The sequence below is a fragment of the Bacteroides sp. LFL-34 genome, from assembly GCF_027257075.1.
GTDB classification, from domain to species: Bacteria; Bacteroidota; Bacteroidia; order Bacteroidales; family Bacteroidaceae; genus Bacteroides; species Bacteroides ovatus.
This window is the reverse complement of the sequence record NZ_JAPQKZ010000029.1, coordinates 1-57,671: the sequence shown is the minus strand read 5'-3', so window position 1 is coordinate 57,671 and position 57,671 is coordinate 1. Positions and strand designations below refer to the sequence as shown.

Genomic DNA, 57,671 nt, shown 5'->3' with positions numbered 1-57,671 from the left:
TGCCTATCGGTATGGACAGCCTATTTATATATGCAACCGGTCACGATACAAACGGTTTCCACCTTGGCAGAGACACGCACAGTCTGTCTTCCTGATGGCAGCACCGTCACTCTCAACCATTATTCTTCACTTTCTTATCCTGAAAAGTTCAAATCGGACAAGCGGGAAGTGAAACTAAATGGGGAGGCTTATTTTGAAGTAAACAAGAACAAAAAACATCCGTTTATCGTGCAGACTGAAACGATTGACGTTCAGGTGTTGGGAACTCACTTCAACGTAGATGCCTATCAGAACAATCCGGATGTAAAGACAACGTTATTGACAGGTTCGGTAGCAGTCAGCAATAAAAGCAAGTCAGTTCGTGTGATTTTGAAACCGAATGAGATTGCTATATATAATAAGGTGGAAGAAAAACTCACCCGCAAGGTTTTAGAAAACGTAGAAGATGAAATTTCCTGGCGGCAGGGAGAGTTTATATTCGACGACCTACCTTTGCAGGAGATTGCCCGCGAACTATCCAATTCATTCGGAGCAACGATCCACATAGCCGACACGGCTTTGCAAAATTACCGGATCACAGCACGCTTCCGCAATGGAGAAGATCTGGCAACTATTTTATCTGTATTACATAATGCCGGTTATTTCGACTACTCACAAAACAAGAAACAGATTATTATCACTGCTAAACCAGACTAAGATGAATATTATATTCCAAGATCGCTTCCCTGTCAGAACCATTGTTCTGATAGGGGTAGCACTCCTTATCACCACACAAATATACGCGCAAAATGCGGACGCCCGACTTTCGCTGACACTACGAAACGCCACATTGAAAGAATTCGTCAAACGGATTGAGAATTCAACCGGATATTCTTTTATCTACAGTGAGGAAATTACCATAAAACATAAAATCAATTTGCAGGTAAAGGATAAGCCTTTGCGTGAGATACTTGACCTTGCGTTCAAAAATGAGCAGATCAGTTATCAGTTCACCGGCCGGCATATCCTCCTGCAAAAGAAAAAAGAATCAAAAACTGTAAGCCGCAAGTTCACTATCAGCGGATATGTCACTGATGGGACGTCTTCCGAGACGTTGATTGGAACCAACATCATTGAGAGTCATCAAAATCAAGGAACAACCACCAATCCTTACGGTTTTTACAGCATCACCCTGCCCGAAGGAGAAACCGAACTGCGTTTCTCCTATCTGGGCTATGCCACAGAAGCGCATCATTTTACGCTCTCACAAGACACATTACTAAATATCCGCATGCAGGGTAACACGCAATTGCAGGAAGTAGTCATCGTTTCCGACAAAACCGAGACAGGAACTATAGCCACCCAGATGGGATCTATCGAGATTCCAATGACGCAAATAAAAAATACTCCGAGCATACTGGGAGAGGCAGATGTAATGAAAGCCATCCAACTGATGCCCGGCGTACAGGCAGGAGTAGATGGATCTGCCGGACTGTATATACGTGGTGGAAGCCCGGATCAAAATCTAATCTTACTTGACGGGATTCCTGTATATAACGTAGACCATATGTTCGGATTCTTTTCGGTTTTTACTCCGGAAGCCGTCAAAAAAGTAACACTATTCAAAAGTTCTTTTCCGGCACGTTTCGGCGGACGGCTTTCTTCTGTCATCGACGTCCGTACCAATGACGGAGATATGCAGAAATACCACGGCACACTTAGTATCGGACTACTAACTAGCAAAATCAACCTGGAAGGTCCGATTGTGAAAGGGAAAACGTCTTTCAATATTTCCGCCAGACGTTCGTATGTCGACCTCATCGCTAAACCATTCATGCCGGATGACGAGGAATACAGTTATTATTTTTATGACATCAATGCCAAAATCAATCATAAATTCTCCGACCGGAGCCGCGTCTATCTATCTGCCTACAATGGAAAGGATCATTTTGCTGCCAATTATGATGGAAATACAGATTTCAAAGACGGAAGCAAAATGAATTGGGGAAACACGATTCTTTCTGCCAGATGGAACTATGTATTCAACAACCGTTTATTCTGCAATACGACAGTCTCCTACAGCAACTATTTATTCGACATCAACTCATATACCAACAATCAATATCTCGGCAGTAGCGGTACATCATTTACCAACCGGTATTCAGCCGATTACCGTTCGGGAATCAATGATTGGAATTACCAGATCGACTTCGATTATAATCCATCTCCCAAACACCACCTCAAATTTGGAACAGGATATATCTATCATCGTTTCCGCCCGGAAGTTATGACCTCTAAAATCTCCAATAAGACAGGAGATAAAATAGACCTGGACACAACCTACCACAGCATAGCCAACAACCGGATTTACGGACATGAGTTATCCGCTTACCTGGAAGACAACATCAAGATGAATGATCGTCTGCGCCTGAATCTCGGACTGCATTTCTCATTGTTTCATGTGCAAAAACAAAGTTACTTTTCCTTGCAACCACGTGTTTCCGCACGCTATCAATTGGGAAAAGATGTAACCCTGAAAGCATCTTATACCCAAATGAGCCAATATGTACATTTACTATCGTCAATGCCCATTGCCATGCCTACGGATTTATGGGTTCCGGTCACTAAAAAGATCAAGCCAATGCGCTCCCACCAATATTCATTGGGCGGATACTATACGGGAATCAAAGGATGGGAATTCTCGGTAGAAGGGTATTATAAGGATATGTATAATGTGCTGGAATATAAGGAAGGCGTCAGTTTCTTCGGTTCTTCCTCCGGTTGGGAAAACAAAGTGGAAATGGGCAAAGGACGTTCGGCCGGCATTGAGTTTATGGCACAGAAAACCCTTGGAAGAACAACGGGATGGTTGTCCTACACTTTATCCAAAAGTGATCGTCAGTTTGCCAAAGGCGGTATCAACAATGGTGAACGGTTCCCATATAAATATGACCGAAGACACAATATCAACCTGACAATCAACCATAAGTTCAGCGACCGTATCGACATCGGTGCTTCCTGGGTGTTCTATACAGGTGGAACAAGTACAATCCCTGAAGAGAAAACCGCTGTCATCCGTCCTAGTGACGGCACAAACAACGGATTTGGAGGAGGATATGGATATGGAGGTTATTTTGATTCAAACATAACTTCACCCACCATCGGAGAAGCTTCATATGTGGAGCATCGTAATAATTATCGGTTACCAGCCAGTCACCGGTTGAATGTGGGAGTCAATTTCAACAAAAAGACCAAACATGGTATGCGTACCTGGAATATCAGTCTGTATAATGCATATAATGCGATGAATCCTACCTTTGTATATCGTAGCACCAGCAAAAACGATCCCAACAAACCGATTATCAAGAAGTATACTATACTTCCATTAATTCCATCATTCACTTACACTTATAAATTCTAAACCCATTATGAGAACTCGTATATGTTATCCATTTATCCTGTTAATAGCATTGCTGACAACAGTTTCTTGCGAAAACGAACTCCCTTTTAGTGTAAAGGACAATCCCCCCAAACTAGTGATGAACGCACTAATCAACGCAGACAGTCTGACCAACGTTCTCTATCTCAATTTCACGGGAAGAGGATACGCCACTCATGTAGAAAATGCCACGGTGGAAGTACGTGTTAACGGACAGTTATCAGAAAGTTTACGTCCGCTCCCACCCCAAACGGAAGGAGATATGCAATGCCGTTTCCATATTTCCAGCAAATTTACTCCCGGAGATGTAGTTCGTATCGACGCCCTCACAGACGACGGACAATATCACGCATGGGCTGAAGTGACCGTACCACAGCGTCCACATGAAATAGCTGATATCGATACGGTCACCATTCCAATGACAAAGTATTATTATACGCAGAATTTTCTCCGATACAAAATCAATATCAAAGATCGATCCAACGAAGATAATTACTACCGGCTTATCATGGATAAGCAAATGACAGTGAAAGACTATAATGAAGAAACAGGAGAATTTGTCAGCCGGACAATACATCGCTATCATTTTATATCCCGCGAGGATATTGTGCTGACAGACGGACAGCCCACCAACAGCGATGACGAAGACAACGGCATGTTCGACACCGTAAAGAATATATATGGTGTATTCGACGACTCACGATTCAAAAATACATCTTACACAATGACGGTTTACAACCAGACAGATATTGACGGATTTCCTGAATACGGCACCAATGTAAAGATGGATATTATTGTACGTCTTTTAAGCATCACGGAAACAGAATATTACTATCTGAAAGCACTTAACCTGGTAGATTCCGACGCTTACGATGAAACAATAAATGAACCAATCAAGTACCCCAGCAATGTACATGGAGGAATTGGGATGATTGGAATCAGTACGGAGACAAGTAAGATCATTCATATAGAAAAACCACAACGATGAAAACAAATCATAAATTATGGATAGCAGACTGCGATAAACCGTAGTTTTGAAGATTCACCGTCTGTCAATGCCGCTTGCGTGGATGATATGGTCGAATGTCTGTCAATAGCCATGAAAGAAATCGTGGAAGAGATTAGCCAAGATTTACATTTAATACTATCTTTGCAGCCAAAAAGCAGGCACTAACTATGTTTATCATTATTGGAATTATGCTGACAGGCATGCTTCTTGGCTACTTGTTACGCAGTAAAAGACTATCATGGATACACAAGATAATCACTCTCCTTATATGGATTCTTCTCTTTCTTCTCGGAATAGATGTAGGGGGTAATGAATCTATCATCAAAGGATTACACACTCTTGGGCTGGAAGCTGTTGTCATCACGGTAGCTGCGGTCATAGGAAGTACTCTATGCGCATGGGGGTTGTGGTACCTATTATATAGTAAAGGAAAGGAGACAAAAGCATGAAAGGTAGTTTGATTATTGTCTCTTTTTTCATTATCGGCACTCTTTGTGGAGTTTACCATCTTATCCCATACGACTTCACCGACAGTAAACTTAGTTACTATGCCCTCTGCGGACTCATGTTCTGCGTAGGTATCAGCATCGGTAACGATCCGAACACTCTGAAGAGTTTTCGGTCCCTGAATCCCCGGCTTGTATTTCTTCCTATCATGACGATACTCGGCACATTAGCAGGCTGCGCCATAGCGGGAGCTTTTATGAGCCAGCGAAGTCCTTTAGACTGTATGGCAGTTGGAGCCGGATTTGGTTATTACTCGCTCTCCAGCATATTTATCACCGAATATAAAGGTCCCGAATTGGGAACTATCGCATTACTTTCCAATATCATGCGTGAAATTATCGCTTTGCTGTGTGCACCCTTATTAGTGAAATATTTTGGAAAGCTAGCTCCTATTTCTGTTGGTGGAGCCACAACGATGGATACCACTCTTCCTATCATTACCCGATATTCGGGAAAGGAATTTGTAATCATTTCCATCTTCCATGGCTTTGTTGTCGATTTCAGCGTTCCGTTCCTAGTCACATTCCTTTGCTCAATATCATTTTAACAGCAATAAATCCTAAAATAGAGAAATACTCTACTATCGTTTTCGCACACGTATTACAAAAATGTTTCATAAAAAGGTATTTTTATATCAAAAAGCTGATCATCTCTTGACTTACATCAAGAAATCAGCCTAAAAAGAATCTTTTCCTTTTCTTTATTTTTATGCTATAAAACATATTCTTATATTTGCATAGGTAAAAAGAAAAAACTAAGCGCTTAGACAGTATTTTCAATAGGTATTAGATTTGTTTTTAGGAATAGTTTTTAGGTATAACAATTAAAAAAGTAGGTATTATGAAACGTTTAGGATTAACATTAGTGGCAGCGCTCTGCCTTGCTGCTACAACATTTGCAGCCGGAAATCAGCCTACAACTGCAAAATGGGAAGGTAACATCAATGTAAGTAAACTAGGCAAATATTTAAAGTTAAACTCCGATCAGAGTGAAGAAGTAGCCAATATTTGCGATTATTTCTCCACACAGATGTCAAGAGCTACAACAGCGAAGAAAGATAAAGAAGCAAAATTGCGCAACGCTGTTTATGGTAACTTGAAACTGATGAGAAAGACTCTTAATGCTGAACAGTACGCCAAGTATGCAGCTTTGATGAGTATCACTTTACAGAATAAAGGTATTGAACTGAATAAGTAAAATGATTAATATGTAAAAGAGAGAGAGGGTGGAAGCCGGTTGGCTTCCACTTTTTTTATACTATTATTTAATAGTTACCATCGTAGCCCCAAACCCATATTCCTGGAAAGAAGCATCCTGATAACGGCAATTACTATATTTCCGTTTCAATTCATCAATGACAGCCTTTCGAAGTACCCCATCTCCCTTGCCGTGAATAAAGACAATCTTCTGTTCACGCTTATTCTTATAAGTTTCCATCACTTCGCGAAACTTATCCAATTGATAATTCAGTATTTCAGCATTGCCCATCCCTTGAGTATCATCCAGCAAAGAATCAATATGAAGATCTATTTCAATAATTCCGCTCTTTCCGCCATGAGTAGTATGGTTTGGTTTCACAATAGGTTGTGACTTCGGTTTATCTACAGATTTCTTCTGCAGCAGAGCCTCTTGAATCTCCTCCGCCGAAACATATACTTGTTTGGCAGGCATATCATCTTTCACAATGTCATAAATCAAAGCCGGTTCTTCAAAGAAATCAGAATCGCTAAAGGTATGAAGTTTATAGAACTTCACGGTATCGATCCGTATCTCCACACTAACAGCCGGTTTGATAGCCGCAGGCTTACCGTCCTTGAAGGCGATCAACTGAACAGCCACCCGCTCCATATCATTCAGTACATCTTTGGTGAACTCTTCCAACAGCAATTTTGTATTAGGCTCCACCAAACCGTGCGAACGGTTCTTCCATGCTTTCCCTTCGGCACTCAAATAAGTGTAATACAAATAATAATTGCTATCATTTACCAGATAAGTTTCAAAAGGAGTAGTCATCATCGCTTTTGCGTCTTCGGGCACATAAGCCAGAAATACATTCAAAGTATCTCCTCCACGCACCTCCGGCTGACGTTGAATAACAGGCATCTCCGGTTTTACCGGTTTAACAGGTTCTTCCGGTTTCGGCGCAGACGAACCGGGTTTACGCCTCATATTATAGTCATCTGTTTCAATCACGACACACTCGCGTATCGGCATCGGAATATCAAACCCATCTGCATCTTCTACCAACACAAAATCCTTTCCTTGGAATCCAGTTACGATTCCACCGCCTACCTCACTAAGAAAGCGTACTTTATCTCCTATTTTCATTATTGTATATCCAATTAAAATTCAAACTCAAAAAAACGAGTAACAAAGATAGAGATTTCTATGAAATTAAATGGAGATTCGGTTCTAAAAACAAACCGTCTGCCTTTATTCCCCTTTTTATTGTAACTTTGCATACGAAATACCAAACAGATGATCTAAAATTCACCATTAACGACGAAACCGATGAAAGAACTTATTAAAGTCATTGCTTTTGATGCAGACGATACCTTGTGGAGCAATGAACCTTTTTTCCAGGAAATAGAGAAACAATATACAGACCTATTAAAGCCTTATGGCACTTCTGAACATATTTCAGCTGCTTTATTTCAAACAGAAATGAATAATCTGAAATATCTCGGATATGGAGCCAAAGCTTTCACCATTTCTATGGTAGAGACAGCTTTGCATGTGAGTGGACAAAAGATTTCAGGAACAGACATCCAACATATTATTGAATTAGGCAAATCATTACTGAAAATGCCAATTGAACTATTGCCGGGAGTAAAAGAAACGCTTAAAGTATTGAAAGAAAAAGGAAAATACAAATTAGTAGTTGCCACTAAAGGAGATTTGCTCGATCAGGAGAATAAGCTGGAACGTTCCGGATTAGCCTCTTATTTCGATCACATTGAAGTGATGTCCGATAAAACAGAGAAAGAATATCAACGAATGTTGAATATCTTACAGATTGCTCCTTCCGAATTTGTCATGATTGGCAATTCTCTGAAATCGGACATTCAACCTGTTCTATCGCTGGGAGGATATGGCATACATATTCCTTTTGAAGTGATGTGGAAACACGAAGTAGTAGACACATTCACACATGACCATCTGAAACAGGTGAAAAGATTTGATGAGTTGCTGCTTTTGTTTTAAATAAGTTCTGTTCTTTCTTCAGATAAGCTTCGAATCTGAAGAAAGAAATCAGTAAACAATACTATCTTATTGGATTACAAATCCAACAGTTTCATCAATTCAGCAGCCCGACACGCTTCTATCGAATTACCGACAGAGAGTTTCTCCAAAATATTCTGCCGGTGTCGATTGACTGTATTCACACTAATATAAAGGGCAGCTGCTATTTCTTTACTAGATAGTCCTTTACGTATACAGCGAAGTATTTCCTTTTCGCGTTCGGATAGGATATTGCGATGTTCTTCCGAAAGAAAGAGGGTTTCGACTTCTCCACGTTCCATATGAGTAATAGTGGGACATATCCCCTGCTCCGTTCGTTGATCTGCAGACAAGGTATAAAGACAAAAAATCAACCATACACTTCCGGAAGGAGTATTTTCCATAATCTGCACTAAATTATCAATATACTGATAGACTCCTTTCTCATTCATCATACGTATTCTGCATCTTCCCCGGTACTTCAACCGTTCTTCGGAAGACATCGAAAAGGTCTTCTGAAAAAACTGATACTCCAATAACCGCTTTTTTACCAAGTCTTCAGGATGAATACGCCGATAAATACAATCTTCATCCATAGAATCAATCACACTCAAAGCAGCTTCTTCGGGAGTTAAGCCTAGAAAATGCGCCCAAGGATGAACGGCAATGTAACTTTTCCTATTCGAAAGATCTGAAATAACAGCACATCCACCATTAATCTCCGTCAATGAATGAATAAAGCGTTGATGTTGCTCTACAACTCCATTGTCCAATATTTCATCGGCTATCAGTTGTGTCGCATAAACTTCATCTATTTCCTTTTGTAATACGTCCATCTTATAAAATGGTTATTATTCAGTATTGTTGCACACGGAGGTATGACCTATCTTTGCACCACAAAGATAAAGATAATCAAATAAGAAATGATCATGAAACATTTAAAAATCAAAATGATGTCAATAGCCTTTATGGCAGTAACAACTTCTTCTATGGCACAAAGTTTGAATAAAATGAATTGGCTGAACGAGCCTCAACAATGGGAAATAAAAGATGGCAAAACCTTAGTGATGGATGTTCCTGCAAAAACAGACTTTTGGAGGATTTCCCATTATGGGTTCACAGTGGACGACGGACCTTTCTATTATGCGACTTATGGTGGAGAATTTGAAGCCAAAGTAAAAATAACCGGCAACTATGTCACCACCTTTGACCAAATGGGATTAATGCTGCGCATCGACCATGAAAACTGGATAAAAGCAGGTGTGGAATACGTTGATGGCAAACAGAATGTAAGTGCCGTAGTTACGCATCGGACTAGCGACTGGAGTGTAGTACAATTGCCGGATGCTCCCCGTTCGATATGGATAAAAGCAGTCCGTCGCCTGGATGCAGTAGAAATATTTTTCTCACGTGATGATAAAGAATATATTATGATGCGCACGTGTTGGTTGCAAGATAATTGTCCTGTCATGGTAGGATTAATGGGAGCTTGTCCGGACGGCAAAGGTTTCACCGCTACATTCGAAGAATTTAAAGTGACTCCATTAGCCGATCAACGAAGACTGGAATGGGCAAAAAGGCAAATGAACAAATAAAAATCAGTCCTGATGCTATTTATTTAAATAGAGAGAAAGCTCTATTATAATATAAATGCGGTAGTATATCTTACTTTAAATGTTCTATTTTTAATATGATGAGTATAAATAGCATCACACGGATTTCCTCTTCCAGCAGTTCTGTTGTATAAAATAATGCAAGAATATACAGTTCCCGAGGAGTTTTTTACATAAAAACAGTCAAAAGATACACTATAATAAACTTATTGACAATCGTTTCTTTAAAAGGAATAACCAGTTCCTTTTAAAGGAACGATTCATTGATCGGTGAGAAACACTTTATTCCTTTAAAAGGAGCATATAAAACTTTATTTTAAGTGCTATCCCAGAGCTAACCTACACCTGAAACAGCCAACACTCCACATATCAATTTGAGACAAAATAAAGGCAAGTTCTATACATCTATTCTATAAAAGACACAGACTAAAACAAATTATTCCAAAACACAATCGATTTATTTCTTTTCTAAATTCGAAAACAGCAAATCCTTCTCATTTTCAACTCATGCCTAAATATATCCTGCATATATGGAATTATACAACGATAAAATATACGTTTTTTCATATATTATCGCCAAAACCGTATATACTTATCTTTCTCACGATCCAACGCACCTTCATCAACACAATCATCCAACCGGAACCATGAATGTTCTATCAATGAGCCTCTCTTTTTAACAGACTTATCCCAGTTTCCTATCACTTGTCCTTCATGAAGAACAATCGGATAAAACAGACCATTATTGGTAAATGCTTTCGAGTAATGCTCTTTAGGCAAAACGTCTGTCCGGTCTTTATAACCAAGCAAATATTCATCATAAGAAGGAAGAAGATGCAAACTGCCGGTAACTTTTCCACGAGTCCGGCAATCTTCATGAATATACCATGTCTGTCCATTCCATTCTTCTGCCGTTAATTCCGAATCAATCAAATAAATAGCTTGACGTGCATCTGTAATAGGCAGCCCCGACCACCAGACAAAATCTTGCAAAACAGCAGGAGCATGACTACGAAAATAGCTTCTAGCCAAACGAGCCAAAGATTCATCTTTGGTCAATTCCGGCACCGGTGGAACACGCTCTTCCAAAAGCGCATACGTACATTTACTTCCTTTATCTTCCCCACTACATACAATCCCCACCTGCTCCGCACGAGCCATAAAGCGGGTCATACGATGATTATCCGCTACAACCCCCAAACGGTTAAAATGCTCGGCAATCTCCTGCCTCGTCAGGCTTTTCTTCCCACAAAGAATTTTCTCCAACAGATTATGACTTTTCGTATAGAGCTCTTCAGAAATTTCCAAGTCATGCCCCTTCGCATAAGACTCATTAGCAGATATAATACGCCCGGCGGAAAGTTTCAACATCCACCGGATATCTTCTGCTGCTACGAGATGCCATGTCGGACGCATTACATGAGTCCGCAGGATTTCACCATCACGGAGCGCTTTTTCCACAGTTTGAATCGTTGCTGACTTCAAACGCATTCCTACTGCCCATTTCACCATGGAATAATTCTGTGCCTGCATAGCTCCCATCCAGGACACAAGTTCCTTGGGTTGAAAGAAAAGAGGACTTAATAACTGTTGGTTGAGTAAACGTATATTCGGTATTTTCATCATACTTATTTATAAAAGAAAAAACAGTTGTTCTTTGATTAAATGACACGAGTAATGGAATGTAACAAAACAGAAGACAAGAAGTCTCTAATATAAATATGTTCTATCCCTTCATAAGTATTTTCAAACATTTTTTCTCCGGACACTACCACTTTCGGATAATTATCTTTAATCTTCAATAAATTCCCGAATTCTCTTTCAATAGTTTCCTGTTTAGAAAGTTCAAGAGAGACTTGCACATAGAGAATCTCTCCATTCCGTTTACAGACAAAATCTATTTCTTCCGTACCCAATGTCCCGATTTTTACATCATATCCACTATATACCAAATGATTATAAACCAAGTTCTCCAAACGCATCGCTCTGTCCTGTGGCTTGTACCCCGTAATCACATTACGAATCCCCATATTCTCAAAATAATACTTCTCCCCTCTTTCGAATAATTTCTTTCCGGCAATATCATACCTTCCTACCCTATGTACAATAAAAGCATCCGATAATGCCATCGCATACTCACTCACAACATAAGGAGAAATATCCACTTTCTGACTTTTCAGAAAATCACTAATACTCTTGCTGGAAAATAAGTTGCCAATGTTACCTGCCAAGAACGAAACTAGTTGTTCCAAAAAGACCGTATTCCTTATATTCTTTCTCTGAATCACATCTTTTAATATAATGGTAGAGTAAATGCTCCTCAAATACTCCATAACAACAGGTTCTTCCATCGGCAAATGTATCAGATAAGGCAATCCTCCATAATGAATATATTTCTCCAATGACGCATCCGTATTCTCCAGTTCATGGAAATCCAGAAATTCAATATACGACAAACTATAAACCACAAATTCAACATACCGACCTCCCAATTCATTCGCTAAATCACTGGAAAATATCTCTGAATTACTGCCTGTCACATATATATCATTATTATCATCCAATGCCAACGAACGGATAGCCAACCTGAAATCTTGTATTTCCTGTATTTCATCGACAAAAATATAGTTCATTCTATCATCTACCGATTTTGAAAGAATATAATCATTCAGTTCTTTATAAGTCTTTATATCTATGAAATTGACATCTTCCTTATTTATATAGATAATATTCGCATCACTCTCTTCTTTCCGTATCAACTCCATGAGTTGATACAAAATAAAGCTTTTACCGACACGACGATGACCGACCATCACTTTTACCAATGTTTTCCTCATGAAAGGTCTTATGCGGTCAACATAAGTGTTTCTTTGTTTAATTATGCGAGGTATTTTCATTCTACTTCTTTTTAAATACGATTGCAATACATCACAAATATAGCATTTATTTTAAATACAATTGTAATTTCTTGAGATTTTATCCTCTACTTCAAATACGATTGTAATTTTCCCATTCTAAATTTTCTATTGTTTTTCTGACTTTATAACTGCATATATACCAATTTATGTCTATTTTTGTCATCTCAAACCAAAGAAAATAGAAATGATGCTCTATAAACTCATCCCTCCTTCAGTAGTAACAGCAACTATCCAGTTGCCGGCTTCTAAAAGTATCAGTAATCGTGCATTAATCATCAATGCGCTGGGCAAAGGTATTTATCCTCCTGAAAACCTGTCCGATTGTGACGATACACAGGTGATGATAAAAGCTCTCACCGAAGGGAAAGAGACGATTGACATCATGGCTGCGGGCACTGCTATGCGTTTCCTTACCGCCTATTTAAGTGTGACCCCGGGGGAACGGACAATCACAGGAACAGCCCGTATGCAGCAACGCCCGATACAGATATTAGTCAATGCGCTTCGGGAATTAGGAGCTGAAATAGAGTATACCCGCAATGAAGGATATCCTCCCCTCCGCATCAAAGGTGCAGAATTGAAAGGAAACGAAATAACACTGAAAGGAAATGTCAGTTCCCAATATATATCTGCTCTATTGATGATAGGTCCGGCACTCAAAGACGGTTTGACTTTGCATTTAAGCGGGGAGATAATTTCCCGTCCTTATATCAATCTTACATTGCAACTGATGCAGGACTTTGGAGCCAAAGCCGCATGGACTTCTCCTAATAGCATTTCCGTTGCTCCACAACTCTATCAGAGCATTCCTTTCAAAGTGGAAAGTGACTGGAGCGCAGCTTCCTATTGGTATCAGATTGCTGCCTTATCTCCCAAAGCAGAAATTGAATTATTGGGGTTGTTTCCTAACAGTTATCAGGGAGATAGCCGGGGAGCAGAAGTTTTCTCACGCTTAGGTATAACTACCGAATTTACATCGCAAGGTGTGAAACTGAAAAAAACAGGCAAAGCGCCGGAAAGACTGGAAGAAGACTTTGTCGACATTCCGGATTTGGCACAGACATTCGTTGTTACCTGTGCCTTGCTGAATATCCCTTTCCGTTTCACCGGATTACAAAGCCTGAAAATAAAAGAGACTGACCGTATTGCCGCCCTGCGAACCGAGCTTAAAAAGCTGGGATATGTGATCGAGGAAGAAAATGACAGTATATTAATGTGGAATGGCGAACGATGTGAACCGGAAGAAACTCCGGTGATTGAAACCTACGAAGACCATCGGATGGCAATGGCATTTGCACCGGCAATTATCCGCCATCCCAATTTACTTATTGCCAATCCGCAAGTCGTTACCAAATCATATCCCGGATATTGGGAAGATTTGAAACAGGCCGGATTTCAGGTTATAAACGAAGGCTAATTTTCATACGCTGTGGAAGATTTCAACAAATATACTTCCCACATCAACTACTCCCCTATTGTAGATTTTGTATTACAACAGGGGAAGCAGACCTATTATAAGAAAGGAGACTACTTTTCCCGCCAGGGAGAAGTATGCAAAACAATGGGGTTCGTCAGTTCCGGTTCTTTCCGGTACTGTTGCACCAACAGTGTAGGCGAAAACAGCATTGTAGGCTATACTTTCGATCATTCTTTTGTTGGCAACTATCCGGCTTTTCAGTTACAGGACAAATCAAATGTAGATATACAAGCCTTGTGTGACTGCTCGGTATACGTAATCAATTATCAGCAAATGGCAGACTTCTACGATACCAACGACGCTCACCAAAAGTTAGGACGCCGCATCGCAGAAACGTTATTGTGGGAAGTCTACGACCGGATGATTTCAATGTACAGCCTGACACCGGAAGAACGCTATCTTGAAATTATCAACCGTTGTCCCGACTTACTGAAACTGATAACTTTAAAAGAACTGGCTTCCTATCTTCTGATTCGTCCCGAAACATTAAGTCGTATCCGAAGAAAAGTCGTACAAAAATAAATTCTTGATTTCAATCAAGAGTTTATTTATTCCCTACCCTTACTTTTGCGGGCAAACAAAGTATATTGTATTTCATGAAAAAAATTATAATTATAGGTGCAACTTCCGGCATCGGTCGCGGATTGGCAGAAGTCTATTCTCAAGAAGATTATCTTATCGGCATTACCGGTCGCAGAGAAAATCTATTAGAAGAGGTATGCGCCCGGGACAAAGACAAACTATTCTATCAAGTGTGCGACATCACCGATACACAAGCTACCATTTCATCCCTCGAAACTCTCACTCGAAAAATGGGTGGAATGGATATATTGATTATCTGTGCCGGGACCGGAGAACTAAACCCCGAACTCTCCTACCAATTGGAAGAACCTACCTTACTAACGAACGTGATAGGATTCACCAACATCGCAGACTGGGGTTTCCGATATTTCGAACAGCAAAAAAGCGGGCATCTGGTTACTATTTCCTCTGTTGGAGGTACGCGCGGCAGTGGCATCGCTCCCGCCTACAATGCGTCGAAAGCCTATCAAATCAACTATATGGAAGGATTACGACAAAAAGCAACTAAATCTCCTTATTCTATTTACACTACCGATATTCGTCCCGGATTTGTAGACACCGCTATGGCAAAAGGAGAAGGATTGTTCTGGGTTACTCCCGTTGATAAAGCTGTGAAACAAATTAAAAAGGCTATTTCTAAAAAGAAAAAAGTAGCTTTCATTTCCAAAAGATGGAGATATGTAACTATCCTGTTTCGTCTGTTGCCATCTGCTATTTATTGCCGGATGTAATGATAGATACTCCATAGCCAACACATATTTGTCTAAGTAAATCTAATGAAAAAACACCTGCCCCAACTGTTTATACAGATATTGGTATCTACCAAATTCTAGTTATGTATATAAGTCTGTACGGAAATCATATTAATGATAATAGCTAACTCACAAATAAACAGCTCTCTTACAATTGGAGGACACTTTTAAGGTTCAGTAATCAATGATGAAAAAATAAGTTCTTTCAGAACTAGGATGGTTTATAAAATTAGAATTAACGGCACAAATATATAATATATTTTAATACATAGCATGTATTTTCAAAAATAATATCAAATTCTCATTCATTTTTTCTTTTTAAGAATACCCAAAGCCGTATTTTATCTTCATATTGAAATGAAACGACTTGTTTATTTCATCATCCTTGTTATTTCATCTAACACAAACAGGTACGAAATAGATATAAAATGGGTATAAAACAAGTAGAAAAGATCGCTTAAAAGAAGACTCTTTTTTTGAATTTAAGGCTTTGAATCCAACGTTTTACGCACGGAATAAGTTCTGAAAGAACTTATTAAAAGTAATTCCGGATTCTAGGAAAAACTCTAAATTCAATGCTATGTTAAAACAACTAAAGTCAGTTAGTATGTTGTTGTTCCTACTGACAATGTCAGTAGAAGCAGCTTATCCGGAAACTGGTGAAAGCACTCTAAAAGTTTCCGTTGTACAACAGGGTACTACTTGTAAGGGTGTAGTAAAAGATGCAGCAGGTGAAACCATCATCGGTGCATCCGTCGTAGCCAAAGGTACGACGAACGGTACAATCACCGGAATCAACGGTGACTTCTCTTTAAACAATGTAAAAACCGGAGATATTATTGTAGTCTCTTTTGTTGGTTATCAGACTCAAGAAATCAAATTCACAGGACAATCATTGAATATCATCCTTAAAGACAATACACAAACATTGGATGAAGTTGTTGTGGTTGCTTTTGGCACACAAAAGAAAGTGAATGTAACAGGATCTGTATCTACGGTAGGAGCAAAAGAAATTTCGGCACGTCCCGTTAACTCTACCATAGAAGCTTTGCAAGGTATGGTTCCGGGTATGAATATCTCTACTGGTGATGGTGGTGGCTCCTTAGGTTCAGACAAAAAATTCAATATTCGTGGTGTTGGAACAATTGGAGCTGGTTCAAAGGTAGAACCATTGGTGCTCATTGACGGTATGGAGGGAGACATGAACGCCATCAATCCACAGGATATTGAGAATATTTCTGTACTGAAAGATGCAGCCGCTTCCTCCATTTATGGCTCGCGGGCACCAGGTGGAGTCATCCTGATTACAACAAAGAAAGGTAAGTCGGGAAAAACGGTAGTTAACTATAATAACAACTTCCGTTTTGTATCTCCCTTGAATATGCCTGAAATGGCAGATTCATACAATTTTGCTCTGGCAGTCAATGACCAGTTAACTAATGGTGGACAGACTCCCATGTATAGCGCCACCAAACTTCAACAAATTCTGGATTTTCAAGCAGGAAAAAGCACACAATATATGTGGCCGACCGATGCGGGAAGATGGAATTCATTCGATGATCCCCAACGGCAAGACGTGATGCCTACCGGCAATACCGACTGGTTAAAAACGTTATTTGGTAATAGCTTTACCCACGAGCATTCATTGAGCGTAAATGGTGGAACGGATAAAATACAATATTATCTTTCTGCGAATTATCTGGACCAAGGAGGTCTCTTGAAGTTTGGAGATGATAACAAACAACGCTACTCCTTTACTGCAAAAATCAATGCGGACTTAACCAAATGGTTGAAAATAAGTTATAGTATGCGTTTTAACCGGACGGATTATGAAGCTCCTTCATTTGCCGGAGGCGATATCAAAAGTAATGTATTCTATTTCGATGTATGTCGCTACTGGCCTGTCATTCCGGTAGTAGACCCAAACGGATTCTATACTGTCGAATCCAAGATTTACCAATTAACAGAAGGAGGCCGATATAAATCACAAAAAGACGTGATGGCACACCAGCTTGCTTTCATCGTGGAACCCATCAAAGACTGGAAAATTAACGTAGAATTGAACTACCGTTCCAACTATAATTTCAACCATACCGATTATCAAACCGTTTATGGTTATGATGTGAGTAAAAATCCCTACATTATTGCCAATCAAACTTCCAGCGTTACAGAATATGCTTATAAAAGTAATTTTTTCAATCCGAACATCTTTACCGAATACGGCAAATCATTAGAAAGCGGACACAACTTTAAAGTGATGCTGGGTTTTCAGAGCGAACTATTCAAACAACGTGATATTACCGCTTCCCAAGACGGTATCATGTCGGAAGTGGCTACCTTGAACACCACGCAGACAAATGCACAAAACAGAGGAGGATACTCCGAATGGGCTACAGCCGGCTTCTTCGGACGTGTTAATTACGACTACAAAGGACGTTATCTGGCTGAAGTAAATATGAGATATGACGGCACTTCACGTTTCCTTCGAGATAACCGCTGGAATCTGTTCCCATCATTCTCCTTAGGATGGAACATGGCTCGTGAAGCATTTTTTGAAGACCTGACCGATTTAATCAGCACATTCAAGATACGTGGTTCATGGGGTGAATTGGGCAACCAAAACACAGATAACTGGTATCCATTCTATCGAACTATTGATATTAACAAAGACCAATGGGGCAATTACGCACTAGGCAGTTGGCTGGTAAATGGCGTAAAACCAAATATTTCCAAAGAATCTGCGCTGGTATCTTCCTTACTGACATGGGAAAAGACGCAAACACTGGATTTAGGTTTCGACTTATCTATGCTCAACAATCGTTTGAATGTAACATTCGACTATTTCCAGCGTAAATCTAAAAACATGGTAGGCCCCGCCCCCGAACTACCCAATCTCTTAGGCATTGCCGTTCCCAAAGTAAACAACCTCGATATGACTTCCAAAGGTTGGGAAATACAGGTGAACTGGCGCGACCAGATACGCGACTTTAAGTATGGAGTTACCTTATCTTTGTCAGACAATCAAGTGGTTATTGATAAATACCCCAATCCGTCAAACACAATTTTAGATAAAGACAATAATAATACGTATTATGCAGGCGCTCACGTAGGTGATATATGGGGATTCCAAACAATCGGCATCGCAAAGACCGATCAAGAGATGAAAGATCATTTGGCCGGTATGCCCAATGGCGCACAGGATGTACTCGGTTCCGGCTGGGGAGCAGGTGACATCATGTATGCGGATTTGAACGGTGACGGCCAGATCAGCAGAGGTAACAAAACACTGGCTGATCATGGTGATTTGAAGAAAATAGGCAACAGTACACCACGCTACAACTTTGGTTTGAATCTGGATGCCGCCTGGAAAGGGTTCGACCTTAAATTATTTTTCCAAGGAACGATGAAACGTGATTATATGCCGGGGAGTGGTTCTACAATGTTCTGGGGAGCAGTAGGCTACTGGCAAACCAACTTTTTCAAACCTCATCTGGACTATTTCCGCGGAGAAGATACGACTAATCCGCTAGGAGCTAACCTGGGTGGTTATTATCCGCGTCCTCTCGAGAATGATAGAAACCGTAATCCACAGACCGGATATTTGCAAAATGCGGCTTACTGCCGTCTGAAAAATGTTACTTTAGGTTATACATTACCTAAATCTTTGACAGAAAAATTCTGCGTCAACAATCTGCGATTCTTTGTTTCAGCAGAGAATTTATTTACTATTACCAGTCTGGCCGATACGTTTGACCCCGAAACTGTTGGCATCGGCAACTGGGACGGATGTACCTATCCGCTATCCAAGACTGTATCATTCGGTTTAAGTGCAACATTTTAAATGATAAACGATTATGAAAAAACATATCAAACTTTTGACAATAGGAACATTGCTATTGGGCGGACTGACCGGTTGCAATGATTTTCTCGACAGGGAACCACTGGATAAAGTAATTCCCGAAAAATATTTTGCATCCGAAAGTGATCTGGCTGCATACACAATCAATGCTTACCCATTTGAAACAGTGACCGATGCGTATGGCATCAATTTCTTCGGCAAAGATAATGATACTGATAACCAAGCCAGTGGTGACTCACCGGCCTTCTGGATACCCGGGCAAAAGAAGGTGCCGTCTGGTGAAGGCGAATGGGACTGGAGCAAAATACGAACCTGCAACTATTTCTTTGATAATACTTTACCGAAATTCGAAGCAGGCACTATTACCGGCAATCAGGATAATGTGAAGCATTATATCGGAGAAATGTACGTGATCCGGGCATACAATTATTATAAATTATTGGTTTCTTTAGGAGATCTGCCTATTATCACTACCGCATTGCCCGACGTAGAAGAGACTTTGGTGGAATCCAGCAAGCGCCAGCCGCGTAATAAGGTGGCACGCTTCATTCTGGACGATTTGCAAAAAGCAACAGAATTGTTGCTTGATAAAAGTCCCGGTGGCAAGAATCGCATCAGCAAAAACGTAGCTCACTTGCTGCGTGCACGCGTTGCCCTCTTCGAAGCAACTTGGGAAAAGTATCACAAAGGAACAGCTTTTGTACCCGGTGGAAAAGGATGGCCGGGTAATCCCGCAGATGTAAGCGGTTTTAATAGTGATACAGAAGTGGCTTATTTTCTTGATGAAGCAATGAAGTCATCAAAAGTGGTAGGCGACTATATCGTCGGAAAACTGGCAGACAATACCGATACCCCCGAAGGTATGAATGCCAGTCTGGTTTCCATCAATCCTTACTACACCATGTTCTGCGATGAAAACATGGAAGGATATGATGAAATACTGATGTGGAAACAGTTTAAGGAAGGATTGGTAACCAGCAACTTGCAAATGGAGCTGGAACGTAATGGCGGTGGTTCCGGATGGACTCGTGGCATGGTCAATTCTTTCCTGATGCGCAATGGGCTTCCCATCTATGCAGCCGGTTCCGATTATAATCCCGATTGGGAGAAAAAAGGAGTAAATTCCACTTTACAGAATCGTGATTCACGCATTGTTATCTTTACCAAAAAGCCGGGTGATGCCAACACCGAAAATGAAGGTGATGTGAATTATTATGGTGATGACGGAACTCCCAGTTATTGCTCAATCCGTTTCATTTATGGCGATAAAGGAAGTTTGGCAACAACCGGGTTCATCATCAAAAAAGGCAAACACTATTCCAGTCACATGGCAAATGACCATAGTGCAGGAACATCAGGTGGCATTGTTTTCCGCGCGGCAGAAGCCATGCTGATTTACATGGAAGCTTCGTATGAGAAAAATGGTAGAATCGACGGAACAGCCGACGGATATTGGAAAGCTTTACGCCGACGCGCCAAAGTGGACGAAGACTATAATAAGACAATCGCCGCAACACAGATGAGCGAAGAGGCTAAAGGCGATTTCGGTGCTTATTCTCATGGCCAATTGATAGACGCGACGTTATATAATATCCGCCGTGAACGCCGTAACGAACTTTGTGCAGAAGCTTTGCGCTGGGAAGATTTGAAACGCTGGCGTGCATGCGACCAGTTGATATCCAAACCTTACCGTGTAGAAGGTATGCTATACTGGGGAAGCAACTATGAAACGCAACTGGCAGATTTATGTAAAGTAGATCCGGCAGAAGGTAATATGTCCTCATCTGCTTTAAGCAAATATATTCTTCCATACGAAAAAATCACGAAGAATAATCTGATTGCCGGGCAGAATGGATTCCTCTTTACACCTGCTCATTATCTGAATCCGATAGGTATGGCTGTATTTCGTCAGACAGCCTCGGATAAGAATGATTTTACAAGTTCAGTCGTTTATCAGAACCCGGGATGGAAGATTGAAGGCGACACCGGTGCACAACCTGTAGAATAATAAAAAGATAAAAGAACAACTCTTTGAGTTTGCAAATATATCGACCTTAATATTATATATCTGTTATCTTTTTATTTTTATAAACTTCATTGTCTCGCTCCAGATTAGGTAGAACTGCGGTCAATCTAATCCTAAGTTAGGCAATGAAGTTTTACATTCGCATGAGTTCTCGTTCAACATCCTCTGCAGATGTATAAAAAGTCTTTGTGATTTCCATAGTCACCCAACAGAGATTATCCGCAAAATTCACTACATTTGTATTTGCTTATCTGTCAACCGGGCTAATCAAGTATTACAATTACTACACTATCCGATTGATAATATCTAACTTGAAACAAAGGTGTATATGAATACTGACTTTACAAACTTAACAACAGAAAATCTTTCTAATGAGCATTTATGCTGCATCATCCGCAGCAAAAAGTCTCATCCTGGTATTGAAGCAAAACGGCAATGGCTTTCCGACCGGCTGAATGAAGGCCATGTCTTTAGAAAGTTAAACGCCAAAGCTACTGTTTTTATTGAATATGCCCCTCTTGAAACAGCTTGGGTTCCCGTCATCGGCGACAACTATTATTATCTGTATTGTTTATGGGTGCTAGGTAGCCCCCGAGGAAACGGATATGGGAAAGCATTAATAGAGTACTGTATAGCCGATGCCAAAGAAAAAGGTAGATCCGGCATTTGTATGCTTGGGGCAAAAAAACAGAAGAGCTGGCTTTCCGACCAATCATTTGCAAAGAAATTTGGTTTTGAAGTGGTTGACACTACCGATAATGGATATGAATTGCTTGCTCTTTCTTTCGACGGAACAGTACCGCAATTTGCGCCAAATGCCAAGAATCTGAAAATAGAAAGTGAGGAACTGACGATTTATTATGATATGCAATGCCCCTATATCTATAAATACATTGAAATGATCAAACAATATTGTGAAACAAATGATGTCCCTGTTTCTTTTATTCAAGTAGATACGCTACAGAAAGCCAAAGAGTTACCGTGTGTTTTTAATAATTTTGCTGTATTTTATAAAGGAAGTTTTGAGACTGTGAATTTGCCACCTATCGACTATTTAAAAAGAATACTCAAAAAATAAGAAATACAATCCTGACTTTTCCCGCTAATTATCAGGATTGTATTTTATCTGCTTCATTAAAAAGACTTCTCATTTGCCATCTTCCACATATTGAGAAAAGAGGCTTTGGTGATTTCTACGACCTTATCCCAATTCAATCGGTCGGCATGATCGGAAGGCTGGTGATAATCAGGATGCCCGTCCGTATGATACCAGATGATCGGAATACCTACTTTGGCAAACGAACCGTTATCACTTCCTCCTATCGGATTTTCCCAGGCGCGGTAATCCGGTTCCAATTGCAAACCGTATTTTCTGATATCCTCTTTCAACCAATCCCCAAAGACCGGATGGGCGGCTGTGTAGAAATAAACGACTTGTTTGGGTTGTTGAGGTTTGTTGTTACGGCCAATCATGTCAAAGTTCAGATAGCCTTTGATTTGAGATAGGAAAGGACAAGTTTGTACAAAATATTTAGAGCCTAGCAGTCCTTTTTCTTCTCCATCCCAAAAAGCAAAGATTACATTTCTTTCGGGTTGCTGTCCACTGGCTAAAAAGGCTCTTGCAATTTGCAGCACTGCCGATACACCGGAAGCATTATCGTCAGCACCATTGTATATTTGGTCGCCATCAAGTACAGGATCAATACCTAAATGGTCGAAATGAGCCCCCACAATCACATATTCTTTGGTATTTTTACCGGGAATCATTCCCAATACATTCCTCATGGTAAGCTTCTGATGAACTTCCTGTTTCAGTTTTGCTATGGAATCAGGATGTACTTCCAGACGTCCTTTTTTCTGACGTTCTTTACGGTAAGCATCAAAAGGCTGGAAATAGCTGTCAGCCAAAGGCGATACTCCCATCCATTGCAACAAAGAAACAATATATTCCGAAGTCACACGCGAACCGTGAACCCCCGCCTCACGCCCTTGCAATTCATCACTAGCCAAAAAATTGATAGTAGCTTCGGCAGAGGAACGGTTGATTGTATTCAAGGCCCTCTCAATAGGAGATTGGGCAAAAGTAATATTTCCAACCAACAGTAACGCTAATAGTAAATAATCTCTCTTCATTGTACTTCAAATATCTTAAGTCATTTTCATTGATTGGTGAAATTTAATTCACCCGCCAATGTTTATTTTGTAGGTAACATACAAAAGTACGAAAGAAATAGATAGCATACATGATAGAATGCAAATTTATAAGTAACTTTGCACAAAATTGATTGGTAACTGTTATATTGTCATGTGGATACTTATTATAAGTCTGGTGTTGCTGGGTGTCATTGCGCTGATAGCCGGAATTATCCGCAACAAAAGACTGCAAAAGAAAATAGAAAAGGGCGAACTGGACCGTATGCCGGAAGTGAAGGAAGTAGATGTGGAATGCTGCGGACAACACGAAGTATGCGAACGGGATAGCCTGCTGGCAGCTGTCAGCAAAAAAATAGAATATTACGATGACGAAGAACTGGATCAGTTCATTGGCAGGGCAGGAGATGCGTATACAGAAGAAGAAACAGAAATGTTTCGGGATGTATTGTATACGACACTGGATGTAGAAGTGGCCGGATGGATACGTAGCCTTCAGCTCCGTGGCATTGAATTACCGGATGATCTCAAAGACGAAGTTTTTCTGATTATCGGAGAAAGAAGAAACGTAGAAGTAAAAAAAGCAGATGAGAGGTGATGGATTTACTACAATATACATTCTTTCAACACGCCCTATTGGGAAGTCTGCTGGCAAGCATTGCCTGTGGGATTATCGGTACATATATCGTAACCCGCCGCCTGGTATTTATCAGCGGAGGAATCACTCATGCTTCTTTCGGAGGGATCGGGTTAGGATTGTTTGCCGGAATTTCCCCGATACTCTCGGCAGCCGTATTCTCGGTATTATCGGCTTTTGGTGTCGAGTGGCTTAGCAGACGGAAAGATATGCGCGAAGATTCTGCCATTGCAGTATTCTGGACGTTAGGGATGGCACTCGGAATTATGTTCAGCTTCCTGTCGCCGGGATTTGCGCCTGACCTGTCGGCTTACCTCTTTGGCAATATCTTGACCATCAACCAAATCGACTTATGGATGCTCGGCATATTGGCACTAATACTGACCGGATTCTTTTATCTGTTTATCCGCCCTATCGTATATATTGCTTTTGACCGTGAGTTTGCACGTTCGCAAAAGATTCCGGTAGAGATATTCGAATATGTGTTGATGATGTTCATTGCGCTGACAATTGTAGCCTGCCTGCGTATGGTAGGCATCGTACTGGCCATTTCTCTTCTCACCATTCCACAGATGACAGCCAACTTGTTCACTTATAGTTTCAAGAAGATTATCTGGTTATCAATCGGCATCGGTTTCTTGGGCTGCCTGGGTGGATTATTTATTTCTTATCACTGGAAAGTTCCTTCGGGAGCTTCCATCATATTCTTCTCTATCCTGATTTACGCTGTTTGTAAAATCGGAAAGAGTTGTTGCAGGAAAAAGTCATAATAATAGATAGTATATGGAAATCAAAATTCAATCACTGGAAAGTATCCATGAAGCAGCCCGTGAATTTATCGCTGCTATGGGCGACAACACTGTATTTGCTTTATACGGAAAGATGGGTGCCGGCAAAACGACATTTGTCAAAGCGCTCTGCGAAGAATTGGGCGTAACGGATGTTATCACTTCTCCTACTTTTGCCATTGTCAACGAATACCGTTCGGACGAAACCGGAGAATTAATCTATCACTTCGATTTTTACCGTATCAAGAAACTAAGCGAAGTGTATGACATGGGCTACGAAGACTATTTCTACAGTGGCGCTCTCTGCTTTATCGAATGGCCGGAACTGGTAGAAGAATTACTTCCGGGAAATGCCGTAAAAGTAACGATTGAAGAACTGGAAGACGGAAATAGAGTAATCAAACTATGACCGGACAATATATCGTACAAGGAATCTTTGCGCTAGCAGGAATCGTCTCCCTGCTGGCGTCATTGCTGAACTGGGACTGGTTCTTTACAACGCGCAACGCACAAACCATTGTCCGGAATGTAGGACGCAACCGGGCAAGACTCTTCTATGGGATACTGGGAATTATCATCATTGGAATGGCTATATTCTTCTTTGTGGAAACACGGAAAGCCATCACTCTTTGAGACATTTTTTCAGACAAAAGAACATAAGTACAAAAGACTACAAAAATATGTTCTTTTGTTCTTATGTCTAAAGCAACTGTCGTGACTTCATCTCCAGATACTTATTAATCACATCAATCGAAAGATTCTCCGGTGTAGTTAATAAAGAATAGATGCCATGTTGTTTCAAAGTAGATACAATCAGCCGCTTCTCATAAGCGAACTTTTCTGCAATCACGTGCCGATAATACCCTTCCGTATCTTTTGCCGGTTGGGCGATATATTCCTTCAAATCGACATCTTCAAAAAAGACTACAAGCAAACGGTGCTGGCGGTTTAGTTGTTTCAGGTAAGATAATTGACGGTTCATTCCTCCTATGCTCGAGAAGTTAGTATACAGTACCAGCAGGCTACGTTTACTGACATGTTTGTTCAAATGAACGCAAAGAGCCGAGAAGTCTGTCTCCCCAAAAGTGGTCTGTTGACTATAAAGACTTTCCAGCAATGTCTGCATATATCCCGATTGCTTGGAAGCAGGCACGAAAGTATCGAAGTGTTCATCGAAAGTCACTAATCCGGCTTTATCTTCTTTCTGCATAGCAACATACGAAAGCACCAGCGAAGCATTAATTGCATAATCCAGCAAGGTCATTCCACAGAAAGCTTGCTGCATCACTCTACCTTTATCGATCACATTATAAATCTGCTGTGAGCGTTCGTCCTGATACACATTCACCATAAGTTCATGCCGGCGGGCACTTGCTTTCCAGTTAATCGTACGGTAATCATCCCCCTTTACATACTCTTTAATCTGCTCAAACTCCGTATGATGCCCAACCCGGCGAATACGCTTTATTCCCAATTCAGTCAGATTATCACTTATTGCCAACAATTCATATTGATGGAGCATCAGATATGACGGGTACACTTTGATATCCAAAGGTTCTGCACAAGTATAGCGCCGGGATATAAAGCCGATTTTCCCGGTCACAAAAACTCTAATATGACCGAAAGAGTAAACACCACGATGAGTAGGTCGAAGACGATAGGTAACTGTTTTTCCCTCGTTTGCTCCAAGCTTCACCTGAAAGTCGACATCACGTTTCTGAAAGATAAAAGGAATCTCATCTATGATTTCTAAAGATACAGGATGCGGATAACTACTTTCTACCCGAATACTTACTTCATTTTCGTCGCCATTAGAGAAACGGTCGGCACACTGGCGGAAAGCACGGATTCCACGAATACGATAAAGAGAATATACGTCTGCCAGTACCACCAAAAGCAAGACAAAAAGTGCCCACTGCCCGATAACAAAGAACGGAGCAAAAACATATCCGCTACCCAACAACAGGATAACCAAGACAAGGGCAATATAGAAACGACGAGTTAGAAACAAATGAATTATGATTTATGAATTATGATTTATAATTTCTTGGGTTTACGATTTCTTCAACTTACAATTTACGTACTGTTTATAATTTACGATTTATGATTTCTTCGATTTATGTTATGAATAGAGTCAGACATCCAACGCGCAGCCCAAATCATAAATCAGAACTCATAAATCATAAATCTTTTCATTTTGGTACTTCCACTTTATCAATTAAGCGTTGCGTCACTTTCACTGGAGAATAGCCTTCCATTTCAGCTTCCGCAGTCAGGATCAGACGGTGCTGAAGTACATAAGGAGCTACAAACTTGATATCTTCCGGTGTCACAAAATCACGTCCCTGCAAAAGAGCATACGCTTTCGACGATTGCAGCATGGCTACAGATGCACGTGGAGAAGCTCCCAAATATACAGCTCTGCTGGTACGGGTCTGCTGTACAATCAATGCGATATATTGGAGCAACGTGCGGTCTACAAATACCTGATTCATGAAAGCACGAAGCGACAACAGTTCTTCTTTGGTAATAGCGGGAGTGATGTCGTCCAACTTCACCAATGCGGCATTGGTATGATGACGTTCCAGGATATTCACTTCCTCTTCCAATGAAGGATAATCCATCGTTATCTTCATCAGAAAACGGTCGAGCTGTGCTTCGGGAAGTTTGTATGTTCCCTCCTGCTCTACCGGATTCTGGGTAGCCAAAATCGTATAAAGATCTCCCATCCGGTGAGTCGTTCCATCAATACTGATCTGGCGCTCTTCCATTACCTCAAACAAGGCAGCCTGTGTCTTGGCAGGAGCACGGTTGATTTCATCGACCAATACAATATCCGCAAAAATCGGTCCCTGATGAAAATCAAAACCATTGGTTTTCATATTAAACACAGTCGTACCTAATACGTCACTCGGCATTAAGTCCGGAGTGAACTGGACACGACTGAAGTCTGCATCAATCAGACGAGCTGTCAAACGGGCCAACAGTGTCTTCGCAACTCCCGGAACACCTTCTATCAATACGTGTCCATTCGCCAAAATCGCTGTCAGTACCAAATCGACTGTCTGCTCCTGCCCTACTATGACGGAAGCAATCCGGTCTTTCAACTCTTGTATCTTCTCGGAAAAGAGAGTTAAATCTACTCGCTGTTCTGTATTCTCTTCCATAAATTTCTTCTTTAGATATGATTGATTATTTCATTCATTTTATCGATATATACCTTCATCTGCTCCGCATCAATAACACGTCCTCCGTAGATCACGGGTCTGACTTCGCGGATAAATTTAGCAATCTCTCCGGCATCCATTCCGGTTTTCCGGGCAATCCGGTGGAAAGAGCGTTCATCGTCGGCCACTTCTTCAATATCCACTTGAATCTCTCTCCGCAGTTCTTCGGCCAAATAGGAAAACTTCTTGCGAACTAAATCCGCGTGGTCTTTCTTCTGAAAATAAAGCGTGCCTATCAGTTCGGTAAATTCAAGAGATTTATTGGCCGGCTCGTGAATAACAGGGATCACCCGTTGCCGCCTCTTCGCTGTGAATATCATAAAGAGTATGATGGTAATCATCGTCAGATACAAAGCCCAACGAAGCGGCTGATGTGCCAACAGATAACGGAAAGGTGATTGCTGCACCTGTGCAGTTTCTTTCATGTACCCCTCCGTGCGAACGATGGGAAGCTTCCCCATCTGCGACAACAAACGGAAGATATAGGTTGCATTTTTGCCGTCCAACATTCCGTAATTGGTAAAAATCAAAGGAGTGGAAACTAAAATAACTTCTCCTTTCCCCCACCGACGGGACATCGCTACAGGCATATAAACAAGACTATCCGTTGTCAACGAGTCCGCCTCGGTTTCATACCGGAACTCATTCGACTCAAAAACTCTTTGTGCCAACACCCTTTCCGGAAGTGAATCTCCCCAAAAATAAGAGGAGCACAACTGGGGATAAAAATAGAAAGTCTGACGGGGATAAACCGTCGAATCTCCTATCCAATGCAAGCTATCCTTTTTCATAAATGAAGTTGCATATTTCTTCAAAGCCATCGGACTGAAGTAAGAATAGTAAGACCTGAACTGCAAGGTATCTTCCAAATATCTGCCGAACAAGGTACTCACCAACATGATCTTATCTCCGCGTTCCGCCATTTTCAACAGAGCGTTTACATCGACGTCCGACAATCGCAAATTATCAGAGATAACCAATATACCTCTGCGTTGCGTCGTATCTTCCTGCTCCAATTGATAAAGACTTTTCCTCGAAAAAGTGTAGCCCTGTGGCAAAGAAGAAGACAATACGGTATCGAATACTGCACATCCGAAAGGTTGCTCGTCATGATGTCCGAAAGTGGGCTTCCACACAAAATTCTTCGGCAAATGATATTCTATTGCAAACATGATGAATAGAAAAGCGACAATAAAGACAATAAACCAGCGACTTCCTTTCATGAGACGCCTCCTTTCTCTATTTCTTCCTGCAAGGTCTGCATTACCCGGAAAAGTTCTTCCGTCGCCTCAAAGTTGCCATAACGTACCCGCAGGAAATGATTGGTCAGTTGCCTGAAAGCCGGTAGCCGGACTTCATTGATATACTGGGTAGGCGTTTTATAAAGTTGCCAGTCAATACGTTCAGCGTCACTAAGTTGTTTCAAAGTTTGCAGATAGAGCAAACGTACTGCTTCCCGGTAATTCTGACGGGAAAGCGCTTCCGCAATCCCTCCCGGAAAATCTACTCCGTAAATGGTGTCTTCTTCAACTGTATAAGGCAACGCATTTTTATGCGAGACCATAAACAATTCCGGGCGTTTCCGATAGACAAACCAAACAATCAGCAATAAAAGAAGAATGGCAATACATACCAGGATAAGCCCTGAATACTCTTCAGCAAAATGACTGCCGAATATTTTACGCAACAACTCCCCAAACTGCCGACTGATCCACTCAAAGACATTCATCTCCGGAGTAATCAGTTCACAATTATAGTTGTATGCCGGATCAGACTGCCAGAGGGCAATCTGCGCCGTATCACAGACTAGTGTATCAGCCGGGGAAGTGAGATTCATCTAGTGGAGGTTTGGTTTAGAGTTTATCAAAATTGTCAATATCACTTTCTACCGTTATGCTGTCCACCACTTCCGATGCATGACCATACTGATAAACCAGACCGACGATACCGAATATAGCCGATAAGTAAGAACCATACAACATCAGGATAGAGAACAAATATTGCGCAAAGTTCAGTCCGACTGATGAAGAGGTTGCACCTCCGTCACTCATCGTAAAGATCATTTTTACAATATAGATCACATACCAGGGTATAGAAACGATTCCTTGTAACACACTGGCAATAATCCCCATCACAATTAAAATTAGAAAGACGCCTCCCCAGGTAGCAAATCCCAACCGGAATGTTTTTGCAAATGCCTCACCCAACGAAATGTCTTCAAATAAGTAGATGGGAGCCATTAATGCCAAAGGAACCATAAAGGCGAATAAAAGCGGGATGGTCAGAATGAGTGTGAAAGGTGTCAATACAGCCAATAAGACAATAAAGATCACCGCAAAGATGAATAAAAAGCTGCAGGCGATCCCCATCAAAAACAGTCTTTTAATATTACGGAGCAACAACGATTTTATATCGCCGAATACAATCCCGTTCAGGCGTTCTTCCCGTTCATTATACAATCGTACCATCGCATAAATCAAGGAAGTCATCAACAAAGCTCCCAAACATGAAAAAAAGATAACTCCTGCATAATTCAGTGCAAATGAAGGTCCCAGAGCAGCTAAAGGATTATCACTTATTCCTCCGGACGCCTGCATAGCAGTAATATCTGTCATACTTCCCATTAAACCGCTAAAGTTTGCGGCTTGAATTAAGCATATAGGGAGTATCAGATAAGTTGAATACTTAAACAATTGTTTCCAATTCTCTTTTATAAAATCAAAAGAAGCGTTCAACTTCTCACCGAAAGGACGTTTCACATACATCGCAATCTTAGGTTTCTGTGATTCCATGTTTTTTTCTATTTGGTAAATAAATATAGTAGAATATAATAAATGCCAGAGAAGTGAATATCACGCCAAGCCTCAACACATCGGGAAGCTCTGTGTGCCGGGTAAGAAAACCTTCTATAAAGCCTGCCATAATGAATACCGGAACAGTGCCGATCACTATTTTCAAGCCTCGCTTCGCTCCTCTTCTGAAAGATTCCAGGCGAGAATAGGTGCCGGGAAACAGCCAGCCGTTGCCCAAAGCCAATCCGGCGGCACCGGCTACGATAATCGCCCAGATTTCAAGCGTTCCGTGCAACCAGATGGCAAGACTGGATTCCCACAACAAATCGTGTTGATAAAAGAATGTTTGAAAAGCTCCTACCATGATACCATTGGAGAGAAGCATATACCCTGTTCCAAAACTGGTCAGCAATCCCATTGCAAAGCAGTTGAAAGAGACCATCACGTTATTAAGTGTAATGCCCAAGAACATCGGTACTTCGGAAGAACCATTATATACGGCCATCGGCTCACCATTGGCAATATTGTCGAGTGTCATATCCACATAACCGTTTCCCAATATCAGCCGGACAAAATCCGGGTCATTCGCTGCTGATAATACGCCGATTAATGCGCTGGCAACAAAAATCAAAAAGGAAGTCAGTAATTCGCGCCGTGCATCGTGCATGGTTCGTGGTACTTCCTGTGTCCAGAAGGTAACAATCCGTGTCCACTTCTCGCGTTTATTGCGGTAGATTTCGTTGTGCAACGCTGAAGCCAGATTATTCAGATAAATAGTAATACGGGAAGTTGGGAAATGTGTTTGGGCAAATGCCAGGTCAGCTGTCAAGTCCGTATACGCATCGGCTAGTTGGTCGGGGGACAGACTTGCCGCCCGCTCCACAACTTTCTCTGTCTCCTTCCATTTTTCAATGTTCCGACGAATAAACGTTACTTCTTTCATGCTTTTCAATAGATTTCGGATAAGTTTTGTCCGAAACCGGAAGCAAAAATAAGAGAATTATGATATATTTGCAACGGAATCCTAAAAATGTTTAACCTGAAATGGCAGAATCTACGATAATAACCGGACAATTCGTTCGTATCAGCCAAACACCCGCCAGTATCGGCGAACGACTGATGGCTTTAATCATCGATTATTTTCTGATCGGGCTTTACATCTTGTCCACTATTACGCTCTTGTCTAAATTAAGTTTACCGTCAGGATTCAGTTTGTTCTTTTTTCTGTGCGTCGTTTATTTACCGATTCTCGGTTATTCTTTTCTTTGTGAAATGTTCAATCACGGACAGAGCTTTGGCAAAAAACTCATCAATATCCGTGTCGTAAAAGTAGACGGTTCTACTCCAAGCATCGGCTCTTATCTGTTACGATGGCTTCTTTTCCCAATTGATGGTCCCATCACAAGTGGCCTTGGACTTCTGGTCGTTTTATTGAATAAGAACAACCAACGATTAGGGGATCTAGCTGCCGGTACTATGGTGATTAAAGAGAAAAACTATCGTAAGATACATGTCAGCCTGGATGAATTCGACTATCTGACCCAAAATTATCATCCGGTATATCCGCAATCGGCTGATTTATCTCTCGAACAAGTGAATGTAATTACCCGGACTTTGGAATCCAGCGAAAAAGACCGGGCAAGACGTATCACGGCACTTGCCAAAAAAGTACAGGAATTACTTTCCGTTACTCCCCGTGAGAGTAATCAAGAGAAATTTCTTCAGACGATACTTCGCGATTATCAGTATTATGCATTGGAAGAAATATAACCAGAATACGCTGTTTCAGACTATTCAGGCAAGGGATTATTCTCACTGTAGTGAGAATTAATTCTCATAGCAATGAGTATTTTTTTCTCATAGCTGTGAGAACTTTTTCTCATAGCATAAAACTGTTTGAGAAAAAGCCCGCAAAAAAAAGGGGTATACTCACAGAGCACACCCCTTATCTTAATTTTATCTGCAATGAGACCGGATGTCGTTTAGTCCACCTGTCCCAGAGAGTTTCCGTATTCCATTTCTCCCTGAACCACAAAGAGGACTTCTTCAGGATCGTATTCTCCTATTTCATCCTTTTTGGCTTCCTTTACAATGTAAGCCACAACCTCTTCCAAATCGATGTTAACATAACCGTCTTCATCGGGTTGAGCGTCGAGAATGCCACTTTCAGAGTAATACTCGTCGATTAAATCGAGAAAATAATACAATTCATCGTCCGAGAACTTCTCTTTCAGTTCTTGAGGCAGATAGTTTTTGATAAACTCGATGGTCTTTTCGTCATCGGCATCTGCTAATAAAAAATCGTCTTCCAGTCCCATTTTTTTAAGTATTAAGTGATAAGTATTAAGTATTATCGACTATAAAAGCTTCTTCACCTTTTCTGCGAATACCGGTTTGCCAACTGCACCTACCTGTTTGTCTACTATTTCACCGTTCTTGAAAAACAATACAGTAGGAATATTACGGATACCATATTCAGCAGCCATATCACCATTTTCGTCTACATCGCACTTACCGATGATTACTTGTCCTTCAAACTCCGCAGCCAATTCTTCAATGATAGGAGCCACCATCTTGCATGGGCCACACCAAGGAGCCCAAAAATCTACAACAACCGGTTTTCCTTCTGCAAGAACCTCTTTATAGTTGCTGTCTGTAATTTCTAAAGCCATTTTTTTAAGTATTAATTATTAAATGTTATTTCGTTAGCTTATTCTCGCCACAAATATAATCAATTTATATGAAATCCCAGTTCCGGACGTTCCTTTAAATATGTTATTAAATCCCGACCCACCGAAAGCTTAATCGGACGGGAAATCAAATCAATTGACATGTGGCTTACATCGGCATCATCCGTCACTTTAAAATACAGTTCCGTATTTCCCGGATGTTCCTTAGTCAGAGTGGCAAGTTCAGTAACCAAAGCCGAGTTCAAGACTGACAGAGGAATGATAATCGTGATCTTCTGCACCAGTTCTTCTTTCACATCGGGAAGAAGTTCCATTGAGGTGATTTTCACCTCCAATTCATCCTGCCGCCATTGTTTGGCTTGGCAACGAGCCTTAATATATAGGAACGTTCCTTCGTTGAGATATCCCTGATAAGTCACCCAGTCATTTCCCCAGAATGGGATTTCGGTAGAACCGGAATAATCTTCAATCTTAGCAATACCATACGGATTTCCATTCTTGCTGACTCCGCGACGAACACTAGTCACAATCCCTCCCATCGTTATTTCACGACCAACAAGTGCAGCTTTATCTTCCAAATCCGCCATCCGTGTATTGCAGACATGTTCCAATACGATAGAAAATTCATCCAGCGGGTGAGCGGAAAGATAAATACCTACCAAATCACGCTCACGATTCAGACGATCGAGATCACTCCAACGTTCTACACCTTGAGGTATTTCAGGAGTTGCAACATCAATAACGTTTTCACCACCGAACAAAGAGTTGAAAGCAGCTGCCTTATCTGCCTGATAGCGGTTACCATAGCGCATCAATGTTTCCAGAAATACTTCACCCTTAGAATTTACAGCAAAGTATTGCTCCCGCTTCAGTTCCGGGAAACTATCAAACCCTCCGGCTAATGCCAGACACTCCATATTCTTCTTGTTGCAGGCATTCAGGTTGACACGTTGCACAAAGTCGAATATACCAAGGAAAGGACCATTCTTACTACGTTCCTCCATAATACTATGGACAGCAGCTTCACCCACACCTTTGACAGCCCCTAGTCCGAAACGGATATTACCATCATGGTTTACTGTAAACTTCAGGTTACTTTCGTTTACATCCGGTCCCAGCGTCTGAATACCCATTGCCTTACATTCGTCCATCAGTTTCGTAATATCGGTAATGTTCGACAAGCTTCGGCTCATCACAGCAGCCATATATTCAGGAGGATAATTAGCTTTTAGATAAGCGGTTTGGTAAGCTACCCACGAATAACAAGTAGCATGTGATTTATTGAAAGCGTATGACGCAAACTTTTCCCAGTCGGTCCAGATTTTTTCAAGAACTTTCGGGTCATGCCCGTTCTTACGCCCACCTTCAATAAATTTAGGTTTCATGTGGTCCAGCTTGTCACGCAGCTTCTTACCCATCGCTTTACGGAGTGCATCAGACTCACCGCGGGTAAAGTCCGCCAATAAGCGCGACAGAAGCATCACCTGTTCCTGATAAACCGTAATACCATACGTATCCTTCAAGTATTTCTCCATTACCGGAATATCATACTCAATCGGCTTACGCCCATGTTTACGGTCGATAAAATCAGGTATATAATCCATCGGCCCCGGACGATAAAGGGCATTCATGGCGATCAAATCTTCGAATGTAGAAGGCTGCAATTCGCGCAGGTATTTCTGCATGCCGGCAGATTCAAACTGGAATGTACCAATCGTCCGTCCGTCACTATATAATTTATAAGTAGCCGGATCGCAGATGTCTATCGCATCGACGTCTACTTCAACATTACGACTTAAACGGATATTTTCAACGGCCTCTTTGATAATAGACAAAGTTTTCAGACCAAGGAAGTCCATCTTAATCAATCCGGTATCTTCAATCACCGAACCTTCATACTGGGTAACAAGCATTTTTTCGCCCGTTTCCTTATCATCAGCAGTGCTGACAGGTACCCAGTCGGTGATATCGTCACGACAGATAATCGTACCACAAGCATGTACACCTGTACCACGTACGTTACCTTCGAGCATCTTAGCGTACTTGATCGTATCCCGTACCAACGGATCGGATGATGCTTCCGCAGCTTGTAGTTCGGGAACATATTCAATCGCATTCCGCAAGTTCAGTTTCTTATCAGGAATCTTATCCGGCACTAATTTAGCCAATCGGTCAGACTCCGATAGAGGCAGCTTTTGCACACGGGCAACATCCTTGATAGCTAACTTGGTAGCCATTGTACCATAAGTGATGATATGAGCTACTTTTTCCTGACCATATTTATTCGTTACCCAACGAAGTACCTCTCCACGCCCGTCATCATCAAAGTCCACATCGATATCGGGCAAGGAGATACGGTCCGGATTCAAGAAACGCTCAAACAGCAAATCGTACTGGATAGGGTCGATTTTCGTAATTCCCAGACAATAGGCCACCGCCGAACCGGCAGCCGAACCACGTCCCGGACCGACCGACACACCCAATTCCTTACGTGCCGCATTGATAAAGTCCTGTACAATCAAGAAGTATCCTGGGAAACCCATCGTTTTCATGATATACAGTTCAAAGTTCATTCGCTCTTTGACTTCTTCCGACAGAGGTTCACCATAAATTCTCTTAGCTCCGTCAAAAGCTAGTTTCGCCAAGTAATCTCCTTCAAGTTTAATACGATAGAGTTTATCATAGCCACCCAAGCGTTTGATTTTTGCTTTCGCATCCTCTTCACTCAATACCACATTACCGTGCTCATCTTGAGTAAACTCATCAAACAGGTCTTTTTCCGTAAACTTCGCCCGATAGCCTTCTTCCGTCCCAAAATCTTCGGGAATAGCAAAAGTAGGCATGATAGGTGCATGGTCGATGGAGTAATATTCTACCTTGTCAAGAATCTCCAGCGTATTGCTCAACGCTTCGGGAACGTCGGCAAAGAGTTCGTTCATCTCTTCGCGTGTTTTCATCCATTCCTGTTTGGTATAAAGCATACGGCTAGGATCATCCAAATCCTTACCGGTACTCAAACAGATCAAACGGTCGTGCGCTTCCGCATTCTCTTCATCTACAAAGTGAACATCATTCGTACAAATTAGTTTGACATTGAACTTCTTAGCATATTCAATCAGATATTTGTTCACATTTACCTGCAACGGATAACATTCGTGATTAGCACGGGGAACAGTCGCTTTATGACGCTGCATCTCCAGATAATAATCATCCCCAAACAGGTTCTTATACCATTGTATGGCTTCTTCGGCTTCTGCAAATTGCCCGGCAGTAATCCGCTTCGGCACTTCACCACCGAGACAGGCCGAACAAACAATAAGTCCTTCGTGATATTTTTCCAGTTCGCTACGATCAGTACGCGGGCGCATATAATATCCGCGTGTCCATGCGTGCGATACTAATTTAATAAGATTATGATAACCTTTTTCATTCTTAGCCAATACAATCAAGTGATAACCACTTTGGTCGGGCTTACCTTCTTTTAAGTCCATAGTGCGGCGCGCAACATACATTTCACAACCGATGACAGGTTTGAAAAGCTTGTTTTCCGCTTCCACTATCTTAGCTTTGCAGGCAGCAATCTCCGCTTCTTTATCCGCGCACTCTATTGTGCCGGCCTCAATTCCTGCAATTCGCTTCTTCAGGTCTTTGACTTCACCTTTCGGACCGCTGTTCTTTTTATTAACGTAGTTCGTAAATTCCTTAATACCGAACATATTTCCATGATCGGTCACGGCAATACCCTTCATCCCATTTTGCATGGCTTTATCGACCAGACGAGCTACACTAGCCTGACCATCCAACAGAGAATATTGAGTATGGACATGTAAATGAACGAAATCCTGCATAATGATAAGTAGTTAATTTGAAGGCATAAAATTACTACCTCTTGGGTTATAAACAAAAATAATCCTCAAAAAGTTATCAACATTCGCATTTCTATGCTCATTTACTTGCTGATTTTTTAAATTAAGTATATTTTTGCAGACAATATCATTAAACAGCATTCATGGGCCGACTAAAGAAATTGAAGAAAATACGTATTCACCGCGAAGGAACACATATATTATGGGCAAGCTTTTTGCTATTGCTATTGATTAATGCAGCTCTTTATTGGGGAATCGATTGCAAAATACCTTTTTATGTGGTAGCAGTAGCGAGTATAGCAGTCTATCTGCTGATGGTGAATTTCTTTCGATGTCCGATCCGTCTCTTCGGGCAGGACACTGAAAAGATTGTCGTAGCACCCGCCGATGGAAAAATCGTCGTCATCGAAGAAGTGGATGAAAACGAATATTTCCATGACCGCCGCTTAATGGTATCTATTTTTATGAGCATCGTGAATGTACATGCCAACTGGTATCCGGTAGATGGTACTATTAAAAAGGTAGCGCATCATAATGGCAATTTTATGAAAGCATGGCTGCCGAAAGCCAGCACAGAAAACGAACGTTCTACGGTAGTGATCGAAACTCCGGAAGGAGTGGAAATACTCACCCGGCAAATCGCCGGAGCAGTGGCACGCCGTATTGTCACCTACGCTGAAGTAGGAGAAGAATGTTATATTGACGAACACATGGGATTTATCAAATTCGGTTCCCGCGTGGATGTGTATTTACCCATTGGCACGGAGATTTGTGTCAAAATGGGACAATTAACGACCGGTAACCAAACGGTTATCGCCAAATTTAAATAATTCTGTCACAATGACAAACGTTATTAAAAATAGTATTCCGAATACCGTAACCTGCCTGAACCTTTTCTCCGGTTGTATTGCTTGCGTCATGGCTTTTGAAGCAAAATATGAGCTGGCACTACTTTTCATTGCTTTAAGTTCCATTTTCGATTTCTTCGACGGATTGTTGGCTCGTATGCTCAACGCACATTCCATTATCGGAAAAGACTTGGACTCATTGGCAGATGATGTCAGTTTTGGAGTTGCTCCTTCACTGATCGTATTCTCTCTGTTCAAAGAAATGTATTATCCGGCAAGTATGGAGTTCATCGCTCCTTACCTACCTTATTTGGCATTCTTGATTTCTGTTTTTTCAGCATTGCGCCTGGCTAAATTCAATAATGACACGCGACAGACCAGTTCTTTTGTGGGACTTCCGGTTCCCGCCAACGCTCTGTTCTGGGGTTCTTTAGTGGCGGGTGCACATGACTTCCTGATATCAGACAACTGCCATCCTGTCTACCTTCTTATACTTGTCTGTCTGTTTTCCGGACTGCTGGTATCAGAAATACCGATGTTTTCGCTGAAATTTAAAAATCTGTCATGGAATGACAACAAAATCAGTTTTATATTCCTGATTATCTGCATTCCTCTTCTTATATTTCTTGGAATCAGTAGCTTTGCCGCCATCATTGTATGGTATATTTTACTTTCACTTTTTACAAGAAAAAGTAAATAAACAATCTCTTGGCACGTTTGTTGTACTATGAGTTTTATCGAAGTAACAACATAAAAATCATAGCCCGATGCATATACTTTTATTCATACTCATTTTTATTATTGCCATTTTCGTATTTGGCCTTTCTATTATCGGCTTCATACTAAGAACGATTTTCGGATTAGGACGTGGTTCTTCTTCATCACGCCCGAAACAAACGGAATCGGGACGTACAAGCCAACAGGACTATGGCCAAAGAGATCGCCGTTCAAATGATGATGAAGAGGAAATATATTCCGAGAATGTTCCGGAGAAAAGACATAAAAAAATATTCACCCAGGACGATGGTGAATATGTAGATTTTGAGGAAATCAAATAAAACAGGATACTGCTTTTATTTTCGTTTCGCAGCAAAGAACTCTTTCATTAATGTAGCGCATTCGTCAGCCATTACCCCTTTTACAACCACCGTTTTAGGATGTAGAGCCGAACCGGCATATTTCTGATAGCCGCGTTTTTCATCTTCAGCGCCAAATACAAGTTTACCAGTCTGTGCCCAAGCAATAGCTCCGGCACACATTACGCAAGGTTCAACCGTGACATACAGGGTACATTCGTTCAAGTACTTGCCACCAAGCACATTGGCAGCAGCTGTAATAGCCTGCATCTCGGCATGAGCCGTTACATCATTCAATGTTTCTGTGAGATTATGGGCACGTGCGATAATCCGCTCCTTACAAACCACGACAGCTCCAACGGGAACTTCCCCCCGCTCGGCAGCCTTTCCTGCCTCTATCAAAGCTTGTTTCATGAAGTAAATATCGTCCAGCATTCCACCCTTTAATTTTGAATCTATTATTTTTATTATCCCCCTATCGTCTCATGTCGTGTTCACCAAAAAGGGTTGGATAATCTTCTTCCATATTCTTATGAATAAACATGAGAATCGTTTCACGAAGCCAACGTGACTTGTTCGTTATCTTATATTTCTCAAGATAACGATCTACAATCAGCTGTTCTTCGTCGCTCAATAAAATGCTCATCCGTCGTTCCCTTTTGGTACACTCGACATGCATTTTCAGGCACTTCTTACTCCTTTTTCTCATATCTTCTGCAAAATTACTTTTACTTCTGTAAATACAAAGAATAAAAGCAGTAAATTTGCAAAAAAAGATGGCTAAACATAATGATTTAGGAAAAGCCGGAGAAAATGCCGCCGTAGCTTATCTTGAACAGAAGGGGTATCTCATCCGTAACCGGAACTGGAGAAAAGGACATTTCGAACTGGACATTGTAGCAGCAAAGGATAATGAACTGATTGTAATAGAAGTGAAAACCCGCAGTAATACTCTGTTTGCAGAGCCGGAAGATGCTGTTGATTTACCTAAAATAAGACGTACGGTACGCGCAGCGGATACCTATATCAGATTGTTTCAGATTGACTCTCCTGTACGCTTTGATATCATTACGATAGTAGGCGATGAGATAAATTTCAAGGTTGAACACATAGAGGAAGCATTTTATCCTCCTTTATATTAAAGTTCACTACAGAAGATGCAGAATACATAGAGTTATTATATAATCGAATCATTATGAATGTAGAAACTGTCAGAGAATACTGCCTCAACAAGAAAGGAGTTACCGAGTCTTTCCCTTTCGATGATGTATCACTTGTTGTCAAGGTGATGAACAAAATGTTTGCTCTCATCGATTTGGAAGAAGCCAATCACATCGCATTGAAATGTGATCCGGAAAAAGCGATCGAACTACGCGAACATTATTCAGGAATTGAAGGAGCTTATCATTTTAATAAAAAATACTGGAACAGTGTTCGTTTTGAGAGTGACGTAGACGATAAACTGATGAAAGAACTTATCGATCACTCTTATGATGAGGTAATCAAGAAATTTACTAAAAAGTTACGCGCAGAATATGATGCCCTCCCCTGATATATTCCCGGTTCCATTGATTCATATCAGCGAGACTAATTCTACCAACAACTATCTGCAGTCTCTCTGTTCTAAACAAAAAGTGGAAGAACTCACTGTCGTAGTCGCCGACTTTCAGACTTCCGGTCGTGGACAACGCGGCAACTCTTGGGAATCAGATTCCGGTAAGAATCTTCTTTTCAGCATCGTCATCTTCCCTGAATTCCTGGAAGCACGACGCCAGTTTCTCATTTCACAGATTATTTCTTTGGCTATTAAGGAAGAACTGGATACCTATACCACCGATATCTCTATCAAATGGCCGAACGATATTTATTGGAAAGAAAAGAAAATATGTGGAATGTTGATAGAAAACGATCTGATGGGACGGAACATCAGTCAAAGTATAGCAGGGATTGGAATCAATATTAATCAGGAAACGTTTCACAGTTTTGCCCCTAATCCTGTTTCACTGCGACAAATTACAGGAAAAGAGTTCGATCTATTTGAAATACTGAAGAGCATCGTATTGCGTATCCAATCTTATTATAGTTTACTTAAAAAAGGCAATACGGAATCAATAGTCTGCCAATATGAAATGTCTCTTTTCAAAAAGGAAGGAATGCATCGTTTTAAAGATGCCAACGGTGAATTTCTTGCACGAATCATTTGTGTAGAACCCGAAGGAAGATTAATACTGGAAGATGAAATACTAAACAAAAGAGGCTATATGTTTAAGGAGGTGGAATATTTACTGAAATAATCATCACTTAACAAACTATTATTGCTACATTGTGTTGAAAAAATAAATATATTTGTAAATTAGCAACCTTATAAAAAATGAGAAAAATGACGAAAGCTCAATTCGGCCTACATATATGGATAGGAATATTCCTTTGTTTATTTAGCGTGTCTTGTTCAGATGATGATACAGATTCGATAAAAGGAGACGATGATGATACGGATCTTAGCATAAATCATTGGATAGAGAAAAAATTGCGTAACGATTATTTATGGTATAATGAGTTACCAGCAACTAACAAAATAGATTACACAGCCGACCCTGAAACTTTCTTTTATTCATTGCTCAGTCTGAACGATGGCAAAACAAGGAATGGAAAACACCTCTACTACTATTCTTACATGGAGAAGAATAAAGATTATAAAACACGTACCAGTATTGATGCAGACAAGACCTATGGAATGGAATTTACATTGTTTAATATAGTAGATGGAAATAACAAACCTTTAGGATATTATTATGCCCGAGTAGTGTATATTCTACCCAATAGCCCTGCACATGCAGCCGGTTTGGAACGAGGAGATTGGATTATAGGTATAGATGGAAAAAATAATATAAAAGAAGGAAATTACAAGGCCCTATTGAATGGTTCTGCTTCTCAATGGATTATAAAACACAATTCAGAAACTAAGACAATTGCCATAGGAGCTTCTACGGCAGTCGAAGATAATCCGTTATATTATCATGACGTACTTACGTTTGGAGATAAGAAAATAGGCTATCTGGTTTACAACCATTTCACTCCGGGGCCAACGGGCGTAGATGATCGTACTTATGATGAAGAAATGAAAACCATATTTGCCGATTTCCAATCAAAAGGAGTGAACGAATTTGTATTAGATTTGCGCTATAACGGGGGCGGTTATGAACATTCGGCCAATATGCTAGCAGGACTTTTGATTTCCGAAGAGTACAAAGATAAAGTCTTTGGTATTTTTTCCAACAACAAAGGGAAAGTGACACACACCAGATATTTCAATACGGAAACTGGAGGAACGACAGGCTATTTGAAGCTTAATTCTAATCGCATTTATATCTTAACAAGTGAAAATACCGCATCATCCTCAGAATTGGTTATCAGCAGTTTGGAACCCTTCATGAATATCATACTCATCGGTGAATTAACAGAAGGGAAAAATGTCGGAATGCAGAAGTATTCAGATGATCAATATGAATGGGCGTATTGGCCTATTACTACAAAAGTTACCAATGCTGTACATTCAGACTATAGTGCCGGATTTACCCCCGATTACGATTGGAACGAGTTTAATTTAGCCCAAAATCCAGAAGACACTTTGCTCCCTTTAGGCAGCTCTGATGAGTTTATGTTAAACAAGGCCATTACTCTGATAACGGGAACCAATCGGAATACAAGAAACATAACAATGTCGTCTCAAACAATACAAAGAAGCCAACCTATATATCAATCGATAGATCGCCATACTACTGGTGGAGTGCTACTTTGTCCGATTGAGATGGAATAAAAATACCTTGAGAATAGAAAAAGAGGTGAACCACCTAGCGATTCACCTCTTTTTCTATTCTCAATATCTTATCCAATGTCTTTTGAGCTTCTGTCGATGGAAAACGTAGAACAACTTTCTGTAAAGAGTTACGCGCTTTCTCATACCGGGTAGTAAACAACTTCGATAATCCATCCCGATAGCGGGCATACTGCATTTTAGTGGGAGAAGGAAGTTTTTTGTAATCCGTTTCTAACTTTTTCTTCTCCTGCTCTGCCATCAAATAATAATAGTTTCCTAAAAAGATATTAGCAGCCAGATTATCCGCATCGAGTTGCAATATTTTTTCGTACATACGCAAAGCATCTTTTTCTTGTCCGCGGCACACTTGCATTTCCGCACATGTTTCCAAACAATCTACATTATTTGGGTCCTTTTGCAGCAACTCTTTGTAGAACAAATAAGCTTTGTCGTAATTCCGTTTCTTTTTATAGGCGAGAGCTAATTCAGTAGCCAGTTTGGAGCTAATTTCACTATTCTTGTCCACATTCGTCCAATAATACATTTCCGTACGGTCTATATTCAGAGGAATAGTCTGTCGGAAATAGCTCACAGCCTGTCCATTCTGCCCAGCCTCAATGGCGGCAGATACTTTCTGCAACATCTCATCAACCGACTGTGCATTCAGCGCCAGCGGCAGTGAGAATAAAGAGATAAGAAAAATAGTTAAGGTCCTCATAATCCATCTGATTGCTATTTAGTTCGTGATTCACAAAGATACAACAAAAAAAATAAAAAATGTACCTTTGTGGACGAAAAGAACAATCAATTTGATAAAAGTGTTTCTATAAAATGATAGATAAAAAACAATCCTCCGAAAACAGACGAATATTACGGATAGCCATACCATCGATTATATCAAATATTACCGTCCCGCTACTGGGACTTATCGATGTTACCATCGTAGGACACCTCGGTTCTCCGGCCTACATTGGAGCCATCGCTGTAGGGGGAATGTTGTTTAATATTATCTATTGGATTTTCGGATTCCTACGCATGGGGACGAGTGGCATGACCTCACAAGCGTATGGGCAGCATGATCTAAATGAAATCACCCGGTTACTGTTACGTTCCGTTGGCGTAGGATTGTTTATAGCTCTTTGCCTGTTGATACTCCAATACCCCATCCTGAAATTGGCATTCACTCTGATACAAACCACACCGGAAGTCGAGCAACTGGCAACTACTTATTTCTATATCTGTATCTGGGGAGCTCCCGCCACATTAGGACTTTATGGATTCGCCGGTTGGTTTATCGGAATGCAGAATTCACGCTTTCCCATGTATATCGCTATTACTCAAAACATTGTCAATATTGTAGCCAGCCTATCCTTTGTCTACTTGCTGGATATGAAAGTGGCAGGAGTGGCAACAGGAACTTTAATAGCCCAATATGCAGGTTTCTTCATGGCCATATTGCTATATATGCGCTATTATAGTGCACTAAGAAAGCGGATCGTATGGAAAGAAATTATACAGAAACAAGCCATGTACCGTTTCTTCCAAGTCAACCGGGACATCTTCTTCCGTACCCTTTGCCTGGTTGTAGTCACCATGTTTTTCACCTCTGCAGGAGCCGCCCAAGGAGAAATTGTATTAGCCGTAAACACCTTGCTCATGCAACTATTCACTCTGTTTTCTTACATCATGGACGGATTTGCTTATGCCGGTGAAGCACTGGCCGGCCGTTACATAGGTGCCAAGAATCAAACAGCCTTACGCAACACTGTACATCACCTTTTCTATTGGGGATTGGGTCTTTCATTGATATTCACCATCCTTTATGCAATCGGTGGAAAAGAATTTCTTGGCCTACTAACCAATGACACTTCAGTAATCAACGCTTCAGACACTTATTTTTACTGGGCACTTATCATTCCACTAGCTGGCTTTTCCGCTTTCCTGTGGGATGGAGTATTTATTGGTGCCACCGCTACCCGTCAGATGCTTTACTCCATGTTAGTCGCTTCCGCCAGCTTCTTCGGAGTATATTACGCTTTCCATCCTCTCCTGGGAAATCACGCCCTGTGGCTGGCTTTTCTCATTTATCTTTCCCTGCGAGGGGTTGTACAAACCTTTTTGGGAAGGCAAATAATAAAAAAAGTAATCGCATCCCAGTGAGGCTATCCGATAAATTATCTCTATATTTGCGGCAAACAATAAAAAGCAAAAGGTATGGCAAAGTATAAAAGAATCTTACTAAAGCTCAGTGGAGAGAGCTTGATGGGCGAAAAGCAATACGGCATTGACGAAAAAAGACTGGCAGAATATGCTCAACAAATCAAAGAAATCCACGAACAAGGGGCACAGATTGGTATCGTCATCGGAGGAGGTAATATATTCCGCGGATTAAGCGGAGCCAATAAAGGTTTTGACCGTGTGAAAGGTGACCAAATGGGAATGTTGGCTACCGTTATCAATAGCCTCGCTCTAAGTTCTGCTCTTGTGGCTACCGGTGTAAAAGCACGTGTATTGACAGCAGTACGGATGGAACCTATCGGTGAATTCTACAGTAAATGGAAAGCCATCGAATGTATGGAAAACGGTGAAGTGGTCATCATGTCTGCAGGAACAGGAAATCCTTTCTTTACTACAGATACCGGTTCTTCACTTAGAGGAATAGAAATCGAAGCAGACGTTATGCTGAAAGGTACTCGCGTAGATGGCATTTACACAGCTGATCCTGAAAAAGATCCTACCGCAACCAAATTCGATGATATTACGTATGATGAAGTGTTGAAACGTGGTCTGAAAGTTATGGATTTAACTGCGACTTGTATGTGCAAAGAAAATAACCTGCCTATCGTCGTATTTGATATGGACACAGTAGGTAACTTAAAGAAAGTAATCAGCGGAGAAGAGATAGGTACGTTAGTACACAACTAATCAGAAAATAAAAAGTGTGAATTTCGCTGTATAGCTTTGATAAAAACTACTATTGCAAAATTCGCACTTTGTCTTTCTTTTCAAATATTATATCGAAACGAATACCTATTTATCAAAATACTGGATCAAATCATACGCATTAAAATTCAATTCGCGGGCAAAGAAAGATAAATAAGGAAACAACTGATAAGAATTATCATAAAGACCCTTATTGGCAGGTTTCGACGAATTATCCGTACCATCATCATCCTGATATTTAAACCAATGCCATCCGATACAATTCTTAGCTTCAAGCAATCCTAATGTAAAATGCTGATAAGCATAAGCCCTCTCATTTTGTGTAGGAACAGAATACCCGGCTCCCGACTGGTTATTCAGATCGGAATCCTCCACCCCTTTCGTATAAAACTCACTTACAAGAAACGGCTTATCTGCCCAACTTGCCCAGTCTGCAATCGCTGTTGTCAGTTCGGGACTCCAACGGCTATAATAGTTGATAGAAATGACATCACAATATTTTCCGGCAGCTCTCATCACTCCCTCCATATATTTAGGAGTTCCATGCAATCGAGTCCCCAGATAAAGCAGCTTATCATCTACTTTCATCACTGCCTCTTTCACTGCTTTATAATATTTCTCTGCTACGATGCCTGCAAACTCATTATTCAAGGCATCCGTCACACTTTGCACGCCCTTGGAATCCATAAAGCTTTTTGCCGCAACATAAGCCGGATCATTCGAACTGTTGATAGCCAGGAAACGATCCAAAATCCGGGAACTGTTTGAAGAGAAGTTTATCTCATTATCCGAAAAGAACCCCAAGACATTAGGATCACGCAAATAATCTGCGAAAGCACTACCTGCCAAATATGAATCACACCATTCGGCCCATCCATTATAAAACACAAGACCTGCAGCATTATCATCGCTTCCTCCGGGATAATTATAAGACTTCGCACTCTTGAACTGGCTTAGAAAAGCAAATGAAGGCGCCAAAGTCAACGGACTGCTCGGATTGGAAGCATTATGAGTCTGAATCAGTGAATAAGTACCTGTACAGAAGGCACCTGTACCATGAAAGCCAATCTCGCTCAATTCACGTTGAGTAGTAGACAGCCATTTCTCATCAGTTCCAAACCTACTATTCCAAGCCGCTTTATTACGACTGGAAGTCCCCTTACGCAAAGAAGTCGCACTGCGTTCCAGATGTAAACAACCTTCTGGATCAACCAACCACCAACGTCCATCTATCTTCTTCGTATAAAACCTGCCCGTAGCTGCTTGTTTCGGAAGCGTTGTCGAACTTCCATATTTATTCACCGACTCCTGATACGCTTTCAATGTCTTAATAGCCGGTTTATATCCATCCATATAAGCAATAATACGTGTATTCCCCGTTGTCCAACTGGATATGGGAGGATAAGCACTGGAATACTTGACACTGATAGGGCGATACATATTGGCATTTAATGACGGAGCATATACCACAGAGGCTCCAGGAACGGGTAAATCTTCCGGGTATTCCGACTCCACATCTCCCCCACCCATCACTATATCAGGAGGCATAAAATTAGGGTCCTTATCATCATCATCCGTACAAGAAACCATAGGAATAGAAGTTATAAACAGTAAAGCTCCCAGTATAAATATTTTTTTCATGGTGTGTATTTTATTGATTGTTATTTGATTGTTGATCGAACCAGTCGGCTAAACGATAGGCATTGATATTCAATTCTTTCATAGCATCGGCCAACGGTTTATAAAGATTGTATTCATTATCTATCAGTCCCTTGTTAGAGTCCAGATTCGAAGGATCTGCTCCTTTTGCCGTCGGGTCATTATCCTGATAACGGAACCAGTGCCATCCGACACAATTTCCACTTTCCAATAATCCTAAAACAAAATGCTGATAGGCATATCCACGTTCCTGTTGAGTTTGAACGGTAAAACCTGCTCCTGTCGTATTCGCCAGTCCGGAATCCATTCCTTTCGTATAAAATTCCGTAATGATGAAAGGTTTTTGAGCCCATTCTCCCCAATGTTTCATGGTCTTCTCACTCGGCGTCCACGCTCCATAGTAGTTAATTGCAACGACATCACAATACCTGCCTGCCGCTTCCACAATCTGGCGGATAAACTTCGGTTTTCCATGTAAACGACTACCCAGATAGAGATGATTGGGATCATACTTCCGAATCGCTTCCGATACCACTTTATAATATCGTTCAGCTACCACCCCTGCAAACTCCTCCCGGTGCTCATCGGTTATTTGTTGCGAAGTAATTCCCTGCTTTTTCAACCAGGATTCCGCATACACTCTTCCCGGATCACCAGGGTTCTGTAAAGTCAGATAGCCTTCCAGATTCTTGGGTCCGAACGGAAGTTCATTATCCGAAAAATAACCAATGATGTTTTTATCCATTTTATTCGCAACCAGTTTTTGTGCCATCTCATCGCAATAAGTTTCGAATTCCGGATCAAAAACGAAAATACACTGATTAGGGTATCCCGTGTTACCAGGCAACTGATAAGTTCCTCCCCGTTTCTTTCCATATCCGCTCATCAAGTTGAGAATGATTGAGCGGGTCAAGACCTCCTTGTGGGATGCATTGTAAGAAGCAATCGCCTCTTCGTTACTCCAAGAGCCCGTACCGGAAAAGCCCAGTGAATGAATCATCTGTGCTGTTCTTTCGATCCATTTTTCTTCCGTACCAAATTTGTCCAGCATCGCTTGTTTATTGCGTTCGGAAGTCCCCAAACGTACTCCAACCACCACTTTCTGCAAATGCCGATATCCGTCGGGATCAATCATCCACCAACGATTTCCAATACGTTCTACTCTAAAAAATCCAGTAGCCCGGTGTTTCGGAGCATCCCAATCACTTCCATACTCATTTACATGCACTTTATCAGTAGCTTTAAAACCATCCAATTGAGCAATGGTACGGGTATCATACTCCTTCCATGGAAGATCTTTCTGTCCTTTCACCCACGGACGGGCAGTGACCTTAAATGTACGCCCCTGCCCATAACCCAACTGGGATAACAGCAGTAAAAACAATATAACTATACTATTTTTCATCTTCTAATATTCTTTTACGATTCGTATTGCATTTAAAATAGGCACAGACTCTACCGCTCCAAAACGAACGACAAGCCCTTTTCCCTGTGAAACCGGAACAATATACTTTTTAATGACCGCACGTTCGGAACCGTATTCTTCTGCAATATTCATTTGCCCGGCAACAGATACCCCATTTATATCCACAGAAAATACCCGGTTTGCATACTCCTCTTTCACCACATCATTTCCTAAATTATACACCAAAGCCTCTCTCTTATTTTCAGAAGTAAGTTCCGTCCAATACAAATATACAGCATAGACACCATCCGGCACATCCGCTTTAAAGACCTCAATACCTACCCGTTGCGTCTGAAAGATAGGATCCTGATCCGTTCCCAGTATATCAGTGTCGCTGGCAGGCAAAGAACCGTAACGAGTCTTGTTCGGAGCCACTTCTCCGCCAATATATCCCCATGAGCCTTTTTCATAAGCCTGTTCCGGTATCCAACACAGTTCTGCTGTCCGATCCTCGAAATAACGTTGAGCACCCAGTAATACATTGACTTCCGTAAAGCCGTTCTTCACATTGACACATTGGAAATTGCAAACATACTGGTCACGATATTCGCGTCCCTCTTTTTCAATTACAGCATCTACCACATTTTCTCCGTTGACAAAAGGAATATCCACAGAAACGACCTTATCCGATACCGGATATACTCCCAAACTCTTTCCATTTAAAAAGACTTCCACCTTATCTGCATTGGTATACACCTTCAAAGGTTGCGTACAGCTCTTTCCATCCCGACTGGCTCCTGCCCTGTTCTTCCACGATTTAGAAGCAATGTGCAGGACAGGTGCCTCTTTCAGATAAGCCTGATAAAGATAATATCCATCTTTACGTTCTCTATCCATACTTACCAACCCTTTATTGTTCACATGAGGCATAGCGTTTCTTCTGGCTTCGGAATAAAAATCATTCAAGTTCCAAACCATAGCTCCCACGATATAATCCCTCTTTAGAATTTCAGGCAAGTAATGTTCGTGGTAGATGGAACCAAATTCACAACTAAAATCAAACCGCATCGGCGAAAAAGAGTGAATACGAGTATCCACATCCGCCCCATATTCGGTAATGAGCAACGGTTTGTGAGGAAACTCCCTGTGAAGTTCTTCCAGTTTCTCTTCAAATCCACTCAAGCTACCACCATACCATCCATTATAAAGATTAAAACCCAATAGCATCGGTAATTCTGCAATTCCTGCTTCCTGATAGATTTGAGAAGTAGAATGACAAGGCAACATGGTATAGCGTTCCGAATCCAGACTTCTGATCTGCGCCTCAATCGCCGAAGCTATTTGATGAAGGAATGTCATGTAGTCCGCCCGTTCCGTCCTATTTTCCGGATTAAAAGGAGGACGCAAAAGCACTTCATTCATATAAGCCCAAATAATAACAGATGGATAATTATAGTTCTGACAAACCATCTCTGTCACCTGTTCCACGCAATTATCCATAAATGCCTTACTTTGAGTGATGGCATTCACTACTGGAATTTCAACCGAAGTCAATAGTCCTAACTTATCACACATCTGCATCACAACCGGATCTTGCGGATAATGAGCCACTCGCAGGAAATTACTTCCCATATCCTTACTCAACTGTACATCCCGGATATGCATTTCATCCCGCAAAGCATTTCCCATTCCTTTGTAATCCTGATGCCGACTGGTACCAATCAATTTCCGATATTTCCCATTCAAGAAAAAACCTTTCTCCGCATCAAAACGATATTCACGAATTCCCAGCGGATTGACAACACAATCGAGCACCTCCTCTTTTTTATTCTTCAGACGGCTATATACCTTATACATATAAGGAGAGTCTACATCCCAACGTTTAGGCTGCGTAATAGCCATGAGCGATTCAAAAGCTACATTCTTTTCTTCTGCCTTCACATTTACTTTCTTTTGTGAAAGTGCTACTCTATTACCATCTGCATCCAAAATCTCCGTTTCAAGAATCAATGATTGATTACTCTTCAAAGCATTAGACAAGAATGTCTTTACTGAAATATCTGCTTGCAAATCCGTAATCTTCGATGCTTTGAGATACACCCCACTAGAAGCGTAATGAGTAGTAGACAGTTGCACAGGAGAAGTATACACCAGATAAACATCCCGATAGATTCCCCCGAAGAAAGTAAAGTCCGCTGAAAGAGGAGCAATATCCGGATTATGCGAGTTGTCAACGCTCACAGCTATCAGATTGCGTCCGGCATGAACATAATCAGTCACGTCAAACGTAAAAGCGGAATAACCACCTTTATGATTTCCAACAAACGTTCCATTCACAAACACATTCGTTTCCTGATTGGCTCCCTCAAAACTAAGATAGACTCTTTGTTCGGGGATCAGTTCCTCCACAGCCACCACTTTCCTGTACCAGCCTTTTCCCCGGAAATAACCGGGAATTTCATCATCTGCATCTTTTGCATTCCACGTATGAGGAATGGAAACGTCAGTCCAACCGGAAATATCAAAGTCAGCAGTAGAGGCATCTCCCTCAAAGAGGGAGAACTTCCAACCGTCATTAATCGTTTGCGTCACACGCTGACTATAAACCGTGCCGGTCATAACCAGTAACAAACAGGCTAAAATTATTTTTGGATATACCTTATACATACTTAATACCATTATTTCGAGATTGAACGGACTGCACGAACAAATCTTTTACCGTCTTTTTTAGCATTCGATTTATCCCAGGCAAGCGGTTTTCCAAAACGTACATAAAATGCGCTTGTACCGCTCGATGTTTCACGACTAGCCCAATAGGAATCTCCGGTAGCAGATGCTGCTGCCGTATTCATGATAGTTCCTCCCGCACCAGTAATCACTTGATCCCAAGCTGTACGGTTTGCTTTCTCAAAATCGGTAATCGCATCCGGGTTATTCTCCGTTGCATCTGCCACTGCAGTCCCATTATAAGTTTCAAACATCTGTTCCAAATCCGTTCTCGTAGGCCAATACCATCCGGAACCTTTATCCATACAATATTTAAGAGCGGGCATTTCTGCTGCATTCGGCAATGCTGCCAACGCAGTAGTATTTGCCAGGCCATTGTCATTGGATAAAGTTAAACCGGTAGAAGCCGGAGAGCTTGCCGTAGACCATGCCAGATTCTCTCTGTCCAACGACATAATCTTAGCCTTACCACGATTAGTGCCATCTACCCAGAACACAATGCCTCCTTTTAACGAACCATTATCCGCAATCACCTGTCCCACCGCAAACTCGGAACTTAAAAGCCCTCTTTGTGTAATAGTAACTTCTTGTTTAGGTGCATTCGCTCCGCTTCCGGCTATTACCGTAGCAGTCGTTACCCGGTTAGAACTATTCAAATTAGGCGATAATGTCCAGAAATAAAGAGTTTTACTTGTTATATCAACATACGCTTTCACCCAAGACTCATCAGTTATATTTACTGTAAATTCTGTTTCATCAGAAATCATCGTTATTCCTTCTGATTTCGTCACAGCATCAGGAGTAATAGTCACGGCATTTGTGCTTAATTCGAGAGAAGCGCCTCCTTCAGCCGCAACATTCTGATTCACCGTTACCTCCACCGACTTAGCGGCTGTGCCAGTACCGGCTGTAACCGTAGCAACAGTCGTACGAACATCGCCAGTGGTATTTTTAGATTTTGCCTTGAACGTAACTGTTGTGCCCGAAATAGTATACGAAAGCCAGGAATCATTTGCCAAAGCCACACTAAATACCGTTTTATTGGATGTCAATGTCACATTTGCTTCCGCTTCATTAGCTCCTTCCAATGTCACAGGATTTGGATTAACCGTCAATGTTCCCGGTTCTTCAGGATAAGTATAATCACCGATTGTACGCATACATCTTACAAAACGGTTGGTAGCTGTTTTATTTCCTGCATCAGCTCCCGATTTACCGAAACGTACCCAATAAGCCTGATTACCTGCTGCGTTTTCCGTACTCGACCAATAGCTTTCGCCATTACCCGAACCGGCAGCCTCGTTCATCACATCACCTTGTAAATCAGTCAACATCTTATCAAATGCAGCACGTGCCGCCTTCTCTACTTCCGTCAGTTTATCAGGTACGGCTGAAACAAAATCCGGATCAGTATGTCCAACACCATTATAGGCATCAAACAATTCCCATAATTCATCGCGGGCAGGCAGATACCACCCGTCACCCAACGACTGGCAATATGCTACCGCATCATTTGCCGACGGAGAAGTGAACAAGGCAGAATTAGCATATCCGTTGACAGTGGAAAATGCACTATGAGGCATCACAGAAGCCTCAAAAGGATTCCCTCCCTGACGTTTCACTGAAACCGCTTTTCCTACCATATTATCCGAAGGATCCACCCAGAAAATCATACCGATACCCTCATCCACACTTTGTCCTATCTTCAAAGAAAGATCCGGTTCTTTAGAATCCTGGGTAACCGTCACTTCTACTGTATATGAGCCGCAAGTCAGTTTCACGACAGCCGTTCTTGCATCTTCACCATCATTTTGTGTCAAGGCCGTGTAGACAACACTTTTTGAACTTACATCTACAGAAAGCCATTCTGCTTCGTACTGTGCAACAACCTGACCAACATTGGTATATAACAGCGACGTAACAGAAGAACCCGCCGCTTTCGCCAAATTTACTTTTGTATCTTTACAATTAAATTCAGGCATCACGCGTACCGATGCATCATCGACACAAGAAAGTAACCCCAGATTTAAAATCAATAAGAAGTATATTATTTTTTTCATATTCATTCATGTTTTACAGATAATCAATCGCTTAATACCAGTTCTCATTCTGTGGGAAATTCTCTTTCCCCATCAAGTCAATCTGTTCCTGTGGAATAGGCCAACATTCGTGCTTTCCAACCACAAAACTGGTACGGCATTCCGCATAATCTTTATCCAGATAAGGGTTTTCAGCCTTCGTCTCGCCATAATGCGCTTTCACTCTTTCGCCCAAGAGTCCCAAACGTTTCAACAAAGGCCAGCGAACGCCTTCAAAATTCAACTCACGGGCATATTCATCCAAAAGTATATCCTGCGTCAGAGGACCTGCAAATTTATCATTTCCCGCACGTTCCCATGTTTTATTGTAACAGCGCAAAGCATCCGTACTCATACCTCCGTCACGACGCATATATGCCTCTGCCGCCATTAAGTAAGTTTCTGCCAGTCGATAGACAATCAGATCCTTGAAACCTGTTGTCCGGTCCGGATTATCAGCCATCGTCCATTGGTCAAAGTATTTTTTCGACATAAAATGCAGTGTTTCACAATAGCTGGAACTCTGTGTAAGAGGAATCAATTCTCCATATTTAGGAGAAGTAGGGTCATTATATTTGAAACGGTGAACAAACAACTCATTATATCGCGTATCTTTTGCCTGATCGTACAGACTCAACAGATAGGTATTCGGATAAATACGTCCCCAACCATATCCACCCTGATCGGCCGTATTGATACAACCTGAAATTTTATTGATTCGGGTAGTGGTTTGAATAGAGACACGATGTCCGGCAACCGGAGTTCCGGAACCACCTCCACCCAAGTTTTGTGAATATTGGAAACTCCATAACACTTCCGGAGATTTCAAATCTGCCCCATTAAATACATTCTCGGCTTTCTTTTCCATCGAGTAGATGCCTTCCTGCTTAAAGATATCCTCACATTCCTCAATGGCTGTATCCCAATCTGACTCCCACATGGCAACCTGTGCACGAACATGCTTGGCAGTAGCTTTTGTTACCCGTCCATACAATACATTTCCATTATTTTGAGGAAGCGACCAGTCCAGCCCTTTCATGGCATCGTCCAAGTCAGTTGTAATCAGCGTCATCAGTTCTTCATGAGAAGCAGGTTTGTATTCCCGTTTCAGATTGTCGACGGTGGTCGGGGTGATATTCAGATAAAGACGGTCAAAGCGTTTCCAGAGTTCAAAATAGCTCCGTCCTCTGAAGAATTTCGCTTCACTCCATGCATGGAGCACATCGCTGTCATCCAGCCCCAGAGCTTCTGCGGCTACAATAATTTCATTTGCTTTTCCAATAATACCATAGTGATGTTTCCAGAACTTATTGACATCCCCAGTACTTGGAGTAAAACTCGTGTTCAAACGTCCGATTGAAGTAGAAACACCTGCTCTAAGTATCGCAATATCCGTATTAAAGTCACACATAGTAACGATGTACAGATTGGATTCATTATTATCCGCTCCACCCGGCAATTCACGAGCTAGGGAGTACAGACCTGTAACAGCTGTATTCAACCCTTCGGGAGTAGTGAACAGATAATTGTTCGTCACGTCTGTCTTTGATTCCAGATTTAATAAATCCGAGCAGGAAGCGGTCAACATTCCGCAGATGACAAAGGCTGTATATATTAACTTTTTCATAAGGATTCTTTATTTTAGAATGAAACATTGACACCAAATACATATTGTCTGGACTCCGGATAAGACCCGGGAGTCAGTTCGGGACTATAAGACTTAAATTCCGTAAATGTCAGCAAGTTAGTAGCAGTTGCATACAGACGTAATTTATGAATCGGAGTATTCTTCAATAGTCTGGCCGGGAAAGTATATCCCAATTGTAAGGTGCGTAAACGGATATAAGATGCATCCTGAATAGCGATGGCACTCAAATAAGCAGGGTCTGCGCTATAAGAAGGACGCGGGAATTCGTTCGACGGATTGAACGGAGTCCAATAATCCACCTTCACTCCATTCAGTTTTCCACGCAAAGAACCTCCGGAATTATAGTCATACAAATAACTATTCTTTATCTTTCTGCCGGAAACTCCATACCAATCCATGAACAAGTCAAATCCTTTCCAGTTCCATGTGGAAGAAAGAGAGACGGTAAATTTCGGATCTTTCCGGATAGGCACTCTGTCATCTGCCGTGATCTTTCCGTCTCCATTGTTATCACGTACCTTAACCATACCCGGTTCAATAGCGCCGCCGTAATCAATCGGGCTGTCGGCTACACCGTCATTGTTACTGTCATAGGTGTTTTTCAGCGTATATACCAGATTACCTGTACCATCACGAGTAATATCAAAATCATCATACTGAAAAATTCCGTCTACCAGATAATCATAATATACATTGATCGGTTCTCCGATAATCCATCCCTGTGCTACCTGACTGGCGGGTTTACCATTTTCATCGAGCGTATCGTCAATACGGACAATTTCATTCTTATACATACTGAAATTAGTTCCAAGCGACCAGGTAAACTCTTTCGTACGTATCACATCACCATTTAAAGAAAGATCGATACCACTGGATTTTGTCTTTCCCAGATTATCCAGCATAGTGGTATATCCAAGTGATGCATTCAAAGAGCGTTCCACCAATAAATCTTTCGTATGCGTATTGTAATATTCCACCGTACCATTCAGGCGACCATTGAAGAAACTAAAATCAACACCTAAATTAGCCGTTGCAGACTGTTCCCATTTCAGGTTCGGGTTAGAAAGCTCCTTACCCGGCAAATATCCCATCTGGAAAGTATCTCCAAACTCATATCCTTTATTATCTGCCAGCCCCAAAGTAGTGTAATTGCCGATACCGTTCTGATTACCAACAATACCATAACTGACACGTAATTTCAGGTTATCAATCCACGACACATCTTTCAGGAAATTCTCCTGATTGACACGCCAGGCAAAAGCAGCTGACGGGAATGTACCCCATTTATTTTCTTTTCCGAAACGGCTGGAACCGTCGCGACGAACAGCCACATTCAATAGATAACGGTCTAAAAGCGAATACTGTGCACGAGCCATGAACGACACCAGATTATTTTCATTAAACTGACGACGGGGCTTGCCTGTAAACTCACCTTGAGAAATGAAATTCCAATCTTTATCTACCGGAAGATTCTCTACTGAATAGCCGATAGACTTCGAGCCATTATGGTCGACAGACTGCACACCGGTCAACGTCAACTGATGTTTCTTATTGCGGATAGGCACTTTATAAGTCACAATATTCTCAACCAGCCAGTTCTGCGTGCGTGATTCGTCGAGCACAGCTGTTCCTCCGCCTCCCGGATATTGGGAATCTTTATAGGAACCGTCTTCAGATGTCTGATTATAAACGGAAGTATTCAGACGATAATTGAATCCCTTGAAAGGCTTCACATCCATAAAAAAGTTCAGGCGGTAATTATCACGAGAAACTTCACGTCCGTAATGTTGAGCACGGTACAAAGGATTATAATTTCCCTTGAGTTCAACTTATAAATGCAACTTTTTGGGTGCGGATAATAAGCAATAAAAACATTTATTTTTCAGAGAGGAAAGAGAGACAATGTCCCCCTTTCTCTCACTCTGAATGGATAAAG

At 41.3% G+C, this 57,671-nt stretch carries 50 protein-coding genes and 1 pseudogene (1 of these 51 running past the window's edge); 28 read left to right on the top strand and 23 right to left on the bottom strand.

Features of this window, described 5'->3' with window-relative positions; genetic code table 11:
• The 6 genes from N5O98_RS17075 to N5O98_RS17050 all read left to right on the top strand — a co-directional run.
• On the top strand, positions 1 to 696 hold the 3' portion of the coding sequence (locus N5O98_RS17075; RefSeq protein ID WP_118161222.1) for a FecR family protein. The gene continues 183 nt to the left of window position 1, outside the view; only the last 696 of its 879 coding nucleotides appear in the window; its start codon lies beyond the left edge, outside the window; the stop codon is at positions 694 to 696.
• Between the two features lies 1 nt (position 697).
• The gene (locus N5O98_RS17070) at positions 698 to 3,400 is read left to right on the top strand and encodes a TonB-dependent receptor (RefSeq protein WP_118161223.1); all 2,703 of its coding nucleotides are present in this window, start codon (positions 698 to 700) and stop codon (positions 3,398 to 3,400) included.
• 7 nt (positions 3,401 to 3,407) lie between these two features.
• The gene (locus N5O98_RS17065) at positions 3,408 to 4,406 is read left to right on the top strand and encodes a DUF4249 domain-containing protein (protein WP_004307958.1); all 999 of its coding nucleotides are present in this window, start codon (positions 3,408 to 3,410) and stop codon (positions 4,404 to 4,406) included.
• A 188-nt stretch (positions 4,407 to 4,594) separates the two neighbouring features.
• Entirely contained in the window at positions 4,595 to 4,876 is a 282-nt protein-coding gene (locus tag N5O98_RS17060) for a LysO family transporter (protein WP_004321999.1), read from the top strand.
• Positions 4,873 to 5,481, top strand: coding sequence for a lysine exporter LysO family protein (locus tag N5O98_RS17055; protein ID WP_004307956.1), 609 nt, complete (start codon positions 4,873 to 4,875; stop codon positions 5,479 to 5,481). The genes N5O98_RS17060 and N5O98_RS17055 overlap by 4 nt, the downstream gene beginning before the upstream one ends.
• A gap of 293 nt (positions 5,482 to 5,774) precedes the next feature.
• A complete protein-coding gene (locus N5O98_RS17050) occupies positions 5,775 to 6,131 on the top strand; it encodes a hypothetical protein (protein WP_118161224.1) in 357 nt (118 codons plus the stop codon).
• A 63-nt stretch (positions 6,132 to 6,194) separates the two neighbouring features.
• On the opposite strand, the gene N5O98_RS17045 is transcribed toward N5O98_RS17050, so the two are convergent.
• On the bottom strand, positions 6,195 to 7,262 hold the full coding sequence (locus tag N5O98_RS17045; protein ID WP_008770710.1) for a DUF2027 domain-containing protein: 1,068 nt from the start codon (positions 7,260 to 7,262) through the stop codon (positions 6,195 to 6,197).
• Between the two features lie 183 nt (positions 7,263 to 7,445).
• On the opposite strand from N5O98_RS17045, the gene N5O98_RS17040 reads away from it, so the two are divergent.
• A complete protein-coding gene (locus N5O98_RS17040) occupies positions 7,446 to 8,138 on the top strand; it encodes an HAD family hydrolase (RefSeq protein WP_074911360.1) in 693 nt (230 codons plus the stop codon).
• 74 nt (positions 8,139 to 8,212) lie between these two features.
• On the opposite strand, the gene N5O98_RS17035 is transcribed toward N5O98_RS17040, so the two are convergent.
• The gene (locus N5O98_RS17035; protein ID WP_074911358.1) at positions 8,213 to 8,992 is read right to left on the bottom strand and encodes a response regulator transcription factor; all 780 of its coding nucleotides are present in this window, start codon (positions 8,990 to 8,992) and stop codon (positions 8,213 to 8,215) included.
• Positions 8,993 to 9,079: 87 nt separating this feature from the next.
• Between N5O98_RS17035 and N5O98_RS17030 the strand changes: the two genes are divergently transcribed.
• The gene (locus tag N5O98_RS17030; RefSeq protein ID WP_225472708.1) at positions 9,080 to 9,751 is read left to right on the top strand and encodes a DUF1349 domain-containing protein; all 672 of its coding nucleotides are present in this window, start codon (positions 9,080 to 9,082) and stop codon (positions 9,749 to 9,751) included.
• Positions 9,752 to 10,339: 588 nt separating this feature from the next.
• On the opposite strand, the gene N5O98_RS17025 is transcribed toward N5O98_RS17030, so the two are convergent.
• Both N5O98_RS17025 and N5O98_RS17020 read right to left on the bottom strand, forming a co-directional pair.
• On the bottom strand, positions 10,340 to 11,392 hold the full coding sequence (locus N5O98_RS17025) for a winged helix DNA-binding domain-containing protein (RefSeq protein ID WP_118161231.1): 1,053 nt from the start codon (positions 11,390 to 11,392) through the stop codon (positions 10,340 to 10,342).
• A gap of 38 nt (positions 11,393 to 11,430) precedes the next feature.
• The gene (locus tag N5O98_RS17020; protein ID WP_004299291.1) at positions 11,431 to 12,666 is read right to left on the bottom strand and encodes an ATP-binding protein; all 1,236 of its coding nucleotides are present in this window, start codon (positions 12,664 to 12,666) and stop codon (positions 11,431 to 11,433) included.
• A 208-nt stretch (positions 12,667 to 12,874) separates the two neighbouring features.
• Between N5O98_RS17020 and aroA the strand changes: the two genes are divergently transcribed.
• The 6 genes from aroA (at position 12,875) to N5O98_RS16990 (ending at position 22,461) form a co-directional block, all read left to right on the top strand.
• The gene (gene aroA / locus N5O98_RS17015) at positions 12,875 to 14,104 is read left to right on the top strand and encodes a 3-phosphoshikimate 1-carboxyvinyltransferase (RefSeq protein ID WP_049703622.1); all 1,230 of its coding nucleotides are present in this window, start codon (positions 12,875 to 12,877) and stop codon (positions 14,102 to 14,104) included.
• A gap of 12 nt (positions 14,105 to 14,116) precedes the next feature.
• Positions 14,117 to 14,686, top strand: coding sequence for a Crp/Fnr family transcriptional regulator (locus tag N5O98_RS17010; protein ID WP_004306591.1), 570 nt, complete (start codon positions 14,117 to 14,119; stop codon positions 14,684 to 14,686).
• Positions 14,687 to 14,760: 74 nt separating this feature from the next.
• Positions 14,761 to 15,477 (top strand): SDR family NAD(P)-dependent oxidoreductase, encoded by a 717-nt coding sequence (locus N5O98_RS17005; RefSeq protein ID WP_118158767.1) that lies wholly within the window; start codon positions 14,761 to 14,763, stop codon positions 15,475 to 15,477.
• A gap of 628 nt (positions 15,478 to 16,105) precedes the next feature.
• On the top strand, positions 16,106 to 19,339 hold the full coding sequence (locus N5O98_RS17000; RefSeq protein ID WP_134978634.1) for a SusC/RagA family TonB-linked outer membrane protein: 3,234 nt from the start codon (positions 16,106 to 16,108) through the stop codon (positions 19,337 to 19,339).
• 13 nt (positions 19,340 to 19,352) lie between these two features.
• Entirely contained in the window at positions 19,353 to 21,365 is a 2,013-nt protein-coding gene (locus N5O98_RS16995; RefSeq protein WP_118161226.1) for a RagB/SusD family nutrient uptake outer membrane protein, read from the top strand.
• Between the two features lie 346 nt (positions 21,366 to 21,711).
• Positions 21,712 to 22,461 carry an N-acetyltransferase gene (locus tag N5O98_RS16990; protein ID WP_004299279.1) on the top strand — a complete coding sequence of 250 codons (750 nt, stop codon included), beginning with the start codon at positions 21,712 to 21,714 and terminating at the stop codon, positions 22,459 to 22,461.
• Between the two features lie 56 nt (positions 22,462 to 22,517).
• On the opposite strand, the gene N5O98_RS16985 is transcribed toward N5O98_RS16990, so the two are convergent.
• Complete coding sequence (locus N5O98_RS16985; RefSeq protein ID WP_118161227.1) at positions 22,518 to 23,516, bottom strand: M28 family metallopeptidase; 999 nt, start codon at positions 23,514 to 23,516, stop codon at positions 22,518 to 22,520.
• A gap of 172 nt (positions 23,517 to 23,688) precedes the next feature.
• Here N5O98_RS16985 and N5O98_RS16980 point away from each other — a divergent pair, with 172 nt between their 5' ends.
• The 4 genes from N5O98_RS16980 to N5O98_RS16965 are packed head-to-tail and all read left to right on the top strand — an operon-like array spanning position 23,689 to position 25,592.
• Entirely contained in the window at positions 23,689 to 24,132 is a 444-nt protein-coding gene (locus N5O98_RS16980; protein ID WP_032811120.1) for a hypothetical protein, read from the top strand.
• Positions 24,132 to 24,941 carry a metal ABC transporter permease gene (locus N5O98_RS16975; RefSeq protein ID WP_004307944.1) on the top strand — a complete coding sequence of 270 codons (810 nt, stop codon included), beginning with the start codon at positions 24,132 to 24,134 and terminating at the stop codon, positions 24,939 to 24,941. The genes N5O98_RS16980 and N5O98_RS16975 overlap by 1 nt, the downstream gene beginning before the upstream one ends.
• Before the next feature lie 13 nt (positions 24,942 to 24,954).
• Positions 24,955 to 25,368, top strand: coding sequence for a tRNA (adenosine(37)-N6)-threonylcarbamoyltransferase complex ATPase subunit type 1 TsaE (gene tsaE / locus N5O98_RS16970; RefSeq protein ID WP_004299267.1), 414 nt, complete (start codon positions 24,955 to 24,957; stop codon positions 25,366 to 25,368).
• Positions 25,365 to 25,592, top strand: coding sequence for an immunity 17 family protein (locus N5O98_RS16965; protein ID WP_004307942.1), 228 nt, complete (start codon positions 25,365 to 25,367; stop codon positions 25,590 to 25,592). Before tsaE ends, N5O98_RS16965 begins: the two co-directional genes overlap by 4 nt.
• 67 nt (positions 25,593 to 25,659) lie before the next feature.
• On the opposite strand, the gene N5O98_RS16960 is transcribed toward N5O98_RS16965, so the two are convergent.
• From N5O98_RS16960 to N5O98_RS16935, 6 genes are all read right to left on the bottom strand, one after another.
• Positions 25,660 to 26,970, bottom strand: coding sequence for a DUF58 domain-containing protein (locus tag N5O98_RS16960; protein ID WP_118161228.1), 1,311 nt, complete (start codon positions 26,968 to 26,970; stop codon positions 25,660 to 25,662).
• A 181-nt stretch (positions 26,971 to 27,151) separates the two neighbouring features.
• Positions 27,152 to 28,126 carry an AAA family ATPase gene (locus tag N5O98_RS16955; protein ID WP_004316285.1) on the bottom strand — a complete coding sequence of 325 codons (975 nt, stop codon included), beginning with the start codon at positions 28,124 to 28,126 and terminating at the stop codon, positions 27,152 to 27,154.
• Positions 28,127 to 28,137: 11 nt separating this feature from the next.
• The gene (locus N5O98_RS16950) at positions 28,138 to 29,409 is read right to left on the bottom strand and encodes a DUF4350 domain-containing protein (protein WP_004316287.1); all 1,272 of its coding nucleotides are present in this window, start codon (positions 29,407 to 29,409) and stop codon (positions 28,138 to 28,140) included.
• Positions 29,406 to 30,023, bottom strand: a complete 618-nt coding sequence (locus N5O98_RS16945; RefSeq protein WP_004316289.1) for a DUF4129 domain-containing protein — start codon at positions 30,021 to 30,023, stop codon at positions 29,406 to 29,408. The genes N5O98_RS16950 and N5O98_RS16945 overlap by 4 nt, the downstream gene beginning before the upstream one ends.
• A gap of 16 nt (positions 30,024 to 30,039) precedes the next feature.
• On the bottom strand, positions 30,040 to 30,978 hold the full coding sequence (locus tag N5O98_RS16940) for a hypothetical protein (protein ID WP_004316290.1): 939 nt from the start codon (positions 30,976 to 30,978) through the stop codon (positions 30,040 to 30,042).
• Positions 30,959 to 31,921 carry a stage II sporulation protein M gene (locus tag N5O98_RS16935; RefSeq protein ID WP_004316293.1) on the bottom strand — a complete coding sequence of 321 codons (963 nt, stop codon included), beginning with the start codon at positions 31,919 to 31,921 and terminating at the stop codon, positions 30,959 to 30,961. Before N5O98_RS16935 ends, N5O98_RS16940 begins: the two co-directional genes overlap by 20 nt.
• Before the next feature lie 101 nt (positions 31,922 to 32,022).
• Here N5O98_RS16935 and N5O98_RS16930 point away from each other — a divergent pair, with 101 nt between their 5' ends.
• Positions 32,023 to 32,748, top strand: a complete 726-nt coding sequence (locus N5O98_RS16930; protein ID WP_004316294.1) for an RDD family protein — start codon at positions 32,023 to 32,025, stop codon at positions 32,746 to 32,748.
• 212 nt (positions 32,749 to 32,960) lie between these two features.
• Here the strand turns inward: N5O98_RS16930 and N5O98_RS16925 are convergent, their stop codons facing one another.
• Genes N5O98_RS16925 through dnaE form a run of 3 tightly spaced genes read right to left on the bottom strand, consistent with a single transcriptional unit; the run spans position 32,961 to position 37,516 of the window.
• Positions 32,961 to 33,296 (bottom strand): hypothetical protein, encoded by a 336-nt coding sequence (locus tag N5O98_RS16925; protein ID WP_004306577.1) that lies wholly within the window; start codon positions 33,294 to 33,296, stop codon positions 32,961 to 32,963.
• Positions 33,297 to 33,335: 39 nt separating this feature from the next.
• The gene (gene trxA, locus N5O98_RS16920; RefSeq protein ID WP_004306576.1) at positions 33,336 to 33,650 is read right to left on the bottom strand and encodes a thioredoxin; all 315 of its coding nucleotides are present in this window, start codon (positions 33,648 to 33,650) and stop codon (positions 33,336 to 33,338) included.
• Between the two features lie 59 nt (positions 33,651 to 33,709).
• On the bottom strand, positions 33,710 to 37,516 hold the full coding sequence (dnaE, locus tag N5O98_RS16915) for a DNA polymerase III subunit alpha (protein WP_008025066.1): 3,807 nt from the start codon (positions 37,514 to 37,516) through the stop codon (positions 33,710 to 33,712).
• A 161-nt stretch (positions 37,517 to 37,677) separates the two neighbouring features.
• Here dnaE and N5O98_RS16910 point away from each other — a divergent pair, with 161 nt between their 5' ends.
• From N5O98_RS16910 to N5O98_RS16900, 3 genes are all read left to right on the top strand, one after another.
• Complete coding sequence (locus N5O98_RS16910) at positions 37,678 to 38,364, top strand: phosphatidylserine decarboxylase family protein (protein ID WP_074911325.1); 687 nt, start codon at positions 37,678 to 37,680, stop codon at positions 38,362 to 38,364.
• Between the two features lie 10 nt (positions 38,365 to 38,374).
• The gene (gene pssA / locus N5O98_RS16905) at positions 38,375 to 39,082 is read left to right on the top strand and encodes a CDP-diacylglycerol--serine O-phosphatidyltransferase (RefSeq protein ID WP_004306563.1); all 708 of its coding nucleotides are present in this window, start codon (positions 38,375 to 38,377) and stop codon (positions 39,080 to 39,082) included.
• A 67-nt stretch (positions 39,083 to 39,149) separates the two neighbouring features.
• Positions 39,150 to 39,440, top strand: coding sequence for a DUF4834 family protein (locus N5O98_RS16900; protein WP_004306562.1), 291 nt, complete (start codon positions 39,150 to 39,152; stop codon positions 39,438 to 39,440).
• A gap of 15 nt (positions 39,441 to 39,455) precedes the next feature.
• On the opposite strand, the gene N5O98_RS16895 is transcribed toward N5O98_RS16900, so the two are convergent.
• Together N5O98_RS16895 and N5O98_RS16890 are read right to left on the bottom strand one after the other, a co-directional pair.
• On the bottom strand, positions 39,456 to 39,893 hold the full coding sequence (locus N5O98_RS16895) for a nucleoside deaminase (protein ID WP_004299216.1): 438 nt from the start codon (positions 39,891 to 39,893) through the stop codon (positions 39,456 to 39,458).
• A 40-nt stretch (positions 39,894 to 39,933) separates the two neighbouring features.
• Positions 39,934 to 40,167, bottom strand: a complete 234-nt coding sequence (locus tag N5O98_RS16890) for a hypothetical protein (RefSeq protein ID WP_004299215.1) — start codon at positions 40,165 to 40,167, stop codon at positions 39,934 to 39,936.
• Positions 40,168 to 40,234: 67 nt separating this feature from the next.
• On the opposite strand from N5O98_RS16890, the gene N5O98_RS16885 reads away from it, so the two are divergent.
• From N5O98_RS16885 to N5O98_RS16870, 4 genes are all read left to right on the top strand, one after another.
• Positions 40,235 to 40,600, top strand: coding sequence for a YraN family protein (locus N5O98_RS16885; RefSeq protein WP_004326250.1), 366 nt, complete (start codon positions 40,235 to 40,237; stop codon positions 40,598 to 40,600).
• Between the two features lie 53 nt (positions 40,601 to 40,653).
• Positions 40,654 to 41,010 carry an MmcQ/YjbR family DNA-binding protein gene (locus N5O98_RS16880; protein ID WP_004307924.1) on the top strand — a complete coding sequence of 119 codons (357 nt, stop codon included), beginning with the start codon at positions 40,654 to 40,656 and terminating at the stop codon, positions 41,008 to 41,010.
• The gene (locus N5O98_RS16875; RefSeq protein ID WP_022199266.1) at positions 40,994 to 41,752 is read left to right on the top strand and encodes a biotin--[acetyl-CoA-carboxylase] ligase; all 759 of its coding nucleotides are present in this window, start codon (positions 40,994 to 40,996) and stop codon (positions 41,750 to 41,752) included. Before N5O98_RS16880 ends, N5O98_RS16875 begins: the two co-directional genes overlap by 17 nt.
• An 86-nt stretch (positions 41,753 to 41,838) precedes the next feature.
• Positions 41,839 to 43,275 carry a S41 family peptidase gene (locus N5O98_RS16870; protein WP_004307922.1) on the top strand — a complete coding sequence of 479 codons (1,437 nt, stop codon included), beginning with the start codon at positions 41,839 to 41,841 and terminating at the stop codon, positions 43,273 to 43,275.
• 34 nt (positions 43,276 to 43,309) lie between these two features.
• Here the strand turns inward: N5O98_RS16870 and N5O98_RS16865 are convergent, their stop codons facing one another.
• Complete coding sequence (locus tag N5O98_RS16865) at positions 43,310 to 43,993, bottom strand: tetratricopeptide repeat protein (RefSeq protein ID WP_004306554.1); 684 nt, start codon at positions 43,991 to 43,993, stop codon at positions 43,310 to 43,312.
• Positions 43,994 to 44,106: 113 nt separating this feature from the next.
• Here N5O98_RS16865 and N5O98_RS16860 point away from each other — a divergent pair, with 113 nt between their 5' ends.
• Positions 44,107 to 45,435 carry an MATE family efflux transporter gene (locus N5O98_RS16860; protein WP_004307921.1) on the top strand — a complete coding sequence of 443 codons (1,329 nt, stop codon included), beginning with the start codon at positions 44,107 to 44,109 and terminating at the stop codon, positions 45,433 to 45,435.
• Between the two features lie 54 nt (positions 45,436 to 45,489).
• Positions 45,490 to 46,200, top strand: a complete 711-nt coding sequence (gene pyrH / locus N5O98_RS16855) for a UMP kinase (protein WP_004307920.1) — start codon at positions 45,490 to 45,492, stop codon at positions 46,198 to 46,200.
• Between the two features lie 105 nt (positions 46,201 to 46,305).
• Here pyrH and N5O98_RS16850 read toward each other — a convergent pair whose 3' ends face one another.
• From N5O98_RS16850 to N5O98_RS16825, 6 genes and pseudogenes are all read right to left on the bottom strand, one after another.
• A complete protein-coding gene (locus tag N5O98_RS16850) occupies positions 46,306 to 47,859 on the bottom strand; it encodes a hypothetical protein (protein ID WP_004306550.1) in 1,554 nt (517 codons plus the stop codon).
• A 10-nt stretch (positions 47,860 to 47,869) separates the two neighbouring features.
• Positions 47,870 to 49,282: a hypothetical protein gene (locus tag N5O98_RS16845; protein WP_004307919.1), complete on the bottom strand. Its 1,413-nt coding sequence runs from the start codon at positions 49,280 to 49,282 to the stop codon at positions 47,870 to 47,872.
• A gap of 3 nt (positions 49,283 to 49,285) precedes the next feature.
• Positions 49,286 to 51,949 carry a glycoside hydrolase family 2 TIM barrel-domain containing protein gene (locus N5O98_RS16840; protein ID WP_118161232.1) on the bottom strand — a complete coding sequence of 888 codons (2,664 nt, stop codon included), beginning with the start codon at positions 51,947 to 51,949 and terminating at the stop codon, positions 49,286 to 49,288.
• Between the two features lie 11 nt (positions 51,950 to 51,960).
• Positions 51,961 to 54,075, bottom strand: a complete 2,115-nt coding sequence (locus N5O98_RS16835) for a BACON domain-containing protein (RefSeq protein WP_004307917.1) — start codon at positions 54,073 to 54,075, stop codon at positions 51,961 to 51,963.
• A 25-nt stretch (positions 54,076 to 54,100) separates the two neighbouring features.
• Positions 54,101 to 55,714, bottom strand: a complete 1,614-nt coding sequence (locus tag N5O98_RS16830) for a RagB/SusD family nutrient uptake outer membrane protein (RefSeq protein ID WP_004306542.1) — start codon at positions 55,712 to 55,714, stop codon at positions 54,101 to 54,103.
• Positions 55,715 to 55,728: 14 nt separating this feature from the next.
• Positions 55,729 to 57,564 (bottom strand): annotated as a pseudogene (locus N5O98_RS16825) (SusC/RagA family TonB-linked outer membrane protein); the annotation flags it as partial.
• Between the last annotated feature and the right edge of the window lie 107 nt (positions 57,565 to 57,671).

Excerpts from the sequence above, each read along its gene's own strand:
- N5O98_RS17070 (WP_118161223.1), top strand. The coding sequence starts at position 698 with ATGAATATTATATTCCAAGATCGCTTCCCTGTCAGAACCATTGTTCTG.
- N5O98_RS17065 (WP_004307958.1), top strand. The coding sequence starts at position 3,408 with ATGAGAACTCGTATATGTTATCCATTTATCCTGTTAATAGCATTGCTG.
- N5O98_RS17060 (WP_004321999.1), top strand. The coding sequence starts at position 4,595 with ATGTTTATCATTATTGGAATTATGCTGACAGGCATGCTTCTTGGCTAC.
- N5O98_RS17055 (WP_004307956.1), top strand. The coding sequence starts at position 4,873 with ATGAAAGGTAGTTTGATTATTGTCTCTTTTTTCATTATCGGCACTCTT.
- N5O98_RS17050 (WP_118161224.1), top strand. The coding sequence starts at position 5,775 with ATGAAACGTTTAGGATTAACATTAGTGGCAGCGCTCTGCCTTGCTGCT.
- N5O98_RS17045 (WP_008770710.1), bottom strand. The coding sequence starts at position 7,262 with ATGAAAATAGGAGATAAAGTACGCTTTCTTAGTGAGGTAGGCGGTGGA.
- N5O98_RS17040 (WP_074911360.1), top strand. The coding sequence starts at position 7,446 with ATGAAAGAACTTATTAAAGTCATTGCTTTTGATGCAGACGATACCTTG.
- N5O98_RS17035 (WP_074911358.1), bottom strand. The coding sequence starts at position 8,992 with ATGGACGTATTACAAAAGGAAATAGATGAAGTTTATGCGACACAACTG.
- N5O98_RS17030 (WP_225472708.1), top strand. The coding sequence starts at position 9,080 with ATGATCATGAAACATTTAAAAATCAAAATGATGTCAATAGCCTTTATG.
- N5O98_RS17025 (WP_118161231.1), bottom strand. The coding sequence starts at position 11,392 with ATGAAAATACCGAATATACGTTTACTCAACCAACAGTTATTAAGTCCT.
- N5O98_RS17020 (WP_004299291.1), bottom strand. The coding sequence starts at position 12,666 with ATGAAAATACCTCGCATAATTAAACAAAGAAACACTTATGTTGACCGC.
- aroA (WP_049703622.1), top strand. The coding sequence starts at position 12,875 with ATGCTCTATAAACTCATCCCTCCTTCAGTAGTAACAGCAACTATCCAG.
- N5O98_RS17005 (WP_118158767.1), top strand. The coding sequence starts at position 14,761 with ATGAAAAAAATTATAATTATAGGTGCAACTTCCGGCATCGGTCGCGGA.
- N5O98_RS17000 (WP_134978634.1), top strand. The coding sequence starts at position 16,106 with ATGTTGTTGTTCCTACTGACAATGTCAGTAGAAGCAGCTTATCCGGAA.
- N5O98_RS16995 (WP_118161226.1), top strand. The coding sequence starts at position 19,353 with ATGAAAAAACATATCAAACTTTTGACAATAGGAACATTGCTATTGGGC.
- N5O98_RS16990 (WP_004299279.1), top strand. The coding sequence starts at position 21,712 with ATGAATACTGACTTTACAAACTTAACAACAGAAAATCTTTCTAATGAG.
- N5O98_RS16985 (WP_118161227.1), bottom strand. The coding sequence starts at position 23,516 with ATGAAGAGAGATTATTTACTATTAGCGTTACTGTTGGTTGGAAATATT.
- N5O98_RS16980 (WP_032811120.1), top strand. The coding sequence starts at position 23,689 with ATGTGGATACTTATTATAAGTCTGGTGTTGCTGGGTGTCATTGCGCTG.
- N5O98_RS16975 (WP_004307944.1), top strand. The coding sequence starts at position 24,132 with ATGGATTTACTACAATATACATTCTTTCAACACGCCCTATTGGGAAGT.
- tsaE (WP_004299267.1), top strand. The coding sequence starts at position 24,955 with ATGGAAATCAAAATTCAATCACTGGAAAGTATCCATGAAGCAGCCCGT.
- N5O98_RS16965 (WP_004307942.1), top strand. The coding sequence starts at position 25,365 with ATGACCGGACAATATATCGTACAAGGAATCTTTGCGCTAGCAGGAATC.
- N5O98_RS16955 (WP_004316285.1), bottom strand. The coding sequence starts at position 28,126 with ATGGAAGAGAATACAGAACAGCGAGTAGATTTAACTCTCTTTTCCGAG.
- N5O98_RS16950 (WP_004316287.1), bottom strand. The coding sequence starts at position 29,409 with ATGAAAGGAAGTCGCTGGTTTATTGTCTTTATTGTCGCTTTTCTATTC.
- N5O98_RS16945 (WP_004316289.1), bottom strand. The coding sequence starts at position 30,023 with ATGAATCTCACTTCCCCGGCTGATACACTAGTCTGTGATACGGCGCAG.
- N5O98_RS16940 (WP_004316290.1), bottom strand. The coding sequence starts at position 30,978 with ATGGAATCACAGAAACCTAAGATTGCGATGTATGTGAAACGTCCTTTC.
- N5O98_RS16935 (WP_004316293.1), bottom strand. The coding sequence starts at position 31,921 with ATGAAAGAAGTAACGTTTATTCGTCGGAACATTGAAAAATGGAAGGAG.
- N5O98_RS16930 (WP_004316294.1), top strand. The coding sequence starts at position 32,023 with ATGGCAGAATCTACGATAATAACCGGACAATTCGTTCGTATCAGCCAA.
- N5O98_RS16925 (WP_004306577.1), bottom strand. The coding sequence starts at position 33,296 with ATGGGACTGGAAGACGATTTTTTATTAGCAGATGCCGATGACGAAAAG.
- trxA (WP_004306576.1), bottom strand. The coding sequence starts at position 33,650 with ATGGCTTTAGAAATTACAGACAGCAACTATAAAGAGGTTCTTGCAGAA.
- dnaE (WP_008025066.1), bottom strand. The coding sequence starts at position 37,516 with ATGCAGGATTTCGTTCATTTACATGTCCATACTCAATATTCTCTGTTG.
- N5O98_RS16910 (WP_074911325.1), top strand. The coding sequence starts at position 37,678 with ATGGGCCGACTAAAGAAATTGAAGAAAATACGTATTCACCGCGAAGGA.
- pssA (WP_004306563.1), top strand. The coding sequence starts at position 38,375 with ATGACAAACGTTATTAAAAATAGTATTCCGAATACCGTAACCTGCCTG.
- N5O98_RS16900 (WP_004306562.1), top strand. The coding sequence starts at position 39,150 with ATGCATATACTTTTATTCATACTCATTTTTATTATTGCCATTTTCGTA.
- N5O98_RS16895 (WP_004299216.1), bottom strand. The coding sequence starts at position 39,893 with ATGCTGGACGATATTTACTTCATGAAACAAGCTTTGATAGAGGCAGGA.
- N5O98_RS16890 (WP_004299215.1), bottom strand. The coding sequence starts at position 40,167 with ATGAGAAAAAGGAGTAAGAAGTGCCTGAAAATGCATGTCGAGTGTACC.
- N5O98_RS16885 (WP_004326250.1), top strand. The coding sequence starts at position 40,235 with ATGGCTAAACATAATGATTTAGGAAAAGCCGGAGAAAATGCCGCCGTA.
- N5O98_RS16880 (WP_004307924.1), top strand. The coding sequence starts at position 40,654 with ATGAATGTAGAAACTGTCAGAGAATACTGCCTCAACAAGAAAGGAGTT.
- N5O98_RS16875 (WP_022199266.1), top strand. The coding sequence starts at position 40,994 with ATGATGCCCTCCCCTGATATATTCCCGGTTCCATTGATTCATATCAGC.
- N5O98_RS16870 (WP_004307922.1), top strand. The coding sequence starts at position 41,839 with ATGACGAAAGCTCAATTCGGCCTACATATATGGATAGGAATATTCCTT.
- N5O98_RS16865 (WP_004306554.1), bottom strand. The coding sequence starts at position 43,993 with ATGAGGACCTTAACTATTTTTCTTATCTCTTTATTCTCACTGCCGCTG.
- N5O98_RS16860 (WP_004307921.1), top strand. The coding sequence starts at position 44,107 with ATGATAGATAAAAAACAATCCTCCGAAAACAGACGAATATTACGGATA.
- pyrH (WP_004307920.1), top strand. The coding sequence starts at position 45,490 with ATGGCAAAGTATAAAAGAATCTTACTAAAGCTCAGTGGAGAGAGCTTG.
- N5O98_RS16850 (WP_004306550.1), bottom strand. The coding sequence starts at position 47,859 with ATGAAAAAAATATTTATACTGGGAGCTTTACTGTTTATAACTTCTATT.
- N5O98_RS16845 (WP_004307919.1), bottom strand. The coding sequence starts at position 49,282 with ATGAAAAATAGTATAGTTATATTGTTTTTACTGCTGTTATCCCAGTTG.
- N5O98_RS16840 (WP_118161232.1), bottom strand. The coding sequence starts at position 51,949 with ATGTATAAGGTATATCCAAAAATAATTTTAGCCTGTTTGTTACTGGTT.
- N5O98_RS16835 (WP_004307917.1), bottom strand. The coding sequence starts at position 54,075 with ATGAATATGAAAAAAATAATATACTTCTTATTGATTTTAAATCTGGGG.
- N5O98_RS16830 (WP_004306542.1), bottom strand. The coding sequence starts at position 55,714 with ATGAAAAAGTTAATATATACAGCCTTTGTCATCTGCGGAATGTTGACC.